At 43.3% G+C, this 57,671-nt stretch carries 54 protein-coding genes (2 of these 54 cut by a window edge); 3 read left to right on the top strand and 51 right to left on the bottom strand.

What is annotated here, in order from left to right; all coding sequences use genetic code 11:
- Positions 1 to 28: the 5' portion of a prolyl-tRNA synthetase associated domain-containing protein gene (locus tag I6E26_RS00510; RefSeq protein WP_235319864.1), read on the bottom strand. The gene continues 473 nt to the left of window position 1, outside the view; only the first 28 of its 501 coding nucleotides appear in the window; the start codon lies at positions 26 to 28; the stop codon falls past the left edge of the window.
- 146 nt (positions 29 to 174) lie between these two features.
- Here I6E26_RS00510 and I6E26_RS00505 point away from each other — a divergent pair, with 146 nt between their 5' ends.
- Positions 175 to 873 (top strand): thiamine diphosphokinase, encoded by a 699-nt coding sequence (locus tag I6E26_RS00505; protein WP_235319863.1) that lies wholly within the window; start codon positions 175 to 177, stop codon positions 871 to 873.
- On the opposite strand, the gene I6E26_RS00500 is transcribed toward I6E26_RS00505, so the two are convergent.
- The 18 genes from I6E26_RS00500 to I6E26_RS00415 form a co-directional block, all read right to left on the bottom strand.
- Positions 866 to 2,149, bottom strand: a complete 1,284-nt coding sequence (locus tag I6E26_RS00500) for an O-acetylhomoserine aminocarboxypropyltransferase/cysteine synthase family protein (protein WP_235319862.1) — start codon at positions 2,147 to 2,149, stop codon at positions 866 to 868. The two genes, I6E26_RS00505 and I6E26_RS00500, sit on opposite strands and share 8 nt — an antisense overlap.
- 152 nt (positions 2,150 to 2,301) lie before the next feature.
- The gene (locus I6E26_RS00495; protein ID WP_235319861.1) at positions 2,302 to 3,093 is read right to left on the bottom strand and encodes a hypothetical protein; all 792 of its coding nucleotides are present in this window, start codon (positions 3,091 to 3,093) and stop codon (positions 2,302 to 2,304) included.
- Between the two features lie 4 nt (positions 3,094 to 3,097).
- A complete protein-coding gene (locus I6E26_RS00490) occupies positions 3,098 to 5,902 on the bottom strand; it encodes a hypothetical protein (RefSeq protein WP_235319860.1) in 2,805 nt (934 codons plus the stop codon).
- A 6-nt stretch (positions 5,903 to 5,908) separates the two neighbouring features.
- Positions 5,909 to 6,475 carry a hypothetical protein gene (locus tag I6E26_RS00485; RefSeq protein WP_235319859.1) on the bottom strand — a complete coding sequence of 189 codons (567 nt, stop codon included), beginning with the start codon at positions 6,473 to 6,475 and terminating at the stop codon, positions 5,909 to 5,911.
- Positions 6,476 to 7,051, bottom strand: coding sequence for a hypothetical protein (locus I6E26_RS00480; protein ID WP_235319858.1), 576 nt, complete (start codon positions 7,049 to 7,051; stop codon positions 6,476 to 6,478).
- Between the two features lie 12 nt (positions 7,052 to 7,063).
- Positions 7,064 to 9,148 carry an Hsp70 family protein gene (locus I6E26_RS00475; RefSeq protein WP_235319857.1) on the bottom strand — a complete coding sequence of 695 codons (2,085 nt, stop codon included), beginning with the start codon at positions 9,146 to 9,148 and terminating at the stop codon, positions 7,064 to 7,066.
- 21 nt (positions 9,149 to 9,169) lie between these two features.
- Positions 9,170 to 9,886 carry a hypothetical protein gene (locus tag I6E26_RS00470; protein WP_235319856.1) on the bottom strand — a complete coding sequence of 239 codons (717 nt, stop codon included), beginning with the start codon at positions 9,884 to 9,886 and terminating at the stop codon, positions 9,170 to 9,172.
- A 1-nt stretch (position 9,887) separates the two neighbouring features.
- Positions 9,888 to 11,423: an Hsp70 family protein gene (locus I6E26_RS00465; RefSeq protein WP_235319855.1), complete on the bottom strand. Its 1,536-nt coding sequence runs from the start codon at positions 11,421 to 11,423 to the stop codon at positions 9,888 to 9,890.
- 25 nt (positions 11,424 to 11,448) lie between these two features.
- Complete coding sequence (locus tag I6E26_RS00460; protein ID WP_235319854.1) at positions 11,449 to 12,330, bottom strand: hypothetical protein; 882 nt, start codon at positions 12,328 to 12,330, stop codon at positions 11,449 to 11,451.
- A gap of 3 nt (positions 12,331 to 12,333) precedes the next feature.
- Entirely contained in the window at positions 12,334 to 13,080 is a 747-nt protein-coding gene (locus tag I6E26_RS00455; protein WP_235319853.1) for a hypothetical protein, read from the bottom strand.
- A 5-nt stretch (positions 13,081 to 13,085) separates the two neighbouring features.
- A complete protein-coding gene (locus I6E26_RS00450; RefSeq protein ID WP_235319852.1) occupies positions 13,086 to 14,669 on the bottom strand; it encodes an Hsp70 family protein in 1,584 nt (527 codons plus the stop codon).
- A 19-nt stretch (positions 14,670 to 14,688) separates the two neighbouring features.
- Entirely contained in the window at positions 14,689 to 15,336 is a 648-nt protein-coding gene (locus tag I6E26_RS00445) for a hypothetical protein (RefSeq protein ID WP_235319851.1), read from the bottom strand.
- Complete coding sequence (locus tag I6E26_RS00440; RefSeq protein ID WP_235319850.1) at positions 15,329 to 16,633, bottom strand: hypothetical protein; 1,305 nt, start codon at positions 16,631 to 16,633, stop codon at positions 15,329 to 15,331. Before I6E26_RS00440 ends, I6E26_RS00445 begins: the two co-directional genes overlap by 8 nt.
- Before the next feature lie 14 nt (positions 16,634 to 16,647).
- The gene (locus tag I6E26_RS00435; RefSeq protein ID WP_235319849.1) at positions 16,648 to 17,592 is read right to left on the bottom strand and encodes a phage baseplate assembly protein V; all 945 of its coding nucleotides are present in this window, start codon (positions 17,590 to 17,592) and stop codon (positions 16,648 to 16,650) included.
- A 508-nt stretch (positions 17,593 to 18,100) separates the two neighbouring features.
- Positions 18,101 to 18,523 (bottom strand): hypothetical protein, encoded by a 423-nt coding sequence (locus I6E26_RS00430; RefSeq protein ID WP_235319848.1) that lies wholly within the window; start codon positions 18,521 to 18,523, stop codon positions 18,101 to 18,103.
- Positions 18,524 to 18,541: 18 nt separating this feature from the next.
- The gene (locus tag I6E26_RS00425; RefSeq protein WP_235319847.1) at positions 18,542 to 20,773 is read right to left on the bottom strand and encodes a hypothetical protein; all 2,232 of its coding nucleotides are present in this window, start codon (positions 20,771 to 20,773) and stop codon (positions 18,542 to 18,544) included.
- Positions 20,774 to 20,777: 4 nt separating this feature from the next.
- Entirely contained in the window at positions 20,778 to 21,329 is a 552-nt protein-coding gene (locus tag I6E26_RS00420; protein WP_235319846.1) for a hypothetical protein, read from the bottom strand.
- The gene (locus tag I6E26_RS00415; protein ID WP_235319845.1) at positions 21,322 to 23,103 is read right to left on the bottom strand and encodes an AHH domain-containing protein; all 1,782 of its coding nucleotides are present in this window, start codon (positions 23,101 to 23,103) and stop codon (positions 21,322 to 21,324) included. The genes I6E26_RS00420 and I6E26_RS00415 overlap by 8 nt, the downstream gene beginning before the upstream one ends.
- A 1,606-nt stretch (positions 23,104 to 24,709) precedes the next feature.
- Between I6E26_RS00415 and I6E26_RS00410 the strand changes: the two genes are divergently transcribed.
- The gene (locus I6E26_RS00410) at positions 24,710 to 24,991 is read left to right on the top strand and encodes a hypothetical protein (RefSeq protein WP_235319844.1); all 282 of its coding nucleotides are present in this window, start codon (positions 24,710 to 24,712) and stop codon (positions 24,989 to 24,991) included.
- A 232-nt stretch (positions 24,992 to 25,223) separates the two neighbouring features.
- Here I6E26_RS00410 and I6E26_RS00405 read toward each other — a convergent pair whose 3' ends face one another.
- From I6E26_RS00405 to I6E26_RS00275, 27 genes are all read right to left on the bottom strand, one after another.
- The gene (locus tag I6E26_RS00405) at positions 25,224 to 26,216 is read right to left on the bottom strand and encodes a helix-turn-helix transcriptional regulator (RefSeq protein WP_235319843.1); all 993 of its coding nucleotides are present in this window, start codon (positions 26,214 to 26,216) and stop codon (positions 25,224 to 25,226) included.
- A 53-nt stretch (positions 26,217 to 26,269) separates the two neighbouring features.
- On the bottom strand, positions 26,270 to 29,179 hold the full coding sequence (locus I6E26_RS00400) for an Hsp70 family protein (protein ID WP_235319842.1): 2,910 nt from the start codon (positions 29,177 to 29,179) through the stop codon (positions 26,270 to 26,272).
- Positions 29,166 to 30,287: a hypothetical protein gene (locus I6E26_RS00395; protein ID WP_235319841.1), complete on the bottom strand. Its 1,122-nt coding sequence runs from the start codon at positions 30,285 to 30,287 to the stop codon at positions 29,166 to 29,168. The genes I6E26_RS00400 and I6E26_RS00395 overlap by 14 nt, the downstream gene beginning before the upstream one ends.
- 44 nt (positions 30,288 to 30,331) lie before the next feature.
- Positions 30,332 to 31,495, bottom strand: coding sequence for an MBL fold metallo-hydrolase (locus I6E26_RS00390; protein WP_235319840.1), 1,164 nt, complete (start codon positions 31,493 to 31,495; stop codon positions 30,332 to 30,334).
- Positions 31,496 to 31,726: 231 nt separating this feature from the next.
- Complete coding sequence (locus tag I6E26_RS00385; RefSeq protein ID WP_235319839.1) at positions 31,727 to 31,957, bottom strand: hypothetical protein; 231 nt, start codon at positions 31,955 to 31,957, stop codon at positions 31,727 to 31,729.
- 42 nt (positions 31,958 to 31,999) lie between these two features.
- Positions 32,000 to 33,340 carry a replication-associated recombination protein A gene (locus I6E26_RS00380; RefSeq protein ID WP_419179892.1) on the bottom strand — a complete coding sequence of 447 codons (1,341 nt, stop codon included), beginning with the start codon at positions 33,338 to 33,340 and terminating at the stop codon, positions 32,000 to 32,002.
- 1 nt (position 33,341) lies between these two features.
- A complete protein-coding gene (dut, locus tag I6E26_RS00375; protein ID WP_235319838.1) occupies positions 33,342 to 33,806 on the bottom strand; it encodes a dUTP diphosphatase in 465 nt (154 codons plus the stop codon).
- A gap of 2 nt (positions 33,807 to 33,808) precedes the next feature.
- Positions 33,809 to 34,057, bottom strand: a complete 249-nt coding sequence (gene hfq, locus I6E26_RS00370; protein ID WP_235320074.1) for an RNA chaperone Hfq — start codon at positions 34,055 to 34,057, stop codon at positions 33,809 to 33,811.
- Between the two features lie 18 nt (positions 34,058 to 34,075).
- Positions 34,076 to 35,008, bottom strand: a complete 933-nt coding sequence (gene miaA / locus I6E26_RS00365) for a tRNA (adenosine(37)-N6)-dimethylallyltransferase MiaA (protein WP_268824737.1) — start codon at positions 35,006 to 35,008, stop codon at positions 34,076 to 34,078.
- Positions 35,009 to 35,018: 10 nt separating this feature from the next.
- The gene (locus I6E26_RS00360) at positions 35,019 to 35,693 is read right to left on the bottom strand and encodes a metal-dependent hydrolase (protein ID WP_235319836.1); all 675 of its coding nucleotides are present in this window, start codon (positions 35,691 to 35,693) and stop codon (positions 35,019 to 35,021) included.
- Between the two features lie 55 nt (positions 35,694 to 35,748).
- A complete protein-coding gene (gene pyrR / locus I6E26_RS00355) occupies positions 35,749 to 36,309 on the bottom strand; it encodes a bifunctional pyr operon transcriptional regulator/uracil phosphoribosyltransferase PyrR (RefSeq protein WP_235319835.1) in 561 nt (186 codons plus the stop codon).
- 30 nt (positions 36,310 to 36,339) lie between these two features.
- A complete protein-coding gene (locus I6E26_RS00350) occupies positions 36,340 to 37,269 on the bottom strand; it encodes an RluA family pseudouridine synthase (RefSeq protein ID WP_235319834.1) in 930 nt (309 codons plus the stop codon).
- Positions 37,259 to 37,702, bottom strand: a complete 444-nt coding sequence (gene lspA / locus I6E26_RS00345; RefSeq protein ID WP_235319833.1) for a signal peptidase II — start codon at positions 37,700 to 37,702, stop codon at positions 37,259 to 37,261. The genes I6E26_RS00350 and lspA overlap by 11 nt, the downstream gene beginning before the upstream one ends.
- A gap of 30 nt (positions 37,703 to 37,732) precedes the next feature.
- Entirely contained in the window at positions 37,733 to 38,392 is a 660-nt protein-coding gene (locus tag I6E26_RS00340; protein ID WP_235319832.1) for a DivIVA domain-containing protein, read from the bottom strand.
- Positions 38,393 to 38,410: 18 nt separating this feature from the next.
- On the bottom strand, positions 38,411 to 39,205 hold the full coding sequence (locus I6E26_RS00335; protein WP_235319831.1) for a YlmH family RNA-binding protein: 795 nt from the start codon (positions 39,203 to 39,205) through the stop codon (positions 38,411 to 38,413).
- A gap of 25 nt (positions 39,206 to 39,230) precedes the next feature.
- Entirely contained in the window at positions 39,231 to 39,815 is a 585-nt protein-coding gene (locus I6E26_RS00330; RefSeq protein ID WP_235319830.1) for a cell division protein SepF, read from the bottom strand.
- Positions 39,816 to 39,842: 27 nt separating this feature from the next.
- Positions 39,843 to 40,532, bottom strand: a complete 690-nt coding sequence (locus I6E26_RS00325) for a YggS family pyridoxal phosphate-dependent enzyme (protein WP_235319829.1) — start codon at positions 40,530 to 40,532, stop codon at positions 39,843 to 39,845.
- A gap of 29 nt (positions 40,533 to 40,561) precedes the next feature.
- Positions 40,562 to 41,380: a peptidoglycan editing factor PgeF gene (pgeF, locus tag I6E26_RS00320; protein ID WP_235319828.1), complete on the bottom strand. Its 819-nt coding sequence runs from the start codon at positions 41,378 to 41,380 to the stop codon at positions 40,562 to 40,564.
- Between the two features lie 33 nt (positions 41,381 to 41,413).
- The gene (locus I6E26_RS00315) at positions 41,414 to 43,105 is read right to left on the bottom strand and encodes a radical SAM protein (RefSeq protein ID WP_235319827.1); all 1,692 of its coding nucleotides are present in this window, start codon (positions 43,103 to 43,105) and stop codon (positions 41,414 to 41,416) included.
- 42 nt (positions 43,106 to 43,147) lie between these two features.
- Positions 43,148 to 43,603 carry a transcriptional regulator NrdR gene (gene nrdR / locus I6E26_RS00310; protein WP_235319826.1) on the bottom strand — a complete coding sequence of 152 codons (456 nt, stop codon included), beginning with the start codon at positions 43,601 to 43,603 and terminating at the stop codon, positions 43,148 to 43,150.
- Complete coding sequence (locus I6E26_RS00305; protein WP_235319825.1) at positions 43,604 to 45,433, bottom strand: YgiQ family radical SAM protein; 1,830 nt, start codon at positions 45,431 to 45,433, stop codon at positions 43,604 to 43,606.
- 20 nt (positions 45,434 to 45,453) lie between these two features.
- Positions 45,454 to 46,521 (bottom strand): helix-turn-helix domain-containing protein, encoded by a 1,068-nt coding sequence (locus tag I6E26_RS00300; protein ID WP_235319824.1) that lies wholly within the window; start codon positions 46,519 to 46,521, stop codon positions 45,454 to 45,456.
- 89 nt (positions 46,522 to 46,610) lie between these two features.
- A complete protein-coding gene (locus I6E26_RS00295; protein WP_235319823.1) occupies positions 46,611 to 47,033 on the bottom strand; it encodes an RrF2 family transcriptional regulator in 423 nt (140 codons plus the stop codon).
- Positions 47,034 to 47,051: 18 nt separating this feature from the next.
- The gene (locus I6E26_RS00290; protein ID WP_235320073.1) at positions 47,052 to 48,371 is read right to left on the bottom strand and encodes a cytidylate kinase family protein; all 1,320 of its coding nucleotides are present in this window, start codon (positions 48,369 to 48,371) and stop codon (positions 47,052 to 47,054) included.
- A 104-nt stretch (positions 48,372 to 48,475) separates the two neighbouring features.
- Positions 48,476 to 50,545 carry a polyribonucleotide nucleotidyltransferase gene (locus I6E26_RS00285; protein ID WP_235319822.1) on the bottom strand — a complete coding sequence of 690 codons (2,070 nt, stop codon included), beginning with the start codon at positions 50,543 to 50,545 and terminating at the stop codon, positions 48,476 to 48,478.
- A 126-nt stretch (positions 50,546 to 50,671) separates the two neighbouring features.
- On the bottom strand, positions 50,672 to 50,938 hold the full coding sequence (gene rpsO, locus I6E26_RS00280; protein WP_235319821.1) for a 30S ribosomal protein S15: 267 nt from the start codon (positions 50,936 to 50,938) through the stop codon (positions 50,672 to 50,674).
- A gap of 143 nt (positions 50,939 to 51,081) precedes the next feature.
- Positions 51,082 to 52,020 (bottom strand): bifunctional riboflavin kinase/FAD synthetase, encoded by a 939-nt coding sequence (locus tag I6E26_RS00275; protein WP_235319820.1) that lies wholly within the window; start codon positions 52,018 to 52,020, stop codon positions 51,082 to 51,084.
- A 375-nt stretch (positions 52,021 to 52,395) separates the two neighbouring features.
- Here I6E26_RS00275 and I6E26_RS00270 point away from each other — a divergent pair, with 375 nt between their 5' ends.
- Positions 52,396 to 53,298, top strand: a complete 903-nt coding sequence (locus I6E26_RS00270; RefSeq protein ID WP_235319819.1) for a metal ABC transporter substrate-binding protein — start codon at positions 52,396 to 52,398, stop codon at positions 53,296 to 53,298.
- Between the two features lie 79 nt (positions 53,299 to 53,377).
- Here I6E26_RS00270 and I6E26_RS00265 read toward each other — a convergent pair whose 3' ends face one another.
- From I6E26_RS00265 to I6E26_RS00245, 5 genes are all read right to left on the bottom strand, one after another.
- Positions 53,378 to 55,210, bottom strand: a complete 1,833-nt coding sequence (locus tag I6E26_RS00265) for a methyl-accepting chemotaxis protein (RefSeq protein ID WP_235319818.1) — start codon at positions 55,208 to 55,210, stop codon at positions 53,378 to 53,380.
- A gap of 183 nt (positions 55,211 to 55,393) precedes the next feature.
- Complete coding sequence (locus I6E26_RS00260; protein WP_235319817.1) at positions 55,394 to 55,669, bottom strand: HU family DNA-binding protein; 276 nt, start codon at positions 55,667 to 55,669, stop codon at positions 55,394 to 55,396.
- Positions 55,670 to 55,872: 203 nt separating this feature from the next.
- Positions 55,873 to 56,181, bottom strand: a complete 309-nt coding sequence (locus I6E26_RS00255) for a late competence development ComFB family protein (protein WP_235319816.1) — start codon at positions 56,179 to 56,181, stop codon at positions 55,873 to 55,875.
- 126 nt (positions 56,182 to 56,307) lie between these two features.
- The gene (locus I6E26_RS00250; RefSeq protein ID WP_235319815.1) at positions 56,308 to 57,051 is read right to left on the bottom strand and encodes an ABC transporter permease; all 744 of its coding nucleotides are present in this window, start codon (positions 57,049 to 57,051) and stop codon (positions 56,308 to 56,310) included.
- Positions 57,036 to 57,671 carry the 3' portion of an ABC transporter ATP-binding protein gene (locus I6E26_RS00245; RefSeq protein ID WP_235319814.1) on the bottom strand. 132 nt of this gene lie beyond the right edge of the window, so 636 of the gene's 768 nt are visible here — the last part of the coding sequence; its start codon lies off the right edge, out of view; its stop codon occupies positions 57,036 to 57,038. Before I6E26_RS00245 ends, I6E26_RS00250 begins: the two co-directional genes overlap by 16 nt.

The raw sequence follows: 57,671 nt of genomic DNA, 5'->3' as shown, positions 1-57,671 counted from the left end.
AATAGTCGAAGATTTCCTGTTTATTCAATATTTACACCTCAATAATTTACACTTAGTCATATTTTAGTATATACTATCTCCTTATTATAGACAATTTATTTTAGAAAAAAAGACAGATGAGAAAGAATATGGTATATTTATTATAAGATATTTTATAACAATGGATGTGATAATATGGCAAAGAATACATTGAAATTTCCTTTTTTTACTGCTGATTTTTCCTTCCCCCTCCCCCAGGAGGAGCTGGTATTGGCCACTGGCGGCCGCAGTCCTAGACAGGAATGGCTGCTAAAGCTGGTTCAGGACAGACGGCTCTGGTGCATTGACCACGGCCTGGATTATTGTTATGCCGCCAATCTCCTGCCAGAGCGATTAATTGGTGATGGAGATAGCGCCCATACCGAGGCTTGGAACTGGGCTAGGGAGCAAAAGGTTAAAATCGACCAGTTCCCCCCAGAAAAGGATTATACAGATACTCAACTGGCCCTGCATATGGCTGCCAAGGAAAATGCCTCTGTAATTCTCACCGGCCCCTTTGGGGGACGACTGGATCACGCCTTTAGCACAGCTTTCAGCTTTGCCTACAGCCCTCTTCAGGGACTGCTTATTGACGACAAGGAAGCTCTGATTTTTATCAAGGATTATCAGTCTGTATCCCTGGATTTTCTGGTTCAGCCCAAAGTTCTTTCCCTCCTTGCCTTCACCGAGGAAGCCCATTGTGTAAATATTAACAATGTAAAATGGCCTCTGATAAACAAGGATTTGAAACAGGGATTTCCTTATTCTGTCAGCAATGAGGTAAAAGAAAATCCCGTTCATATATCTGTAAAGAACGGGATTCTCGGTGTTTATATTTGTTGGGATTTTATTTGATAGCTGCGAAGCCCTTTTCCAAATCCGCAATAATATCATCAATATGCTCAGTACCAATAGACAAGCGAATGGTATTCTGATAGATATTCTGATCTGCCAGCTCCTCATCAGTCAGCTGAGAATGAGTGGTAGTAGCAGGATGGATTACCAGGCTCTTTACATCTGCTACATTGGCCAGCAGGGAGAAAATCTCCAGGTTATCAATAAACTTGTGAGCTTCCTTCTGGCCGCCTTTTATGTTAAAGGTAAAGATGGAAGCACCGCCATCAGGGAAATACTTCTCATAGAGAGCATGATCTGGATGCTCTGGCAGAGATGGATGATTTACCTTTTCTACCAATGGATGATTGCTCAGGAACTCCACTACCTTCTTGGTATTCTCAATATGACGGTCAATGCGGAGAGACAGAGTTTCCACACCCTGCAGCAGGATAAAGGCATTGAATGGAGAAATAGCTGCACCTGTATCTCTCAGCAGAATGGCTCTGATATAGGTAACAAAAGCAGCAGGGCCAGCCACATCAGCAAAGGATGCCCCATGATAGCTTGGGTTTGGATCGGAAATACCAGGATATCTACCGCTGGCTTTCCAGTCAAAATTACCAGAATCTACAATGATACCGCCCAAGGAGGTACCATGACCGCCAATAAACTTGGTAGCAGAATGAACCACAATATCTGCTCCATGCTCAAATGGACGAATCAAGTATGGAGTACCAAAGGTATTGTCCACTACTACTGGCAGGCCATGCTTGTGAGCCAGCTCAGAGATAGCATCAATATTTGGAATATCACTATTTGGATTGCCCAAGGTCTCCAGATATACAGCCTTGGTATTAGGCTTAATAGCAGCCTCGATTTCCTCCAGATTGTGGGCATCTACAAAGGTGGTTTCAATGCCGTAATGAGGCAAAGTATGAGCCAGCAGGTTGAAGCTGCCGCCATAAATGGTCTTCTGGGCTACAATGTGCTCACCAGCACCAGCCAAAGCCTGAATAGCATAGTCAATAGCAGCCGCACCAGAAGCTACAGCCAAAGCAGCAGAGCCACCCTCCAGAGCTGCAATACGCTTCTCCAGAACATCCTGAGTGGAATTGGTCAGACGGCCATAGATGTTACCAGCATCCCGCAAGCCGAATCTGTCTGCTGCATGAGCGGAATTTCTGAATACATATGAGGTAGTCTGATAGATAGGTACCGCACGGGCATCAGTAGCTGGATCTGGCTGCTCCTGGCCAACATGTAACTGCAGGGTTTCAAATTTATAGTTGCTCATAGTAAATACCTCATTTCCTTGATATACTAGCACCTCCATGCCCCATCAAAACAACCAGGCACTTCGGTTAATGATTATCTAACAACTTAGCTTAAGCTTATGATTGTATATTAAACCTATTTGAGAAGTATGTCAAGTAGTATTACTATTTTTTAAATCATTCCCCGTTGATTTGATATCCGTTTTGTTTTTTGAGGGGCTTCTGGGGTGGTAACGGTATGAGGAGCAGCGTCATCCTCCCTTTGCAGGGCCTGATCTATATGTTTCAACAAGTCCTCCCGAGAAACCCCACAGGAATCCCCTGTATAGAGGCGCAGGGTTTTCATGGTCAAAGTCCCTTTTTCATAAAGCTGAACAAGCATTGCCGATTCCAGCGCACTGCGTCTGGACTTTTTCTCCAGTGCCTGAGCCAGACAGGAAAAAATCAAAGGATGAAACGTAGTTTCCTCCGGTGCAGCCCAAGGAAGTTGGCTTAGATTAAGATAAAATATATTGTGCAGGCTTTCAATAACCTCTTCCCAGGAGGAAGGCAGGGATGGCACCATCCCTGCATGATAGCAAAAGGAGCCAAAATTTTCTTTGCCTTCGGCCTCCTCTACCCTTATCTCCATAAGCCGAGTCGTCACATTCCCCTGTATCGCCTTGGTTTCCGGCAATAACTGCAGGAAATACCTCTGGCCCTCCTGACACCTTTCCTGGCACAATTCCTTTAGGGACAATTTCTGGCGCAGGAACCAAAATTCTCCCTGCTGCCACAAAATACCTGGCTGGATGAAGAGATCATCAGATGCAGCTTCATATTCCATACCACAGAGAACCCCTTCGGCAAGGCCGTGGCAAGATAACTGCACCATAGCCTGACGGGGCCAGTCATACAGAAGGTTCAGCATTTCCTGTGTCAGGATGCGCCCACTGGCAAAAACAGTGTCCTTGGTTTCAAACATATCCTCACCGCTTTCCATCAAAGAAGGTCATCAGGGAATCCGATTCAAAGCTGTAGTAACATGGAGCTTTTTGCAAGTAAAGCTCCTGACTATTTGGCTCATTAATACATTTTACCTGAAACAGATAGACGCCATATCCCTCCTTAGACGGCACGGCAAAAACATAATATGCTTCATGTCTTTCCAAATCTTGACGGCTACAGCCCAATTGACTGCGAAGAGCCTTTACAATCTCCTCATAATAATCCTCGCTAACATCCTCCCTGATAAGAGAAAATAGGTTATCATAGGTAATCTGAGGTGTCTTCTCCCGGTTAAATTCAAAGTCAAAAGTATTGACAATTTCATCCGATTCCTCTCTCTTCCGTACTTGGAAAAGAGAACGGCTGGCTGTAGTCGGAAAAGAAGCCACTTTAAGTTGAATCCTGCCATTATCCTCCCGATGCAATAAGGAAACATCCTCCGCCTGAGGATGAGCTGCGTCTTTGCGAACCAACAGCAAATCATACAAGAGTTTTGGCGTAAGTGAATGAATAACCGGTTCAAAGCGGCCTTCATCTTTATCCATATTATAACGAATGCTTCCTTCCAGACAATCCAGTTTAAGCTGTTCGTCGTCGTTTCTCTTATCCCCCTTGCCCCGCAAACATCGGCCTGGAATGAACTCCTTCAGCAGTTGGGCAAACAAATCAATTTTGCAGGATTGACCTGAAAGGCGATAATTGAAATTATAAGTTTCCTTTTCCATTTCATCAATCGGCAGAACACGAGTCCACAAATAATAAATATCAGCATACAACAGCCGTTCAATATCAGTAATGGTAATCCGCAGCCCCTCCAAAGGTCTTTCCTTCTTCTCTAATTTTCCTTCCGTATTTCTAAAATACAGATAATACATCTCCTGGGTTCCAATACCCAATTCCAGATCCTTTTCGTCATCGAAATTTAGAGAAACCCTATCCTTTTGCGTCTGATAGAAAGATTTTTTGTAAGCTTCAGCCATCTGCCACAAATAATAGAAATTACGCTTGACATACAATTTATCCGTTCTCATTTTTTCTTTGGCAAAGAGAGTCGGGATTAATGCTTCTGATTTCTTATAAGAATCTTCTACCTTTTCGTAAATTTTTTCCCAGCCTTTCTTCTTCTCTTCATCAATGAGATTGAGGATGCTATTTTCATCCATGACCAATTCCTTCATAGAGATGTCTTTTTGTTTGTCATGATAAGACGCCATCTTGATTTTAAGCATCTGCAGGATGCGGAAGGTCAAATTATTGCCACCAAAATTCGAATCGCCGTTTTCGAAGCTGGTGGTAATTTCCAGACGGGGGCAGGTACCTGTATCTTGGATAATAGTATAATCACAACGGGCCAGATCCGTCGTTCCGCCACCACAATCACTAATCATAATAGGCAGACCTTGGCCTGACTCCCGATTGTTAAGTTTGTTGGCAATAAACTGATAGACAATGGCAATTCCTTCATCCAAGCTGGAACTACTCCGCAGGACGGTCTTTTCCTTAAACAAATCCTTCATCGCATTGATAAAGGAATCCTTCAATTTGACAGGGGCAGTAAAATGGATTCGTTTAAATCTCTTCTTGAAGAATTTTTCTTCCGCTGTGTGAATGACAAAATCCAAATAGGCTTTAATGATGTCCTTATGCCTAACCTTTCCCCGTCGGCCTTCTTCATCATAGATTTCTTCAACTGAATCCAGATCATTAATCCAGCGCTTGATTTCATAAAATACGGTGGCTGTCGTACAATAATCTTTTGCTTTTACGGCCTGCAGTGCTTCATAGCCAAAAAGATAGTTCACCTTATTTTCTTCTATTTTCTGGACATAAACCATAGTTGGTACCATGCGGCGTTCCACAGGATGTCCGCTGCTCTGATCCACGAAACGAACTATTTCAATGCTATCATCAGCCGTATTAACACCATAGGAGCCTACTGTTGTATTGCTTGTACCAAAATCTATGCAAAGGGTGCGTTCTGTTTCCTCCAATTCCTGAAAGTAAACATAGCAAGTCACCAAATAAGCTGCAGCTACCTTTTCAGGCACAAGAGGCTTTTGCTTCAACACAGCAGCAGCTTCCTGGGGGAACAATAGGGCTTGACACTGGGTTTGACTACGGAAGAAATCATAATCAATATCTTCTGCAGGAAATACAAAGTGGATTTCGTTATCCCCATTACGTTCCAAATGACCGGCAGCCACAACCTCTCCTTTTTCCCCATTTCCACCAATCAGGGCCACAGCACCAAAATAGAAAGAATAAGCCTCGCTTTCCAGACAAAAATCCTCCTGAATACCAACGGGTAATGATTCTACAATCTGTGGGCTGTCAGAGATTTGGATGGAGCCGTCATCAACATGCTTGCATTTAGAGCTGTTTTGCAGGGTTTCATAGAGACGCTGCAAATCCATCTTAGTCAAGGGAACCAGATTTTCCTGTGCTTCTTCTGTTTCCTGCCCTTCTTCTTTGGTAATTTTGACCTGGGGCGGAATTAGGTCAATGCCATTTTCTATCAGGGAAATCGCACCACTTTTTCGATTAACATCTTTAATAAGCTCATGTGGCTTATTCAAACGTTCCAGGATATCTTCAAGTAATTCCTTTAAGTCACTCAAGGTTACCGAATTACTTTCCAAATAAGTGAGAATATCAGCTTTTGTCCGTTTTTTCAATAACGCACCAAAAACATCCTCATTCGTCTCTAAAGCCTGACTGACAAAATCACCAAGGGGCATTTCAAAAGGCATGGAACATTCTTGCATAATAAAATTTATATTAGCCATCTATTTTCACTCCATTTCCCGTATTCTCTCATCTCTTTGGGGCAGGATATTTTCACATTCCGCACCTAACTCAGCCAATCTACTGCGCAAAGCTTCAATTCCCTGAAGCATTTGATTGCGTTTTTGATTTATCTCTTCTACCAGCTTGTCCCGCTCCTCCTCCAGTTCCTTTAGCTCCTGCTGAGAATTTGTAACTATATCATTAAGAGCACCCAAAAGCTCATCAATATACTGAGGACTTCCTTCCGCTTTTTGTCTTCTTTCCTCTTCCGAAATAAAAACCAGGCCATGTCTTAGCAAATAATACATATCTTCATAGTTGCTAATATCATCAATACTCTCAGATGGCTTATCAAAACGTTCTAAGAGATCTTTAACCAAATCCTGTAAGTCTGTCAAAATTAATGTTTCCTTCATAACACAGATAATATCACCTTTTGTCTGTGCATTAATTAAGTTAAAAAACCATTGCCTACCCATATATGAAGCTTGCTCTTTAAACTCTTCCACAGTCAGCTCCAAAGGCATAGAACATGCTTCCATAATCTCTTTCACCTTAGCAATATTAGCCATTTATTTGCCCTCCATTTCCCGTATTCTCTCATCTTTTTTGGGCTGTATATTTTCCTGGTTCGCACCTAATTTAGCCACTCTACTGTGCAAAGCTTCCATTCTCTGAAGTATTTGATTGCGTTTTTGATCTATCTCCTCTAACATATTTGCTCGCGCTTCTTCCAGCTCATCCAGCTCCCTCTGAGAACTTGCAATTATATCATCAAGCTCATCAAAAAGCTCATCAATACGCTGAGGACTTCCTTCCGCTTTTTGTCTTCTTTCCTCTTCTGAAATAAAAACCAGGCCATGTCTTATCAAAAAACACATATCTTCGTCTTCATCAATATCATCAATGCTCTCAGATGGTTTATCAAAACGCTCCAAGAGAGCCTTAACTAAATCCTTTAAGTCATCTAAGTCTATATAGTCTTTAAAAGCATCGATAATATCATCTTTTGTCTGTGTGTCATCACTTATTCTCCAAAAATCGTCCCTATCCATATATGAAACTTGCTCGCAAAAATCTTCCATTGTCAGCTCCAAAGGCATGAAACAATCTTGCATAATCCTTTTCACCATAGCAATATCAGCCATTTATTTTCCCTCCTATTCTTTTAATTGGATTCTTTCTGAAATGGTTCTAAAGGTATCTGCCAATTCATCCATTGATTTTATCGTATAAACCATACCGGAGCTGGCATGTCCTTCCAGCATCTTATAATTCACTCCATCCCCGGCACCGATGCAAATAATGGTTATATCATTAGCTTTCATCTCCTTTGACAGAGACCGTCCTTTAGAATCGTCGTCAAAGTAACCATCTGTAATAATCAGGACAAATTTCCGGGAAGCATTAGCCTCAAACAATCCTTTTGCCTCTGTCAGAGCCGGATATATCTTAGTCCCGCCATATGCTACGACATTATTAGTGGCCAGCAGCAGTTCGTCTAAGGAATGGGTGAGAGGCGCCCTCTTTACAGCAAAATTATCATAGGTTATTAAGGCTACCCGGTTTTGCGACAAATCCACCAGGTCTGTTACCAAGGTCTTATAAGCTTCTAATGCAGCTTCCATACTAGAAAAAACGCCCATGCCCATACTGCCAGATGTATCCAACAGGACAACCATATCGGCTGACATCACTTTGGTTGAGAACACCTTGGCTTTTTCGCCTTTATGTATCATAATCTGTTTAGAAATTCCGCTTTCATCTTCTTCTGCCGTTACAGTTAAACAGCCGCTTTGGTCATAGGCAAAGGTAACGTTAATCTTTACTTCCCCTGCCTTTTTCGCGGTAATATCCGTCAATTCCATATTGCCATAAAAATCATGATTTTCTATTTCTTTTTTGTCTTCACAATCCGCCCCTGCTTCATAGATATCAATAGGGATTACCGTCTGCCAATCCCTGGTGGTGGTATAAGAACGACTTTTTTGGCAAGGATAGACCTCGCCTTTATCTATGATTTTGGACAACACGTCATTTCCATTTTTATCAGCTACCAGGATGCCCAAGGAATGAGCAATGATATCTTCAATTACCACCTGTTCGCCTTCTGTTTCCATACCGCCCCGCAGTGATTCTGCCACATAGCAGGCTCCAGTCGCAACAATAGTGGTTAAGTCCATCTGGGTATCCACAGGCTGGTGGAAAATGTTTTTCATTTCCCTTTGGATATATGGGATATAACAGCTACCACCAGCTAGAATAATCGTGGCAATATCAGCGGAAGCGAACTTATTGGACTGGCTGACGAAGTTGTGAATCCGCGTAAAGATTTTATTATATAGGGGCTGGAAGATGGCATCCATATGCTCCCGTGTAAGGGTTTCTTCGAAACTATAGGCTTCCCTTCCCAGCTGAAAAAGCTCAGAAATCAGGACATTGGTTTCTTCCACATCACTGAGATCCGTCTTTGCCTTTTCTGCCTCTTCCTGTATTCTATGAAGCACACTGTAGTAATCACCAGGAGCAAGCCCTGAGGCTTCCATAGAAGACAAATCCACACCGCAGTCAGCTTTGATTTGCTGGATAAAATAATTCCCCAGGCATGTATCAAAGTCATCACCGCCTAAATGACGATCTCCGTCAACATCCAGAGCACGGTAGCTATGATGCTGAAGGTCTGCCTCCAAGACACTTAGATCAAAAGTACCGCCCCCCAGGTCCGCCACCAGAATTTTCTTATCCAGTTCCAATTCCTGCCCGGCTGCCACGGCAGCAGCCATAGGTTCTGTAATAATCTGCAGGACTTCAATACCTGCTGCCTGACCGGCTTTCTTTGTTTCATCACGCTGATTGGAATTAAAATAGGCCGGTACAGTAATAACTGCCTTAACCACCGCATCCTCATCACTTTTCGTGGCCTTTATGACCGCCTGACGCACAGCTTTTAGAATTTCTGCCGCTACCTCCGTCGGCGTAAAACTCAGACCATAGCAATTCCAGACTTTCCCAGCATTACCCATATCCGTCTTGGCAGAGCGAATACCGTTCTGGGGATCCAGCCCCATCATTTGTTTTGCTATTTCGCCTACATGGACTTTTTTTCTTTCATCCACGTAAAGTACGGATGGAATTAATTTTCCGCTGCCTGGGAATTTGGCAAAACGCAGCTTGCCTTTACGGAAAAAACAAGCCAGGGTGTTTGTCGTACCTAAGTCAATACCTACATAAATTTCTTCACTCATTTTCATCACCTGTTTTACTTATTATCTGTCTGTATCATCATTGCTGCTGTAACTGATACAACGAATTACTTGGGGTTTAGGCCGATAGGTGGCCAGCGCATTTTCCAATTCCTGGATTTTCTCATCTTTTTCTTGCAATTTTTTGTCATAGTCCGAACTTAACGCAAACAACTTTCTAGCTAAAGATGCCTTCTCCTGTAGTGCTTGATTGTAGTTTTGATTTGCCTCTTCTAACCTGTTTTCCATATCTTTTTTTTCTTTTTCCAAGGCCTGAACTTTTTTCGATGCATCCCCCGCTTCCAGTTCGCGGCGTTTCTTTTCTAATTCCTCTTCCTTTGTTTTGAGTGCTTCCTCCCCCTCGGCTATTTTCCTTTCTCTGTCACCCAATTCTTTCGTTCTAGCGTTTAACTCTCTTTCTTTCGCAGCTATTTTGCCCTGCTGCTGTTCCAGGAATGATTGATATTCCGCTGCCTGCTTTACACTATGTTGCAGCTCTGCTATCTGGCTGTCCAGCTTTTGTCGCATAGCCTGATTAGCAATATTTTTCTGTTGCAGCAGATTTGCCAGCCTCTGTATTTCACCTTCTGAAGCAGCACGCATTTCAGCCATCTTATTTTGTAAATTACTGTTTTCCGTGTCTGCCTGACATAATGCCTGATATAAATGTTCCTGTACAGCCTGCAAATCCTGAGTTAATGATTTGCCATAGGTGTATAATTTTTCGTATGTTTCCTTCAATTTATTGACCTCCTATAGGGACTATCAACTGTTCAATAGGAATAATATCCCGCTCAGCTTCCGTCTGCCCTTCCTTTTGCAAAAATGTCGTCACCTGAATCTGTTCCTGGGCATCAATTTTCATTTTGTACATAATTGATGACATACCCGGATATTGGGAAGCATCTAATTGAATACTGCCAATATAGACTGGAGCCTGATGTTCCGATTCAGCCGTTAGGAACTGCTGATACACTGGAATCTTATAGGCCAAAGACTCTACATAGGAACGCTGCCACAACCTATATCCTGTAATGAATCCCGGCAAAGCATTCCGATTAATACAAGGTCGAAACCCCTTATCTGCCAAAAAACCAATAGCATAGGGTATATGGTTATGGGCAATGATATTTGTTTCATCTCCCCCACAAATAGCACCATAGCGGGCAGCGCCTTCTGCTACAGCCGTATACATATCCTCATCAACTTCTTCATCGGCATCAAATACTTCGTCACCAGCATAATCTGCCAACAACTGACGGAAATAAGGAATATACGATGTTCCCCCAAAGGTGCGAATCCAAGAAAGGGGCATATCCGCTTCCTCCATAACTACATCCAAAGCATCCCGAATGCGCTGTCCAATGGTAGAAGCTTCTAAAATCTGCACAACCTCTTCCTGGGTAATGGTCATATCATGGAGGGAACCACTTTTTTTGTCAGAAATAAGAATACTGCTTTCCTCTTCCCCTCCATCTGAATCAAACAAATCCTGCTTCGCATCGGCAATTCCTTGGAATAGTTCAGCTTTTGCTGCCCCGCTTTCATCGTCTTGCAACAGTGTCTTTATGTCATCAGGATATTTCTTTTGCAAGAGCTCCTCGTAAATTAATTGATCAATATCCAGACCACCATATAAAAGACCTGTAGCAGCTATTTCCTGTATTTCAACTTCATCCTCCTCCGGCATTAGCTGTAACAGACTGATATCCAGGGTAGATCCGCCAAAATCAAAGATAAGGCCTAATTCTTCCTCATCAGCCTCATCTACCAAATCCTCCTGGGAAAAGAGGGCTGCAAAAGGCTCTGAAACAATCCGCTTCACCGGTATCCCTGCTTCCAAAGCCGCCTGATACAGATAATTTTTTTGCACCACGGAAAAGCATACAGGAATCGTCAGGGTAATATCCCAACAACTGGCATCCCCTTGTATTCTGACCATTTCCTGCCAGACTTCAGCAAAAATATCCCGAGCCACTTCCAGCGGTGTCACCGTTTTCCCTAAATTGGGTATGTTTTGGTGCCAGTCCGCTTGTTCTAATTTTGTCTTGATATGAGACACCTTATTCTCATAATCTAGTCTTCTCTGAGCGGACAGACCTATTGATTTTACGACTTTATCGTTAATTTTATCGTAATAGATGACATTGGGGGTTTGATTGCCTGCCTGCTGATCTTTATTTAATTTAACCAGACGCATTCTATTTCCCTGCAAGTAGGCAGCTTTAATATTACAAGCCCCGAAATCAATGCCGGCGTAAATCTTTTTTTTCTCCATATACAGTACTCCACCTCTGTAGGTTTCAAGCTTCAAAGCGGTATACAGATATTTGCCCGTCTACTCGACAGACCTGTCGCTCTTCATCCTCGTCAAGATAATCAAGGCAGTAAGGCAGCCGCTCAATGCTCTCTACCCGTTTATCATCAGCATGATTTTTCGTTGGCAGTGGCAGGACCTCCATAAAATTACAATCCTCTGTATCAAAATATTCCTTGCTGGATGGCAGCAAAGTGTATACACCGCATTGCTGTAAATACTGATTAAGTTCCGCCAACAATCCTTCATAGAAGGAAGGATTTCTGGCACTGCCTCGGAGAATGGCCACAGGAAGCATTTTCAACAGACTTTTTTGCATAATTGCAAACAGGGCGCTTGTTGCTTCTTCCGAGACTATATCATCATCCCATTTTGTTTGTTTTTGTGGCAGTGCTGCTTCGAAGCGTTGGATACGCTTTATGTATTCTTCCATAGCCTTGGTAAGTGTCACGGCTTCCTTGTCGCCACTCTTCTTCAAGAAAGAACATATACCGTCGATATTTTTTATTTTCTGAATAGCTTGGGGAATATCAGAAGATGATTTAATCAAAATTCTATCTGTGTGGGGCAGGCTAAAGCCAGTAATGTCAAGGGGCTTTTCTTCCGCTGGAGCTTGTACCGGAGTTTGTGCCGATACCTGTAGCCTTGCCTGTTGACGCAGCTTCAATTGCTGTAATTCCTGCTGTAAGTGCTGTACTTCCTGCTGTAATTGCTGTACTTCCTGCTGTAATTGCTGTCGTTCCCCTCTTGACTGCTCTAATTCCCGTCTTGACTGCTCTAATTCCTGTTCTAAGGCTTTGTTGCGCTGTGTCAGTTCTCTTATTTTTTTCTTGTATTTTCCTACATGTAAAAAATCCCAAAAAGACATTGTTTATGCCTCCTTTTTCTTTTCATATACCCAGGCTTGCCCTGGAAAGATGAACCGCTTAACTGCCTGCTCTACATTCTCCTCTTCATTATCGAAGTACATAACATAGTAAGGCTGCAGCTCAATTTCCTTAATCCTTATATTCAGATGCTCATCATCATTCGGGTAGGGATGAATGTCAAACCACTCTTCCTGACCGCTGATCATAGTACCTTCCCGGAATGTACTCTCATGCATGCCCAGGCCAGAAAAATATTTTTGTATCTCATGTTGCAACCCATATTGAAAAAGCGGCATTTGATTTATGCGGCGTGCAGCAATACGCAAGTTCTTAAATCGCTTTTCTAGGATATTCTGAACCTTAGACAGCCAAATTTCAGCACATTGCTCTTCTTCATCTTCTGGACAAACCATTTTTTTCTCAATGGTTACTGTATACTGCTGCAGCATTTTCAAAAGTTTTTCTCGATCTTTGTAGGCAGATTTGCTGATATAACGAACTAGAGATTGGATATCTTTTAATTTTGCTGTTGCTTTCTCCCAATCTGCTTCATTGCAGATTTTTAAATCTACCTTTGTCTGAACCACCTTAGCAACCTTAGATACAGGCTTCTTAACTTCCGCCGGAGCAATAGCCGGAGCAGCAGCCGGAGCAATATTCAGCCTAATTCCTGCACGAGCGAGGAAAGCTGCTTCAGGATTCCCATATCTGGCTTCTAATCGTGATGAAAGTTGTTCTATATTTTCCATTAATCTCACTCCAAATCGCTCTTCTTTTGATACTTCATCACTTCCTGACTGATAATACAGCCTTTCTGGTCCGTTAAAGCCACATCCATATCCAAAGTTCCATCCTTTTGGGCACAGAAAGTAACTTCAATCGTGACTTCTGTCTTTTTTAAATTGGCTGGCAGTGAATCTATGACTAATGTATCAACCAGTTCAATTCCCTCATCTCCGACACGGGACGCTTTGGGATAGTTCTTGCTATCACGTTCGTAGTAATTGATTTCCAATTTCTGCTGTCCATCACGAAATAGGCGGAATTTGCAGCTATTCTGGCAAGGCAGGTCTGTCCCGGCAGGAATAATCGTATTGAATTTCTGATACTGTACGCCATCAGTTACAACAACACCTAAATCAACATTAGTAATAGGCTGAGTCAGTGCATCAATATTCTTATATTGTTTTGCCAAGACCGCTGCCCCACGGGAAATAAGGGTGGAAACATTGTCACCATATACGGTATCATGATTTTGCAGGGCTTCACTTACTTTTTCGGCTACCAAGGGGATATTCGAGCTGCCACCTGCCAGAACCACTTGATCTACTCTGGAAACGCCACGGTTTTTGGCCTCTTCAATCGTCTGCATGGTGGATTCCACTGTTTCGGTGATTTCGGGTTCAATTAGCTGATTCAGCTCCTCCCGGCTTAGTCTGATTGTATATAATTCCGGGTTCCCATTAGCCCCAAAGACACTTAGCTCCTCTTCAACTTCCTCAACCTCGGATAAATCTTCCTTTAAATGGTTGGCACCATCCCAAAATGCTACCTTATTCTTACGGTAGTTATCGAAAGAATAATGATAATATTCTTCATCAAATTCATCATCTTCTAAAGGTAATTCCAGACCATATTTCTCGTTGAAATCATGCCAAAGCTTCTGAAATATTTTTTCCGTTAAATTGTTTCCGCCCAAGTTCTTCCGACCTCCTCTGGCAATTTCTTTAAACTGCCCGTGGCTTTCCTGAATGATTGAAACATCAAAGGTACCACCTCCGAAATCATAGACCAAGACAGTAGCATTAGGAATATGTTCACCCATGTCTTCTTCATAGGCAACGGCGGCTGCTGTCGGTTCGGCAACGAGCTTTACTTCCTGAATACCGGCTTCTCTAACGGCTCGTTTGGTAGCTGAGCGTTCCTTGTCGTTAAACATGGCAGGTACAGTCACTACGGCTCGGTCCAGGCACCCTTCGTCGGAACCAAATTCGCGGATTAATTTTTCCTCGACACCCCGGATAACCTGATTCAAAAAATTAGTCGCAATATCTCTATAGCGAAGCCGAAGTGTTTCACCCTCTTCTGTAACAATTTCCACCCGGTCTGAATTGCCGATTTTCGGCTTGAAATTACCAATACCTGCCCCGTTTTTCAAATACTCTAATTTCTTTTTAGCTTTACTGCCAATCAGAATATCTTCTTTGCTATTGAAATATATGACAGAAGGAATAATGGCACTTCCGTCATATTTCAAGGTTCTCAAACGGTTTTTCTTATTGTAATACGAAACAACTGTATTTGTTGTTCCAAAATCAATACCTATCTCTTTTCCCATGCTAATGCCTCACTCTTATTCAATAGATAACCATATTGTCCATATGCATTGTCTGTTCTTCACCAATGATACCAAAAGGCCATTTCCAAAACAGGCACGTATCCCAAAGCAAATCAAGAAACAAAAATTGCAATAGCTTTGCCGTTCTCTCTTTGGCATCGCTTTCCTCTTCTGGAATATAGGCTAGTACCTGCTGTTCTGCTTCATGAATATAGACTTTGGCCCCTGGAAAAAAATGCTGCAGCAGAATCCGATACATATGATACAGGGGAATTTCTTCGTACCGTGACTGTTCCATACCACGTAGTAACGCATATTGATCCCTTGGCCTCAAGCTTGCATACCATTCCTTTACCTGAGTTCCATATAAGCCCTGCTGTATATCATGATGCATATCCAAGAGCCGCAGAGCTAGCAAGTTCATACCGCTTAAACGATCCATCTTAGCAATGTAATGAAACAATGCATTTTCAATCACTGGTTTTTCTTCGTCCGAAAAACCACTATCTTCCTGACAAAGGGGCAAAAACAACTGGGGAAAACGCACTAACGGGTTGACCTTTACAGTCCTGGAGGACTTGCAACAGACTTCAATGAAAGGCGAGACGGGATTTGTATCCACAATATATTCTTTTTCTGCATCAAAATCCTGCCAAACCTTACTCATCTGCTATCACTCCCCTCCATTTAAAATCTGGAAATCGGTAGTTCAAATCAGCCAATACATAACGGGCGTAATCAGTTAAGAAATAATCATAGTCATGATTTGAATGAGCACCCCATTTTAAATAAAAACGAATGAAACATTCTGGCAGATGGCGGACACGTTCCCGTTGATAAATCAGGCTTTCCCTATCCAGCTTGCCGCCATATACATCCTCACCAACATAAGGAGCAATCAACTTGGTATGCTCTGGTCTTTTTAGGGATATATCTTCATCAATTGATACTCCTGGCAAGGCACCGTTATAACGCTGCAAGGTGCTAAGGATATCGCCTTTTGTACAAAGGCGCCTGCTTTCACCAAAGCGAGGCAGTTCATAGACATTGGCAAAACAAAGTGTGGGATATGTACTAGCCACTGGTTGTTCTATCTCTTGAATATCCAGCCGCCAAGCCTCATGGGAAGCATCTCCATAGAGCTTGATAACCTGGCTGCTTTTTTCAAAAACAGCCGTGGAGGCTGTACTTGTCAATTCATTTAGTATGATAAAGGTACGATCACTAACGTTAGAAAAACGAATACCATCACAAGTAGCTCCCGTAACCGGATCAGGCCAAATGCTGGCACTACCGTCTTTTTCTCTTTCCAGTGCCACATTCCACATCAATTCCAAGCCTTCCAGAATTTTATTTGCTAAGCCATTTTCCTGCCAGCGGAAATCATATGTGCCGGCAAAAAATTCAGCCGCCGTCATAGGCAGAATATCATCTTGCAACTGAATAGATACAAGCCGCCTTGACCAAGGAGAAAATAAAACCGGCCTTTGAATCCGATACAATCTGGCCGCCTCATAAAGCTTCTTTTCCGCACCCATCAATTCATGGGAAGGCCTCAGCTTATAATGAAAAGGCTGTACCTTTCCTTCATAGTCGGTAAAATACCCTTCATAAAGTTGATTAGCATTGATTTCATCCTGCCAGGATTCGTATGTCCCATTCCAGAAATATTCTCGATGTCCTCTTTCTTCCAGCGAATCCTCACCATCTAGCAAATTCCATTCTTGATGAAAAATGGCAGATATATCTTCATTCATTGGCACATAGCCCCGAGTCTTACACCGCTCTACCTCATCTTTTGGCACCAGTAGGGTTTTAATTTCCCAAAGCTTTGTCCAGGCCTCCGGCTTCAACTGTAACTGTCCTGTTACAGTTTTCTCCATTTGTTTTACTGCTTCCTCTTGTGCCATTCTCAGCGGTTCCAAAGCACACTTAAGATACTGTTTTAATTCATCTCGTTCCATATTCACCCTTCTCCTTATCCCATCTTGATGTGATTTCCCTTGAGATGTACATCTTTACCGCTGTCAAATTTAATATCTCCGCTTCCCTTGGCATTTATTTCTTTAGCTGACAGTGCTAAACTGCCATTGGACTGCAAGTTAAAATCCCCTGTAATCTTTAACGCGGTTTTCCCACCTTGCACTTGCAGCTGCAGGCCTTCCTTATCCAGCTGCAGCTGGGTATTTCCTACCATGATTTCCACCTTTTCATCATCCATGACAATTTTATTAGGGCCAGATAATAATTCCAGCGACTTTTCTTTCCAAATAATACGCCTTTGAAAATTATTGCCAATATATTTATCTTTTACCTTCTGCCCTTCCTCAGCAAGAGGTCGACTGCGCCAGGCTGTCATGGCATAGGCCTGTCCATGTAACAGAGTAACCTCCACCATATCTCCTTTATCAGGTAAAAAGACAATACCATTTTGGGTACCTGTATAAGGACTGCGATACTGTAACCAGCAAGGCTTCTTTTCATCAATATCTGCATATTCTGGTTGATTACCCATAAAATGAACTTGTATCCTCCCTAGATGCGCCGGATCCTCTACATTGGTAACAATTGCTAATAAACGCAAAGGAGCCTGCCAGGAAAAGTCCAGCTTGCCCTCATCAGCTGTCTCTTTGACAATTTTCTTCAACTTGGCTCGATAAATATCCCGTCCCTGTTCATAAGAGGCACTACAGGCCATTACCAAATAATTCCCTTCCACTATACCTGGAAAGGTCAGGACATAGCCCAGTTCTACATAACGATTTAGCGTAACTTCACAGGTGGAGGCAGAAAAGTCACAGTGAGTATGGAACTGATATACTTGAGCTTCCGTAATTGGCAAAATATGATTTGAAGTATTGTTGTCCAACTTCAAGGTCAAATCCGTATTCCGATCCCGAACCCATAAAGGGATATGCAGCACTTTGCTCCATCCCTTCAAAAAAGAGAAATTAGTCTCTTTATTTTGCACAACAATTTCTTTACATGGGCGCTGTAAAATAGATTTTGCCACTTCAAGGGACACCGCCCCCCGCCCCATGTCCTGGGATAATTTCAAGCGGTCTGCTGACAAAATATCCTTTAGCTTTTTATTTTCATCTTGAAAAATGCGTGTTTGCTCATGTAAATCTAATAAAAGGGAATAAGAAGAGGCGTAGACGCAGATTTTGGTGGCAGAAAAATCCTGTTTGAGTGTAACAGAAGTAATAAGACCACAAAAAACGCAATCTCCTTTTTCTCCTGAGCCCTCTGTTAAATAGACTTTGATGGGTTTGTGTACTTGATGCAAATATGCATTTCCTTTTTCCTCGGGAACCAGTGCCTCCAAGAAAAAACAGCTATGCTCCCCTTCTTTTTTTTGCAACTGGCAGGCGCATATCCGCAATAACCCTGCTATCCCCTCAATCTGCATCTACACTTCATCTCCCTACTTAATACGTTTTAATATCATCAAGATGATCTTCTTTTTGCCGCAATGTCAAAGTATATTGAGAATCTGTACCAGCCTCGGTTAAGTATTCCTCATAATTCAGGACAAACATCTCGCTAAATTCATAAGACCGTCTTATTTCATCTGTCCCTTTTGTATATTCGACGACTAATTTGCGATAGACTTCATCTGACTTGAAGCTCTTACTCCAATTGAATACTTTCTTCAATTCACTTATATCTGTGCCTTTGATTTTACCTGTAATGATCACCGTAGCAATAACAGCCTTAGATTTATCCCGGACTTTTTCATAATCCAAAGTATCAAACTTAATCTTCGTATTCGTACTGGTTAAGACAATTTTTTCTCCCTTAACTGATGTAATTGTAATTCCACTCTGACCATTTTTCATTTCACTTGCCATAAATATCGCTCCTTCGCATTAATTATTACTACCAGCATCATCGCTGACGATATCAATGTTATCCAACGCTTCATCGCCGCCCTTAAAGCTAATCTTCAACTTATCCCGCTTGTCATCCTGCCAAGCAACGTCTTCGCCTTGCAAAAGTACCAGGTTGATTTTCTCTTCACCTTCGTATTTTTCTGCTGTTCTTCTCCAGACAGACACCAAATTATGGAGCAATTCTTTTTCAATCTGGGAGCGTTTCCGCTGCAAAAGTTCAACAAGCTGGAAAATGAAATCTTCCATCATAACTCTGTAAATTGGTTTATACTGCTTATTTTCCATCTGATTCATGGTGCGGGCCGTTAATATGTAGGTATTGGCAGCTTTTCCAAAGGTTTCATTGCCACAGAAAGCAAAGCCAAACATATCCGATTGAATTTTCTGTACCACAGAACGACTCCAATTCATCACATTTTCCCGATTGAACTTCGTCGTAAAATTCTCCTGCAGCAAAGCATCTTCTAAATTGATACGGACAGGATTCATATTATCTTCATCCGTAATAAGATAATTCCCCAGTCCTCTGCTCTTTAGAGTCGACAGCTGTTGACTGCCCACTAATAAGCCGGCTGCTGGATAAGCGGCATCAATGTGAATACCTGGAACCTTGATTTTTTGCGCATCGCCTTCATCAGTAATCGCAACTCTTCTTTCCCTCATTAAGGTAAAGTTAGGATAAGCATAAACTGCATGAGGATAATCTATCCTATAATCCTGCAATTTCTGCTCAACCTCCCCAATCGTTTCATCTGTAATATCGGCAAAGGTATTGCCTTTAAAGGTGTCAAAGTTGAAAACTGTTAAAATATGTCCCTGATTTAAAATCTTCAGGAGGCTCTTAGCTGCGGTTATGGTCAAGGCATCACCAGTTCGTACCGTATCTGCATCCGCTTCTTTATTCGTCCGCTTATGAGCTTTCAACATATCATCCGTATCATTTGCAGACTTTTGGGCAGTCGATGTGCTATTCAGGTACTTCACTGAAGGCAGGATGGCAAACCAGCATTTATCATCTCCCTGACTCTTGCCAATGTTATCGATATAGGCTTCAAACTTTGCCTTCAATCCTGCATCTACCAAATCGGCAGGCTTGCAGTTGGCAACAATCAAGCCCGTTGGCAGCTCCAGCTTGGCATCATCACCGTTTTTCGCCGTTGCATGGTCAAAGAAGATTTTAACACCAATAACTTTTTCAATTACTTTCGAAAGTTCCTGGAAAAAAGCTTCCTTCGCATCGGTATAATATTTTTCATATTCATTTTTCTTATTTTTCAAGACAACTATATCATGTTCGATTTCTTCCAATGTCAAAGGCTGGTCATTTGCACTCTGAATAGTACCACCGGGAGCATAAATAGAAACCATCATATTTTTGATAAAAGTACCGCTTTCATCTTCTGGACTAGCACTTTCATAATTTTCTTCAAAATCAGCTTCGATCATCATCTTCATGCTGTCTGCAACATTGTGACTTCTATTTTCTTGTCTGTCGTCCTTTGGCGGTTCTACAAGGGTGCAGACATTGCCCTCTGCATCAAATGAAAATTGCCCTGAGGTCAATTCACACACACTTCCACTTGGAAGAGCCTTTATAGCTTCTTTGCTCTTATTCAACGCGTTTATTTTCAGAATGGTGTCATTAATGGCCAAAGGCAGCAGTGCAACTTTAGAATCCTTGTATTTATCAATGATTCGATCCCGGCACTCAAAAATCTTAGCCTGATGTTCTGCTGTATTTTCCCCCGCCTCTCTAGCTTTGTAATATTCTTTGGTAACATATTCGAAGTTTAAGCGAAGCCGTTTAGCTTCCTTCACTTCTGCCTGAGGGGACAACATATTCAATAATTCCGTATCATCAAATTCTGAATTTGCCTGACCACTGCTGCCTTTCTGATCATACATATTGACTAACATTTGATAGTACGTATTATCAGTAATGCTTTTGGGCACACCATTATACTTTCTTGCTACATCGGCATCAGTCGTATAATAAAATTTTCCATCAGCAAAATATTCCCACATTTCTGGAGAAAATTTTGCCAAAAATTCTTTAAAACTGCTAACCCCCAAGGTATCTCTAACGTTTGCAATGAAACCAGATTCATTTACGTTTTTTTGCGTATCCAGCATGGTGCGCAGATTTTCTTTGGCGCTGTTAAATTCTTCAAATAAAATAGCTTGCGAAGTTTGTTTAATTTGATTCATTATCTCATCCCTCCAATGGGTAAAAAAATACATTCTCTAATTGAGCTTCCTCGATAATTGCTTTTAAGTCCGCCGTAATAATAATATCACGGTTGACCACCTCCTCGATACAGAAAATTTTATAATTTCCCACCTTACTGGGATTAATAACTATTTTTTCTGCTTTGGGCAAAGTGGCTTCTGGTTCTACAAAGGTGCTTTGACTCCGATTTAAACAGCGAATACGGGGTGGTAAAGCCAGCCAATACCGTTCCTGAGTCCCTATAGTCTTGTCCGTAAGCATAACGACTTTATAAAATAGATTATCGACACCAGCTCCGTCCAAGACCTTTTTAAATTCATCACTAATTAGAGGAATCTGAAAACGGCATAGAAAATCAGGAAACTCCAGGCCACTGTCCTCAGATAGATCCGCCTGCAGGGGTTCACGTGTAAGAAACTGAAATTCTGAACGCTCACAGCCCCTTGTCAATTCCTTTATTTCTTCACCAGGCACGGCATATTCTTCAGCCTGCCCGGCAGTCATACGGTAAAATCTAGTTTGCTTTTCATCCATTTCCTTTGCTCCATTCTTCTATGCGTTGGTGAATCATAGCAATCGGTGCAACATAGTGGGGAAAATGCTCATCCCGCAGCCAGACACGCAGCATGGTCTGTCGCCGCTCTGAGGCAAGCAAGGCTTCATCCAAAGCTACTTCTTCTAGGGTTTCAGCCTGTACCACACGGGTAAAGGGAGGAATGAATGGCAGCCGCAGTGATAAATCTACATCCGCAAAAAGGAAATGGCCGATATTCTCACAAAACACTATACATTCGCACTGATTTTTCAGGGAAGCCTTTGTCATTGCCAAGGGTTCTAAAACAAATTCCGCTGTCTCGCCCCCACCCCCAACCGGCTTAAGCAATAGGCGGTCCAAGCCATCTTCATTTGCCTTATTTCCTGCTAAAGGCCAGGAAACACGATATTTTCGCAAAACCAAGGTATCATCAGCTTTGCGCCTAACAATTATCATTTTACCTGTCTTGGGCAGAGTAAAGGCATAGCGATAGGCTTCTTTCGACACATAATAGGGATAACTATCACTGGCATGTTTTTGAAAAGCGCCCAGTTTCTGCCGTATCCGCTGGGAAATACGATTCATCCCACGAAAAAAACTTTGTTTCAACACTTTCTGTGCCTTGGCATCCTCACCACACCAGCAACGCTGTTCCTGTCTAAGCTGTGCCATAAAATCGGCAACCTCTTCCTGCAATAGTTCCGCATATGAGCGAATTTCAGCATTGGTAAGGCGACAATTTTTTTCTATATTCTTCCTCAGCAAGGGCAGTTCATCTTTAGAAAAACTATACTGATGACCTCCGACATGCCACTGCAGCTTCGACAGACTCATAACATCATAGGCACTAATATTACGCTGCTCTTTGCAGATAGCTCCATAGCCTTCATCCTTAGAGGCCAAATAAATACAGTTTTTAGCATTATTAATATCGTAGCACAAGAAATCAGCCAAGCGAACCAGTTCCGTCAATTGTTTGAACACCTGGTTTCCGGAAATAATATGATGTGCAGCATAGGACCAATAACGTGTTCCATATTTTTCTCGCAGGGCATAATATTGGTCATCAATGTCATCCCGATGGGATTCATCTTTCGTAGCCATAGCATAATTCTCTGCCAAAATCTTTGACTGATTGTCTACCGCTACCTGGCTATCTTGTCTTGTCTGATGGTCAGTAAAATAGCCACATTTCTCACGCTGTTCTCTGGAACACTCTCCTGAACAAAGCATTTCCGCCAGGATGGAGTTATCGTCCTTAGGCTTTTTAGACATCTTAGGCTTATCAGGCTTCTTAGACATATCAGGCTTTTCAGGATGCTTAGACATATCAGGCTTTTCAGGATGCTTAGACATATCAGGCTTTTCAGGATGCTTAGGCTCTTGTATATTTGTTTTCATTGCCATTGCCGCCACAACAGCCGCTCCTGTTGTCACCTGTGATTGACAATGGAAAACCTTAATTTTGCCTCCGAATTGACATTGATTAAAAGATTTTTCTGTCAAAACCGCCTTGCCTTCCAGAGTACATACCTGGGAAGCACTGCGCCAGCCTAATAAACTACAAGTACATGGCTGGGGAGCCCCGCCAACGGCTTTCATAGGACTATTACAAAGCGTTCCAGCATTAGGTCCTCCAGAAGCTGAAATCGTCAACAGATTTCCCGCTAAACTGACGGACGCCTTCTTATTCCCTGAACAAGTAAAAGGAAGCTGTCCCACATTCATATTACATTGAAACAAAGTTTTATCTGTCAGATATTTTTCGCCCATAAACCAAACCCCGATTTACTCAGCAGCGTCTATATTACCTTAGCTGTTTATATACATATATTACCACCCCATCAGGACAATATATGTACTTCTAAGAATATTTCTGTATTTTTATTACATGAAAAATACAAAAATACTGTTTGCAATTATTGTTGATAATTTTAAATTGATTATATGTCAGAACAGTATAAAAATCAATTGCTCCCATATATTGCCCGCAAACAAAAACTTTACCTTTACAATGTTCGACATATTTTTTATATTTCCTGCCAGAAACATTTTTTAGGAGAGATTTTTTTAGAAATGGTAAAAACAGTAACATTCCGAAATCCGCTTGGTTCCCTCCACGGTAATTTTAACAATTTTGACACAAATGGCGTTATGCCAGCAGGTAAATTTGAAAAATTCCTGCTATCTTTAACAATCTCCCTCCATATTCTCCCCGCAGTACCGTTCCTGTTTTGGGTGCTCAAACAGGTACAGTAGCTCCTAACACCGTTCCTGTTTTGGGTACTCAAACAGGTACAGTAACTCCTAACACCGTTCCTGTTTCGGGTACTCAAACAGGTACAATAACTCCTAACACCGTTCCTGTTTCGGGTGCCCAAACAGGTACAGTAAACTCCCCTACTGCCGACACTGTTCCTGTTACCGTTCCTGTTATCGTTCCTGTTATCGTTCCTGTTTTGGGTACCAAAACAGGAACGGTGGATGCCTCTAATCCCTTGTGCCACAAGGCCTCCCCATCGCCTAATATAGACAAAGACAAATATTTTCATTCTGTTAACTCTTCTCAGTATGATAGTATACGTACTGATAGCTCTTCTAAGAATGGCAGTATACATAATTCTACAGACTACCGTATCTTCTAAAGGTGCAATCTACGGAACGCTGCAGCAATACTATTCCGCTTTATGTTCCGTCTACCGCACCTTATAAAGGTGCAACCCACGGAACACTGCAAAAATAGTGTTCCGCTTTGTGTTCCGTCTACCGCACCTTATACCGCACCTCTAAAAGACTCAGAGAAGGTGCAGTGACACCCTCTTATCCCTTGTGTCGCAAGGCTTCCCAACGCCCTAATATAAAGAAAAAGATAAAAAAAGATTTCCGTTTTGCTAGTTTAACCTAGTTCGATAGTATACATTCTGATAGCTAACCTTAGTATGAAAGTATACATAATTATGGTGATATTATTTTTATCCCCATTGGTTTGCTGAGATAGGATATGTTTTTTTATTTCGCTTATCTGGCTTAAACTTCTTAATTTTTTAAGTTTACCCCTGGTGATTTTCATTTTGTTTTATTATATAATCGCTTTATCAAGATGATTGCCAAAATTTATACGGAAGCTGCTAAAACAAGCCAGTTAATAAGTTTGTCGTCCAGAATATACAGTTTTCTTACAAGATTTCTCGTTGCCTATAATATTTTCCTGTGCTATAATTAAATCAGAAACATATTTTCTTTTGATGTTTTTAAATCCAGTAGACCTCTCTATCACATAGATAGAGTTATCAGAGAAACTGGCAAAGCTGTTGACAACAGCTTTGAGGAAGTCTATGTAAATGCCGAAATTGACGATGATTCTGATGTTGCCAGACTTATGAATGTATTTAATACCGATACAGCTTATGATGATGTAAAATTCCCAGTGACATCAGCATATAAGCGCAGATACAAAACCACAGAGGAAGGTGTGAGAGAAATGTGCGAAGTTATTGAACGCAACAGAGCCGAGGGACGTGCTGAAGGACTGATTGAGGGCAAAGCTGAATTAATTACCAATATGCTTAAGAATCAAATGAAGCCTGAACAGATTGCCAAAATCGCCAATATGACTGTGGAGCAGATTATCTCCATTGGTAAAAAAGCAGCTGTCCTATAGCAATAACAAATGTATATAGAAAATATGTAAAAAAACATGATGCTTAGTCACTTTTACCATTGTGACTGGCATCATGTTTTTTCTTTTAAACGGAGCTTTCACTTAATCTTGCATATTTTACTGGCTGTAGACTTCCTCGGTAAATAACTATCTAAAGTATATAAACAACATTTGCAAAAAAACTGCTACCAAGCATTGCTCAGTAGCAGTTCTTATGTGCGATTGGTATATTTTATTTTTCTAAATAATGATTCATCATTTTTTCAATACTTTCCCGCATGGATTCTCTAAACCAGGCTGGCTCTAATATTTCCACATATTCAGCCTGTGTCAGGAACCACATCTTTGCCCCCCTCTCATATACCTTGGCTTGAATTACAGTACCTTCCTCATCCTTGGAGATAACCTCCGCATTAGGCAGTCTATCCAAAACTGCTTCCAAGGATATGCCGGTATATTTGAATTTTACATCCATTAAGGTTCCCATGCTCATGAATTGAATTTCCTGTCGAAATATCCCCTCCTGAAATCTGCTATTGTATTCGATTCGAAACTTCTTGTCCAATACCTCGCATTCCCCGAATCTATCTACCCGAAAAGTAATAACCTCATCATTGGCATCTCCTACCACTTTGGCCAGCAGATAAAAATACATCTCGGAAAACATAATCCCCAAAGGCATCAGCTCCACAGGCTCATATTCCTTATTCCTGATTCTTTTGTAGGTTGCCCGCAGACATTTTTGCCTTTGCTTGGCATCCATCATCTTCCAAAGCATATCTCCCATTGGTTTGGCATTTTGTGTTGCCTTATAATAGAACATTTCATTTTGAATTAACTGCCTTATTTTCTTCTCGGATGTTTTGCTGCATTGCAAAAGTATTTTTTCCAGCAGTCTCTGTAATTCGTCCTTAGTCAGGCCTCTGCTTTCCAATAATATAACAGCAATTAACAAAATTTCCTTTTCATCCAGCATAATATTACTGCGATTGCGCCAGAAATAAGATTTTTGGATTCTGCTGTATTCTATGTTTTCCCCCTCAGCCTGATCATAATTATCAGCAATATATGTCCTTAGTTCCTCAATATCCCGCTGCACACTTTTAGCCGTAATGCCGAATCTATCCTGCAATTCTCGCGAATTAAGTCCAGCCCCTCTTTGCAGCATATCAAACATTTTTAGCAATCTGATACTTCTGTCGGTTTTTTCCCTCATATTATCCATGTATTCTACCAATCCTCTAAAATGTTTTAAATTGACAAATAGTTCCTGACCTTTCAATCAGCAATTTCCAATTTCTTCAACAGGAACTGTTCCTCTAGCTGATTCAGCTGTTCCCCCCCAATCAATTTCAAAGCTATATCTGCGCATTTTCTAGCTATCTCTGCATCCTGCATATACACATATCTTTCAATATGAGTAAGAACATTTTCTGCTTCCTCCATGTTGGCAACGGTAATTTTATTGTCCCGTCTCTGGTCGCAAACCAAACCTAAAGCGATGATGCAGCAAAAAGTTTCAGTGTTGCTAATATCACTTGCTTGTAAGGCCTTTAACAGCCAACTTGCGGCAGAATTTCTCAACTTTTCTTCATTTTTATCATAACAGCTATAATCCCTAAAGGCCAAACCTACTGCGTGGGCGCTATTTTGGACATTCCGCTTGCCATGCCCCTTTAGGAGAATATCACAATCTCTGGCAAGCTGGTCTACAAGCCATGGTATGTCCACATGAGCCATGCCATAGGCATATAAGCAGGAATTTACATACCCCGGCTTGTTGCGCAATGACTTCAATCTACTTATTTGATTGGCTGTTCCACAAACAGCTAGGGCATAGATGGCCTGTACCTTAGTACTTATAATCTCTCCGCCCCGTGACAAGCCCAAATTCAAGCCTTCCACATCTGCTACCAAAACTTCAAGAGCAGCATCAGACAAACGATTTTTCTCCCTATCTGTCCAATACACACTTAATTTTCTTCCAATGGTAAACAAACGACAACGATATTCCTCACAGCTATTGTAATCATAAATGCCTTTAATAATTGGATCAGCAAAATCTTCCGGATTACTGCAGTTGACAATCTGGGTTGCCAGCTGTCTGGCAATCGCAGATTTCTCCTTCTGACTGTCTCTAGACCATCTCTGCTTTTTCTTTTGCATAAGTACATTACGCAGAGAATTCAAGGCAGATACAGGATGCATTTTGTTGCCTGACTCCTGTACCAGCTTTTTCTTTTGGCGCAGCTTTTCATTATCTGAAATCTCTATTTTGCAAATACCATTTTCTATTACACACTCTCCATCAGGTTTTCCACAAGTCCATGCCTGTAGGGTAATAATCTTACTGCTGCTTACATCTACCTTGAGAACCACATAGGAACCATTAGGATATTTTTGTGAGAAATTGATTTGCCCACTGGCAATAGTTCTAAAGGTTTTTCCATCAATATTCCTTATTTGAATAGGAACATCTATCCTCCCGCCTTTTGCACATGGCTGAAGCTGAAATCCCGTCAGCAAGCTAGAGCTATAGGGAAGCTCCGTTCCTGCAGCAATGATTTCATCTCTGGTATTATTGCTCATGCCTAGGTAGAGGCTTTCGTTGATAATATTCCGGCCCCATTCTACCCGTTGCGGTACAGGCTTTTGTTCTGGTAGATTTCGTCTAATGCCATAGGATGTCCCTGCTGATTGCTGTGGCTTGGCAGCTTCCTTTGCCGAGGCTGGAAGTGACTCACTGCTATCAACCCCTACAGTACGCATATCATCACTAATAGCGTACCGAGTTTTCTTCAAATAATAGTGATATACCGCAGCACCTCTGGCCACTGCCAAATCAGGATCCATCGCCTCTATGGGCGGAAAACCAAATAACTCCTTTAGTCTATCCTTTACCATATAAAATTTGGACATACCACCATTAAGAATAACACCATCTACCTGAACCTCATCTGTGCCCAGTTTTTTAGACGCCTTATGCAATACATCCAAAATTGGATAAACAATATTATTGGTATTTTCCAAAACACCAATATTTTCAATATTCTTGTAATCCTTTAGGGAAAGATTTTCTCCCATAAATGGTCTGAAAACAGTTTCCAAATCTTCCTGGGTGAAATGATCATCATAGCTATAGCCAGTGCTGCCTACATTACCACCTACATCAAAGCCGTCCTGACCTTCATCATCCCATCCCCAGCCATCATTATCGGAACTGCCTATGCCGCCATTTTCGACGGATGTGCTCAAATCAAGCTTCAAATTCTCAGCGTATACCAAAAGCTGAGACATAATAGCTTTTTTATCCTTTTTTAGTTTACGCACAATATCCTCTTTATTTGCATATTGCAATAAAAAATTATCGTACATTTTTTCTGCCAGAGCTTGATCAAAATTATCGCCTCCCAACAGTGTATAACGATTAATGGCAATATCATCAACCTTGATAATTTCTGGATTATCTTCACGCCTTCTAACCTCGTGAAGAGTAATATCCAAGGTGCCTCCACCCAAATCAAAAACCATTACATTCTTTTTTGTGCTAAGATCCAAAATATAATTTGAAATCTCGCCGTTAGCTGCCTTATTGATAAAATCATATAAAACCGCCTTAGGTTCCTCCAAAATAATAGGACGTTCTGTGCCATCATCATTTACCACCTTGATTCCTGCTAAAGCTGCGGCATCTCTAGTTGCCTTCACCATAATAGAATCAAAGTTTGCAGGAACTGTTATTACTGCATCCTGTATCTGATGATGGAAAATTCCACTTGCTTCCTTCAGCATATGCTGCAGGATTCGCGCCGAAATTTCTGCTGGTGTCTTATCTGGCAGTTCATCAGCATAGCCTAGATGGGAAATATCCTTCTCTCCCATATGACTTTTAATAGATTTGACTGTCAGATGAGGACGTACCGCATATCTATCCTTAGCAAAATTCCCCACTACAGGGTAGTAGCCTTTGTCCTCATTGTAGTATATACAAGAAGGCAATGTTGATCTTTTCTCAAATTGGGGCTTTACCTGTCCATTACAGGTATAAACATCCACGGCTCGCTTCAAATCTACAACTGAACTTACCAAATCTCCATTAGGCTTCTGATTCACAGTAGCCAGAACAGAATTTGTCGTCCCCAAATCGATGCCAATACACAAATCAGTTATTTTTTCATTTGCCATCATCCACAACCTCCTGAATCTTTGGTCTTGCAATACGAATATCCTTATCCTTATATAACCAACCTGGCGATACTACCCTTACCAGTTTTTTATCTTCGCTACTGGTAAAGGCTGTCCCTGAATAATCGCAAAGCTCAGCCTCCTTGGCAGTCATCTCCTGAACTGAGTTCGGCTTCATAATAGGATTAATATGGTTATCCATTACAAACTGAGTCATTTTCTGTATCAAAATAAATAGTCCACTTATTTCTGGGGGCAGGACAAAATTTTCTTTTTTGAGCAATGCTACCCCCTTGCGCACCTGCAACAGTGAATCCAATATACAGCCGTATTTGTCGGAATTTAGTTTAGCAAAAAAGGCCGTCAATTCCTGCACCTTTGTTTCCTGCAGCTGTTCATCAAATTCATCTTGAATATCCTGAAGCATCATACGATTTCGTTCAGCCATTTCTTCCATCTGACTGAGCTTTGCCTCATAGCTATCCTGCCGTGAGTTACTCTTCCTTGCAGCTCCCCCCTTGCGATTAGAGCCAGCTTCTGCGCCAGACTTGCTAAAATGCTTGATTTCCGCATCACAATAACCTGCTAAAGCATCCGACATGTCGAAGAGCACATATTTGGCCACAGTATCCCGGAAGCTGTATACCACCTCTAAATTCTCCAGCCGATTCAACTCAGTACATGTATTAAATATTGCCAGAACCATCAGTCTAGGCACAGTGCGGTTTTTGCCCATAGCAAGGATTTTATCCCTTGCCTCTACAAATATGGCATAATTTTTTTCCTGTCCCTGCTCTATAGCCTCTTTAAATGCTGTAGCCACTTCATACACCAAAGGAATTATTTTATTTCTATCCGCTGGACTGTTTAATCTTGGATAGGTATAACGCAATACCTTTAGAACATCTTCCTCGCCAATATGAGTGAATAATTCCTTACTAAGCATATCGCTCCACATTCTTGGACCATCATCTGGGTGAGCCAGAACCGTAGCCAATATTTTGCTTTCCTCCACGAAATCATCGCCATTAACACGGCGTTTCTTCATCTCCAGACTATGGTGGATATGCTCCAGCAACTCCTTGAATTTCCTTTCACTTGCACAATTCATACTAAATTCCTCCATTTTGCATATGATTTTATATCTAAGTATACTCAAAAGAATGAATATAATTCCTGCTCCTCGGGAAATAAAAATTGGGTTCTGCATTCCGCATCATACATCAATCTTTGCTCCACTGTTTCTAGCTCACAATCACTATTATTAGGACTATGGACAATAACTGCCTGCTGGGGATTAATTTTTTTGATAAAATTCAGGGTGTTCTCAAAGGTATCATGCAATGAGTAATCTGCCTTTATGTATGAAAAATGATCCAAAAATCTAGGTTTTTTTCTAGCTGAAAGAACAATACATCTATCATACAAATTGCTATTTTCGCTGAGCCTGTAGTTGTTACGCTGCAGCATTTGCAGATTAAATGTCTCCATTTCACCAATCAAATTATAGATTCCTTCATCAATATATATTTTGATATCCTTGGAGACAAATTCATTTAGCATGGCTAATATTTCTATTCCCTTGCTAAGCTGAGGTGCCTGACAATAAATGTTTTCTCCACGCCATAGACTTTTTTGAATTTCCCCCTTGATAGCCTGAATAGCGTTTTGTATATTGCCACCACCACCTAAAGGATGCTTGGCGTGCAAGCCACATATGACCATCAAATCAATATTATCCCGTGGCCAATCACAACCGCCTGTCAGCAGACTTTCTTCTACGGCATAATCTCCTGTATAAAGAATGTTTTTGCCACCATAACGGAATAATGTCATCATTGCTCCTGGTATATGTCCAGCACTAAGGAATTCCACCTCATATTCCTTAAAGGGGATTTTTTGCGCATAATTGATGGAACAGCAACGATTCTCCAAAGCCTCCAAAATATATTGGACTACGTAGGGATTAAGATGCATCAGTCTTTGATAATTTTCCTCCGAGTACTGATATCTTAACAATCTCCTTGTTAATTCCGTCATATATATTTTCGTATTAGGCAGTTGATGCAACATCTCTGGCAAATAACCACTATGGTCTAAATGTGCGTGAGATATATAGATTTCGGATAGCTGGGATAAACTATATATGCCTGGCACCCCTAGCAAAGCATTCAGCACAGGATTTTGTTTAATCCCTGACGCGTAGCCAATACCACAATCTAATAAAATATGATTATTTCCCAAACCCATGTAATAGCAACTAGCTCCTACTCTTTGTCCACCCCCTAAGGCCATAAATTTAATCTGTTGGCTTTTCATTATCTCACCTTCTTGCTATCATATCATGTTAATTGTATTCGACATTTTTTTGACAATTCCTTTAAATATAAAAAATTCATAGTGACTTTCTGTGTTGAAATGGTTTATTTTGATTTCATTATAACGATTCAAAAGTACAAAATATGTCCTTTTATATTTATTTTTATAATAACGCACAAAAAAACATGATGCTTAGTCACTTTTACTTTGTGACCTGGCATCATGCTTTTTTTAGCAGGAGCTTTCGCCCAATCTTGGATGTTTTACTGGCTTTAGACTTCTTCGGCGGATGATGTCCAGAGCCTCTGCCATCTGCACATCCTCCCGCTGGAGGGAATATTCATAGACACAGATGGGAGTTTCTACCCCCAGCTCGCTGGCAGGCATATAGACATATTCATCGCTGATATTATCTCCGAAGATTACACCGGCTCGCAACTCAGATTCAGTCATAGTTTTCATTTATATGTACTCCTTCAAACAACTGCCTGAGAGCCAGCGGCCTCATCTTTCCTTTTGAGGCCAACATTCCTTCAGGTAGTTTTTGATTTCCTTTTCCTTACCATTATCGCTAGGATGGTAATATACCCTGTTTTTCAGCTTGTCTGGCAAATACTGTTGTGGCTGAAAATGCCCCGGAAAATCATGGGGATAGATATAATCCAACCCATGTCCCAGCTTGGAGGCTCCCTTATAATGAGCATCCCGTAGATGGGCTGGTACTGAGCCACAGTCCTGACGGCGCACTTCTCCCAAGGCTTCATCTATGGCCAGATAGGCAGCATTGCTCTTGGGAGCCGATGCTACATAGGTTACAGCCTCGGCCAAGGGGATTCGTCCCTCTGGCATCCCCACAAACTGCACAGCCTGAACTGCTGACATAGCCACTACCAAGGCCATAGGATCTGCATTGCCTACATCCTCGGCAGCGCAGATAGCCACTCGCCGGGCAATGAAATTAGGATCTTCTCCCCCGGCAATCATGCGAGCCAGATAATGAATGGCGGCATCGGGATCACTGCCCCGCATACTTTTGATAAAGGCGGAAACCGTATCGTAATGATTGTCCCCCTTTTTATCATAATACTGCACCTTTTGTCCAAAGATATTCTCCAAAAGAGACATATCTATAACACCGCCAGTCTCTGTCATGGAGGCTGCCTGCTCTAGAAGATTCAGGGCCATACGACCATCGCCACCAGAAAGGCGTACCAATGCCTCCATAGCATCCTCACGGCATTCCAGCTCCTCACTGCCCAGGCCCCGTTCCTTGTCGGCCAGTGCCTGCTTGATAAGGAGACGGATTTCCCCATCAGTGAGAGAATATAATCTAACCAGTCTTACCCGGCTTAGGAGAGCGTGATTCACCTCAAAAAAAGGATTTTCCGTAGTGGCTCCAATCAGGGTTAGACGGCCATCCTCCACATAGGGCAGCAATACATCCTGCTGGCTTTTGTTAAAACGATGGATCTCGTCAATAAAAACGATGGTTCTCTTTTGATAAAACTTCCGCTGGTCAGCAGCTTCCTCCACAATTTTCCGAATATCCCCAATACCAGAGGATACTGCATTAAGCCTTTTGAAATTGCTGTTGGTAATGCCGGCAATCATCATGGCTATAGTGGTTTTACCAGTACCAGGAGGGCCAAAAAGTATCATGGAGGGCAGCTGATCCTGCTCAATCATACGGCGCAGATACCTTCCCTTGCCCATAGATTCCTCCTGACCAATAAATTCCTGAAAATTTCTTGGCCGCATCCGCTGGGCCAAAGGCTCATATTTATTTTTATTCTTTTTTTCCTCAGCAGCCGTTGCTTCGGCAAACAAGTCAAAGCCCATGTCCATTTTATTTTTCTCCTGTGGAGCCAAAGCCTCCTGTGCGCTGTGCTCCCTGACCAGCAGCATCTCCATCTACAGTTAGATAGCGATAAAAGATTCCCTGGGCAATCCGCATACCCTTGGCAACCTGCACTGGCTCCTCACCATGATTAATCAAAGGCACCATAATATGTCCCTCATTGCCGGGACTATTATAATAATCTGCATCTATAATACCTTGATTATTAATACAGCTGATTTTGTTTTTGATAGAAAAGCCTGACCGCACATGAAGTCCTAAATACTCGTCCTGCTGCATATAGGCTTTAAGACCAGTTGGTACAATAGTAACAGCATGAGGCAGCAGTATCACATCCTCTGCTGCCTGCAAATCATAGCCTGCACTGGCTGCTGTCTTTCGTACAGGCAATTCTATGCCTGCATCCTTGTACTTGCTGACAATCTCAAAGCCTCGCTGTCTTTTTGCTGTCATTATTAACGCTCTACGCCCTCAGCCTTCTTCTCAAAATTATCCACAGGACGGCTCATAGTAATGGTGGAAATAGCATGCTTATACACCAGCTGCTGCTTGCCCAGAGAGTCCATGATTACAGTAAAATTATCGAAGCCCTTTACATAGCCCTTAATCTGAAAGCCATTCACCAAATGAATTGTCACGCCGATATTCTCTTTTCTTACCTGATTGAGAATGCTGTCCTGTAAATTAATTGCTTTAGTCATAATTATTTTTCTCCTACCTCTTTATTTATGTATCCAACGCCTTATATCCCACAGCATATTACTTGCCAAGCCTTCTGTATCCTTGTACAGTGCTGGTTGATACCAATGAATATATGACATTCTCCTATACCAGGTCAATTGCCTTTTAGCAAAATGACGACTGTTCTGTTTGATTTTTTCCACTGCTGCCACAAATTCAGGGGTGTTCTCCCCGGCTTGTATGACTGGCAGCATTTCCTTGTAGCCAATGCCCTTCATAGCCTGACAATCTAATGGCACGCCAGCTGTTACCAGCTTCTGCAGCTCCTGCTTTAAGCCCTGCTGCAGCATAATATCTACTCTCTGATTGATTCTATCATAAAGCTGACTGCGTTCCCACCCCAGACCTGCTACATAAGCATCATAACTGTGGCCAATTTTGCTTTGGGAAACCTCGCTGCCACCTAAATGATGAACCTCCAAGGCTCTTATCACCCGTCGCAAATCATTGGGATGCAATCTTGCCGCTGCCTCTTGATTGGCCTGAGCCAGCATGGCATGGACATATTCCCTGCCCTTAGTCTCCGCCAGCTTCTCCAGCTTCCGGCGATATTCACTATCCTCCTGCTGTTGATTCAGCTCATAGCCTTCCAGCAGGGACTGAATATAAAGACCTGTGCCTCCTACCAATAAGGGAATCTTCCCTGCCTGGTTCAGCTGGGTAATAATCCCTTTTACCTGGGTAAGAAAATCCATGAGATTGAAGCTGGCATCAGGGGGCAGAATATCCACCATATGATGAGGTATTCCATCCATTTCCTGACGAGTAGGCTTAGCTGTGCCTATATTAAAATCCCTATAAACCAGCATGGAATCTCCAGAGATAATCTCTGTATCCAAAGCATGAGCCAGCTGTATAGACAGAGCGGTCTTGCCGGAGGCTGTAGGCCCTAATAGTACCAGTAGTTTTTCCAGTGCTGTCACCTCACTTTAATTCCGACAAATCCATACTGTCTCCTGGGCGGAGAATATGGACCTTAGCGGTAGTCTCTGCCTCCACCAGTGTCTTAAACTCTTCAGGCTCAGCCTGAATTACTGGCCAGGTATTGTAGTGCACCGGAATAACATGCTTCGGCTTTAGAAGCTTTACTGCCTCAGCTGCATCCTCTATACCCATAGTGTAATTATCTCCTATAGGCAGGACAGCACAATCCAAAGCAAAGCGTTTGCCTATCAGTTCCATATCACTAAAGAGGGCAGTATCTCCTGCATAATAGATATTCTTTCCCTCCATAGATACCACAAAACCGCAGGACAGCAGGCCTGGAATACCGCTGCTGTGTATGGCCTGTGTCATATAGACGGAGCCAAAATCAAAATCTGCCTTGCCGCCAATATTCATGCCGTGGCCATTTTCAGCCTGACAGGCCTCCAACAGCTCTGGACAGCCAATAACCGTAGCCCCGGTTTTCTGGGCAATATTGGCGGTATCCCCTAGATGATCTCCATGACCATGAGAAACCAAAATATAATTGCAGGTAATTACATCTGCAGCTGTAGTAGCAGCAGGATTTCCCGTAAAAAATGGATCAAATAACAGCTTGCGCTTGGCATTGTTCAAAGCAAAGGCAGCATGGCCATAATAGGTAAAAAGCAGCATAGCAAAGGCTCCTTTCCTCATAATCTCTAATAATCTCTAATCCGCAAAAGCAGGATTAAGCCTGATTCTCAGCTTCCTCCCGGATAACTACTCTATCCTCATTATCAATTTCCTGAATTAGAACACTGATAATCTCCTTGGAGGAAGTAGGAACATTCTTGCCTACATAATCCGCCCGAATAGGCAGTTCCCGATGGCCTCTGTCCACCAGCACCGCCAGCTGTATGGCATGAGGCCTCCCCATATCCATTATCGCATCCAAGGCAGCTCTAATGGTACGACCTGTGTAAAGTACATCGTCCACCAATACCACTGTCTTGCGGTCAAGATCCACAGGCATGGTAGTAGGCCGTACCACCGGCTGATAGGACAGATGGGAAAGGTCGTCACGATAAAGGGTAATATCCAAAATGCCTACAGGAGGCTTCTGGCCCTCAATATTGGCAATAGCTTCAGCAATGCGCTCTGCCAAAGGCACACCCCGAGAGCGGATGCCTACCAGCACAATATCCTCTACACCTTTGTTTTTCTCCACAATTTCGTGGGAAATTCTTACCAGAGCACGATTGATGCCCTGCTCGTCCATTAATACAGTTTTCTCAATAAGGTTTTGCATAACTACCTCTCCCCTCAAAGACAATTATTGCTATTTAGCCAGTCGATGGCGAAGCTTCTCTATAAGCTTTTCCATATCCTCCGGCATAGGGGCATGAAATTTCATGCGCTCCCCAGTAACTGGATGAGTCAGCTCCAAGCTCATGGAATGGAGAGCCTGTCCCTGAATAGCAAAGCTTCCTCTCACCCTGCCTTTTTTATCTGTGCCATATTTAGGATCTCCCAACAAGGGATGTCCAATATAAGCCATGTGAACTCTTATTTGATGGGTGCGACCTGTTTCCAATCTGCACTCCACCAGGGTTGCTTCCCCATACCGTTCCAAAACACGAAAATGGGTGGTGGCTGGCTTGCCGTTTTCCTGCACCACAGCCATCTTTTTCCTGTCCACTGGATGACGGCCAATATCGCCCCGAATTATGCCAGACTCCTCTTTGATATTACTCCAAACCAAGGCCTGATATATGCGGAAAGCAGTTTTGGCCTGAATCTGACTAGCCAAATGCATATGAGCAGCATCGTTTTTGGCTGCTACCATGACTCCGGAAGTATCCTTGTCCAAACGATGGACAATACCTGGGCGAATCTCTCCATTAATGCCGGAAAGATCCTGACAATGATACATCAAGGCATTCACCAATGTGCCAGAGTATACACCAGGAGCGGGATGCACTACCATGCCTCTAGTCTTGTTAATAACAATAATATCCTTGTCCTCATAAAGAATATCCAAGGGTATATCCTCTGGCAGGATAGCCACCTGCTCCGGCTCTGGCACTTCCAGCTCTACCACATCATGGGGCTTTAGTTTGAAGTTTCCCTTGCGGTTTACGCCATTTACCCAAGCCTGACCGCTGGCTATCAGCTTCTGAATATGTGAACGGGAAAACTCCGGCATCTGGCCTGTCAAAAACACATCCAGCCTTTCGCCGGTATTTTCAACTGTAAAACTATTCCTCATCCTCATTCCGCCTTTGCCACATATCCCAAATCAACATGGCTGCCCCACCGCAGATTGCTATATCTGCAATGTTAAAGACAGGCCATATTCTGAAATCTAAAAAATCCACTACCAAACCACTTTGGATTCTATCCAGCAGATTACCCAAGGCACCTCCCAGCAGCAGTCCTGCCCCAATGCGAGTTATCAGGCTCTCCCGCTGAATATGCTTATAAAATACCAATGCCAATACCACAACCAGCAGGGCTACAACAATAAATATCCATCGCTGATGCTCCAGCATCCCAAAGGCAGCCCCTGGATTAAGCACAAAAGTAATATGAAACACATCTTTAATTATGGGGATGGACTCTCCCAAATGCATACTTACTAATACCGCATGCTTAACCAGCTGGTCTAAAATAAAAACTAAAATTCCAATACCTAATGGCACCTGCCACAGCCTCCATATTTATTTAAATTACTAATTATCCTTATTATCCTTATTATCCTTATTATCCTTATTATCCTTATTATTCTTATCTGCCTGTGCTTCAATCTTAGGCGCAGGTACTGATTCCTTCTGCAGATTATTATCAGCCTGCTTAGGAGGATTCTCCACCTTGTCAGGCATAATATCATAGGCTTCTTCCAGCAGTCCCAGCTCGGTCTGCATCAGATTCCGCATCTTGGCCACAAACTGACGGCGCTCTCTTACCAGACGGTCGTATTCTTCTACCGCAGACCGAATCTGAGCAGCAGCCCGCTCAATTTTCAGCTTGCACTCCTGTTCAGTGTCTTGACGAAGCTTGTCTGCATAAAGCTGAGCCTCCCGCTTAAGATTCTCCCCAGCCTGCTTAGCAGCCTGACGAATCTCCTCGCCTCTGGTATTGGCAGTAGTTACCACCTCGTCAGCAGTACGCTGAGCCACCAGCAGGGTATCCTGAAGGTTCTTCTCCAGCTGATGATACTGATCCAGCTGTTTTTTGTTCAACTCGATTTCCTTTTTCAGCTGACGGTTCTCTCTGTACAGGGTTTCATAATCATTAACCACCTGATCCAGAAAATCATCTACATCCTCTTTATTAAAACCACGAAAGCTTGTGGTAAATTCCTTATTATGTATATCCACCGGTGTAAGCATATCATTACCTCCAAGATATTAGTAATAGCGTTTTAACAGGACTCCAATACGGCCCTTCTTTGTCTGACCACGAACCTCGGCAACCTCCAGCCTGCCTCTGCCTCGCAGGGAAAGGGTATCCCCCTCCTTCACATTCTGGGAGGAATTTTTCACAGGCTGCCAATTCAGCTTCAGCTTATCTGCGGCAATATCTGCTGCTGCCCGGCTTCTGGATACACCATAACCTGCGGCCGCAATGGAATCAACTCGCAGGGAAGCTACTGTAGCCCGCAGCTCCTTGTACTTTTCCTCCTTGGGAGGAATAGTAGACAAATCAGCCAGTTGGCATTTCACACCGCTATGGCCAATCTGAGTAAGATTGGTCAGCAGATAATCGGCCAGCTTTTTATCTGTAACCACGCCGGCCCGGGCATTGCCCATAATAATATCCCCTAGACGGTTCCGCTCAAACCCAAGGCTCATAATGGCCCCCAGCACATCTCTGTGTCCAATATGCTCAAACTGACCGTTCCATTCTATGCGGATATAAGCCAGCTCAAAGGAAGGAGCGCCGCCAAAATCCTGATCCACAAACATGGCCCGCTGGCGCTCTGCTCCCTGATAGCCGCCATCCATATCCAGTCTTAAACCAGGATAGTTTGCTGCTATGGTTTCCGCAATCTCCTGACCATAGGGATCCATAAACTCCCCTAAGCGGAATTTCTGACTTCTTTGTACCTGTTCAGCCATATCAACCAGCCGAACAGCCACTTCCTCTCCCTCTGTATTGCGATAATATCTGAGAATCTTTTCTTTTTGTTCTGCTCCTGCCATATATTCCCAATCCTTTGATAACTATTTATTTCTTTTCCCAGGGCATATCTCCCTGATCATTATTTCCCTGCTTTTTCACAGCAACATTGACATTTTTCGGTGAAAAAAGCCATACCCTGCTGCTGATGGAATTAACGCTGCCATCCAGAGCGTAGGTAGTACCGCTGACAAAGTCCAGAATCCGTCGATAGAGCTGGTCGTCAACTCCCTCAAAGTTAATAACTACAGGGCGTTTTTCCTTCAGGCAATTGGCAATCTGCTGGGAATCATCCAGAGATCTTGGCTGTATAACTACCACCTTCATGGGGTCAGCCCGTCTGTAAACACCATGGGACGTGGTATAAGTCTTACTCCCCTCCCGAATAGAACCAGCGGTACTGCCAATATTCACAACCTTGGAGCTATGTCCACTACTAAAGTCATTGCCCACAGGCTCTGCCGGTCTTTCCTCACCCTGACTGTTATTAATATTCCGTCCGTTCTGAGGTGCAGGCTCCTCCTTCACAGAATTACCTGCCTGCTTGGTATCAGCAGTGGTATTCTGAAAGTCTTCCTCGCCGTCAGAATCTGTAACACCTATTTTTGTAAAAAAGTCCTTTATTTTCCCCATGGGTAGATCCTCCCTATTTGTGCTAAATCAATATTGTCTAGGGCCAAAAATACCTGTACCCACCCGTACAACATTGGCACCCTCTTCTACAGCAATTGTATAATCATGAGTCATTCCCATTGATAAATACTTAATATTCGCCTTCTGCCAGGAAATCTCCTTTATATGATCATAAATTTTTTTCATATTGGCAAATAAAGGCCGACAATCTTCCACATTCTCATAGTTTGGTGCGATACACATTAAGCCCATAAGCTGAAGATTATCCATCTCATCCACCTGATGCAGCAATTCCTCTAAGCCATCCTCATAAATTCCAGATTTGGAATCCTCATGGGCCAGATTAACCTGTACTAACACCTTTTGTACCTTGTTAATACCTGCTGCGGCCTTGTTGAGAGCCTTTGCTAAATGAAGGCTGTCTACAGAATGAATCAGATCAAAAATCTTTACTGCCTGCTTGGCCTTATTTGTCTGAAGATGGCCGATAAGATGCCAGGTAACCTTTCTGTCCAAGGTTTCGTATTTCTCCTTGGCTTCCTGAATACGGTTCTCACCAATATCTGTAACACCAGCATCAATAGCCTGACGCATAGCATGTATATCGTGATTTTTGGTAACAGCTATCAGCAATACATCATCCTGACAATCTTCCGACCGGTTTTTCATACTGGTGGCAATATTCGCTTCTACTTCATGGAGCTTTTCTTCTATCATGTCTATCACTCCTTGTGTTCATATATTATCTATTTTACACTAATTATGGCTGCAATGCGACCTGTTTTACCTTTATCTGCCCGATAAGAAAAAAATTGTTCACTATGGCAACAGGTACATACATGGGCATTTTCTATATGCTCAGGCTTTAGCCCTGCCTGCAAAAGCTGCAGGGTATTGGTTTTCTGTAAATCAAGATGAACATTTCCCTCTGGGCCTGAGAGAATTTCTGCCTGAAATTCTGGAAACCTAGCCCGGAATTTCTCTGCCAAATCATCGCCTATCTGATAACAGCAGGAGCCGATAGAAGGGCCAATGGCCGCCAAAATATCCTCTGGACGGGAGCCATAGTTATCCTGCATGGCCTCCACGGTCTTTGCCACAATGCTGCCGAAGGTTCCCTTCCAGCCTCCGTGGGCAAGACCTACTGCTCTATGGGCAGGATCTGCCAGCAAAATAGGAGTACAATCGGCAAAAAACAGCATTAGTGGTACCTCTGGTACATTGGTTATCAAGGCATCTGTATCTGGAATACTCTGGCTGAAATCTAGAAAGCCTGCTCCTGACTGCTTTTCTGTTATCACTGCCACATTGTTGCCGTGAACCTGCTGACAGGTAGTGGTTTTTTCGCTGTCCATGCCTAGAGCTTCACAAAATATCCGCCGATTGGCAATAACCTTTTCTGCCTCGTCCTCCACATGAAGTCCCAGATTCAGAGAAGCATATTGTCCCTGACTACAGCCTCCATGCTTGGTAGAAATTCCATGCCGAAATTTATCCTGAGGGAAAATGTCAAAGCTGCCCAGCCAAAGCTGAGGACGATTGCCAGCTATTAATTTAAATCCCATTTGTCTATCACCCTTGCCTTCTTTGCCAATTGTCTATTTACAAACACCGCACCGCTTACAGCCATCAAAACATTTAATGGTATGTGTCGGCTCTGGTTTTTTTGCCTCTGCCAGTTCCTTCAGTAGATACTCTCTGGTAAAGCCCATATCCAGTACCTCCCAAGGCAGTAATTCATCTATAGGCAGCGGCTGGGAAACATAATCCTCCAGCTTAGTACCCTGAGCCTTCAAAACTGACTTCACGGCCTTGCTGCCACCGTTTTGATGAGCTTGCCACAGAACTTCGCCTGCCTGCTTATCTCCTCGGGCCAAAAAGGCCTGTATATAGGCATCCCGGGGAGATTCTGCAATAACCTCTATATTATGCCTTTTCTTCAAGGCGGTAGTTATCTGCTTCAAGGAGTTTTGGATATACTTCAAAGGGGCCATAGGCTCCCACTGGAAAGGGGTAAAGGGCTTGGGAATAAAGGGGTTGATACTCAGGGTAAGCCGTCCCATGGCCTTGTGCTCCTCCATAAAATCCTTTAAGCGACAGGCCATATCAATAATGCCTTGAATATCCTCTGGACCTTCTCCCGGCAGACCAATCATAATGTATAGGCGGAAATTCTTTATTCCTGCCTTGATACCCATATCCATAGCATTAAGAAGATGTTCCTCCTCAATGCCCTTGTTCACCACCGCCCTCATGCGGTGACTGCCAGCCTCTGGCGCCATAGTAAGGGTGCGCAAGCCGCTGGCCGCCAGTGAATCCACCAGCTCCTGGGTAACAGAATCAGCTCGGAAGGAGGCAACGGACATACTTAGGCCATCTCCTAGAATTTCCTTACACAGCTGGTCAATTTCGGGATAATCGGAAATTGCCGCTCCCATTAGGCCTACTCTGCGGCCGGAATCCCTTGCCTTTACCAGCATTTTTTCAATGGCCTTCAGGGAACGATTCCGAGGCTTGCGGAAACAATAGCCTGCCATACAGAAACGACAATGACGGCCGCAGCCTCTGGCTATTTCCACCAAATGCAGATTAAATTCCGTATCCTCTGTGTATACAGCCGTTTCTCCCGGAAATGCATCCAAATCAGCCAGCCATTGGCGCTGTACCTGACCACTGCCCTGCTCCAGCTTATGAACCGAAGGGACATATACTCCCGGCACCTGAGCCAAGGCTTGCAAAATAGCTTCCCTATCTGCCCCCTGAGCCTTCATTTCATGATATACATCCATAAAGGCAGGCATAATTACCTCACCCTCGCCTATGATAAAGGCATCAAAGAAAGGGCTTAAAGGCTCTGGGTTAAAGGTGGCACAGGGACCACCGCCGATTATCAATGGGTCCATATCGGATCTATCCTTGGCCAGAGGTACAATCTTCCCTAGCTCCAGCATGGTAAGGATATTGAAATAGTCCATTTCAAAGGATACCACAAAGCCCACAATATCAAAGCGATTCAGCTCCGTCTGGGTTTCCAGGCTCAACAAAGGAATCCTGGTTTTGACATATTCGGCCTGCTGACGCTTTTCTGGACAAAATACCCGCTCACAGGCAGTATCCTTTCTCTGATTCAGCAGACGATATACAATATGCAAACCAAGATTGGACATTCCTACAAAATAGGAATTGGGATATGTTAAGGCAAAACGGATTCTGCCTCCCGCTGGATATACATAATAGCCTGTTTCCCGTGCCAGCTGCTGTCTAAGCTGCTCCTTTAACTTCCAACCCAAAATAATCTCCTAATCGCTAATCAATATTTTTATCTCATACAATTATTCATGACCGGCCAATACATCCAATTCCTTTTTGAAGCTTTGAATGTCCGTAAACCGACGATAAACCGAAGCAAAACGAATATAGGCCACCTGGTCAAAATCCTTGAGCTGAGCCAAGGCCTCCTCCCCAATAGCTTTGGAGGGAACCTCCTGTTCATATCTCTGGCGCAGATTCTGCTCAATATTATGAGCCAGAGCCATAAGACTGTCCAGGGATTTGTCCCTTTTGTCGCAGGAACGAATCAGGCCATTCAGCAATTTGTTAATATCAAAAATCTGACGGGAGCCATCATGCTTTAATACCATCAGAGGCATTTGCTCCACAGTTTCAAAGGTGGTAAAACGGTTGCCACAGCTGCTGCAGCCTCGACGCCTTTTGATGGTTCGCCCTCCATCCACCGCCCTGGAATCAATAACACGGCAATCCGGAGTACTACAATATGGACAACGCATTTATTTCACCAACCTTTTCCTTGTTTTTACTTGCTTATGCTTTTTCTCCGGCCTAATAAGGCAATGAGGCCCGTAGCCTATCAAATCCTGTCGTCCTGCCTGACAAAGAGCCTTTTTCACCAAGCCGTAATTCCCCGGCAGCCAGAACTGCATCAAGGCCCTTTGCATGGCCTTATCTTCCTTGGATTTGGCGGAATATACCGCCTCCCCGGTCAAGGGGTTAAGGCCTGTGTACCACATACAGGTAGACAGGGTGCCCGGTGTAGGAATAAAATCCTGCACCTGCTCTGGATGATAGCCCATCTCCTTTATGAACTCTGCCAGCTCAATGGCATCCTCCAAATGACAACCGGGATGGCTGGACATAAAGTAAGGCACCAGATACTGCTTCTTCCCTAGCTTTTGATTCATGCGGGTAAATTTTTCCACAAACCGTCTATAGACCTTGCTGCCGGATTTACCCATCATTCTGGTAACTCGATCAGAAATATGCTCTGGAGCAATTTTCAGCTGACCGCTAATATGATACTCACACAGCTCCCGCAGAAAATCATCCTTGGCCAACAGCAAATAATCAAATCGAATGCCGGAACGAATAAAGACCTTTTTTACCCTTGGCAATTGTCTAAGCTTCCGCAAAAGCTCAATATACCCCTGCTGATCTGCCACCAGATTACGACATACATCAGGGGATAAGCATTGCTTGCCGTGACAGGTGCCCCGCTTTAGCTGCATATCACAGGAAGTACGATGAAAGTTGGCGGTAGGGCCTCCCACATCGTGAATATATCCCTTGAAATCCGATTCCTGGGTAATGCGGACAGCCTCCCGAATAATGGACTCATCACTGCGAGGCTGAATAATCCTGCCCTGATGGGAGATAATAGCACAGAAATTACAGCCGCCAAAGCACCCTCGCTGGGCGGTAATACTGAATTTGACCTCCTTGATAGCAGGCACTCCCCCTGCAGCATCATACATAGGATGCCAATTCCTTTCGTAAGGCAAATCGTAGATTTCGTCCATTTCCTCTGTAGAAAGAGGCATGGCTGGTGGATTCTGCACAATACAAAAATCCCCATTCTGCTGAGCCAGCTTCTTGCCTCGGAAAGCATCCTGCTCCAGATATTCCACCTTAAAGGCCTCGGCAAAGGCCTTTTTATCCCTTTTTACCTCTGCTAGAGATGGCAAAGGAGTATAATCCCAAATATAATCAAAATTAGGCACCTTGAAGCAGGTTCCCTGCACATCCTGAATATTTTCTATGGACACGCCTTGATGAAGCTGGGCGGCAATATCTATCAGCTGTCTTTCTCCCATGCCGTATACCAGCAAATCTGCAGGACACTCTGCCAAAATAGAAGCACGAACCTCATTCTGCCAATAATCATAGTGGGCAAACCGCCGTAGACTGGCTTCAATGCCTCCAATAATAATAGGCACCTGCTCTCCCCAGCATTCCCGCAACTTTCGAGTATAAACCAGTACAGCCCGCTCTGGCCTCTTGCCTGCCTTGCCTCCGGGAGAATAGGAATCATCATGCCTAAGTCTCTTGGCCGCAGTATAGCGATTCAGCTGAGAATCCAGATTACCGCTAGACACAAGAAAGCCCAGCCTAGGTTTACCCAGGCTGGTAAAGTCCTTTGTATGATGCCAGTCAGGCTGAGGAATAATCCCCACCTTATAGCCATGTTTTTCTAGCAAACGGCACAAAATAGCCGGACCGAAACTTGGATGGTCCACATAGGCATCCCCTGAAACGAAGATAAAATCAAGCTGTTCCCAGCCCCGCTCTTCCATATCCGCCCTTGTTACAGGCAAAAAACTCATAAAACCTTCCCGCTCCTATCTCAGCCCTGAGGTGCTGCTGGTGCAGTCTCTGCTGCTGGCTGTGGGGCTGCTGGTGCTGGCTCTGGTGCAGCAACAGGCTCAGGAGCTGCTGGCTGGGCAGCCGGCACTTCTTCCTGCACTGGCTGAGGCTGTGGCTCTGGGGCACTGTAATGATTAGCCTGAGAGCTGCTTTCCTCATAGGTGCTTGGGGCACTTTCCTGCTGAGCAGGAGAATTTTCAGCTGCTTTAGCTGGCTCATCCTTCTTGAAGCTGCGCTCCTCTACCTGGCCCATCTTTCCCAGAGGGCCTACATCCTTGCCATTAAAGGTAATCTGAATGCCACCAGCGTTGCCTGCCAGAATATCCACATTCTCCTTACCCTGCCAGGACATTTCCTTACCCTTTTCTATGGTACCTTCAAAGGCTGGCTGACCATCAACCTTAACGGAAATCCAGCAATTTTCCAAAGCCTTGGCGGTAATCTCCACACCATCATATTTCTTTTCCACTGGTGCAGGCTTGGCAGTTTCCACCTTGACTGTCTCCTGCTTAGGCGCATTTTCAGTACCATCATCCATAAAGGCAATATAAACGCCACCTAGGAATACAAACATAATCCCCAGCAGAATCATAAACTTCTTGGAACCGCTTTTTTCTTCCCGCTCCAAGCTATCCCGATAGGCATCCCCAGCAGCAAAGAGATTCTTCTTTGGCTGTACAGGCTGAGGATTTTGCGCTGGCTTTCTGACAGGCTCCTGCGCAGGACTAAGCTCTCTAGCCTTACTACGGCCAAAAAGACTGTGGCCGGAGGATTTTACCTCTGGCTCCTGAGGCTGATCTACAGGCTGAACCACCTTGGTAATATTTCTTTCCTCATCGTATTTATCCAGCAGGGCATCCCCGTCTATCTGCAAAAATCGGGAATAATTTCTAATAAATCCCTTGGCATATACATCTCCAGGCAGGGAATCATAATCTCCCTTTTCTATAGCCTCCAAATATATATCACGAATACTGGTTTCCCTAGCTATATCTTCAATGGTTAATCCCTGTTTCTCACGTTCCCCGCGCAGAATATCTCCAACCATGTTACGTCCTCCTCTAATATACTTTTGATGTATTTAGCTATACCCTATTATAACATGTATTTTTTCTAGTACAATAGCTCACACTAGGTTTATTTACCCGGTTTTTCCCTAATTTCCTCCAAGGTAATAGAATTTAGAACCTCATTTATTCTGGCTCCAATTTTGTCCCAAACATCCCGCCGACTACAGCTGGCTGCTTTTGCACATACATAGGGCGCATCCCCATCCATCTGCATACAGTCGGCAAAGGCAATAGGCCCCTCCATAGCAACAATAATTTCCCCAATGGATATATCAACAGGCTCCTTGGCTAGTATATAGCCGCCCTGAGCTCCACGAATACTGTTGACAAAACCTGCCTTTTTCAAGGTACCCATTAGCTGCTCCAAATAATTCTCTGAGATATCCTGACGCTCTGCTATAGATTTCAATGCTACAGGCCCTGTACCATATTCATTGGCCAGATCCTGCAATGCCAGAACGCCATAACGACCACGCTGGGATAGCTTCATGCCTCCTGCCTCCCTTTATTAAAACTGCATCATTCTAAATTCCTTAATTAACTGTATCAAAATCGCTGCGGTTCTATCCACACCATAACGATTTGATTTAATGGTAATATCATAATTCATACCATTGCCCCATTCCATATCAGAAAATTCCTGACAATGATTTTTTCTATCTGAAGCAAAATCCTGAATCCTATCCAAGGCTTCCTCAGCAGAAATATTTTCCTTCCGCATAACCCGCTGTACTCTTTCTTTTTCGTCAGCAGTAATAAAAATATGCAGTGAATTACGATGCTTCTGCAAAATATAATTAGCCAAACGACCTACAATTACGCAGGAATCCTTGGCCGCAATTTCCTGAATAACCTTGGCTTCCAGCTGAAAAATCTGCTCCTGCACAGGTCTCTGATTCCCTGGCAAAGCCCCAGTGTACCAGTCAAACAACCTATACAGTGCGGTACTGGTAATTTTTTCCTCGTGCTCCTTGAGATATTCCTCCGCAAAATCACTGCGCTCTGCTGCCATTTTGATTATCTCCGTATCATAATAAGGCAGTCCCAGCTCATGGGCAATTCTTCTGGCAATAGTTCTGCCACCACTGCCATATTCATGGGAAACAGTCAGCACAAAATGCTGTTCTGACACCTGGGGCAGTTCCTGCTTCTCCCGCTCCTTTTGAATTAAATTCTCTGGCAAAAGCAAATAGGTCAAGCCCTTAAAATAGGTACTAAAAAATTTGATTTCTGAACCACAGAAAAAGGCTGCTATCAAAGTACCCTCTCGCACAGTGGCCAGTTCCCCTATAAACACCAGACACAAAACAGCTGATGTAATAGTCATACCCAAATCGGAAACAACCTTTACAGAAGTATACGGCTTTCTCAAGCGCTCAGATACCACCTGCAGCAAGGCATCCATAGGCAGTAAAGTAATTCTGGCAATAATCCCCAGATATATACCAAAGGCCATAATGGTACAGCCAGCAAAAAGCATAGCCACCTGGCCTATATAGGCAGTCAAAACCAAAGGTGCCAAAAATTCCAAGGACAAATCAATAAAATAACCAAATACTACTGTCATGCCTGCCTGCAAAAACAACAGCTTCTTTGGTATCCCTGGCTTTAGCACAGGCTGGAGAATAATCATAAACAGATTCAACAGAGCTGTCCAACCACCTACAGTAATACCTGTAAAAAGCAAGGAAAAGGTATACGGCAGGGATGAAATCGGGGATACACCCAGGGCAGATTTAATCATACAGGCTACACCAAAGCCCATAAAGACCAGACAGAGAGAGAATACCAGAAATCTTCTGGCCATCTCCGAAGGAGACTGCTTCATCTCTTTCAACAAGTTCATCACCTCATAGAACAATAAAGGGCTCGCAAACCGACCTTTAACAGCCACCTGCGAGCCCCGGAAATACTATTGGAAATCCTGCAAAATTACAGCAGAACCTTATGAGACAGATTTACGCGGCCCTTCTGGTCAATCTCAACAACCTTAACATCCAGCTCGTCGCCTTCCTTAACATAGTCCTCTACCTTTTCCACACGCTTTTTGTCCAGCTGGGAAATATGGCAAAGACCTTCATGGCCTGGGAAGAGCTCAACAAAGGCACCAAAAGCCATCAAGCGAGTAACCTTGCCTCTATATACCTGACCTACCTCTACCTCGCGAACGATATCCTCAATAGCAGCTACGGCCGCAGCGGAAGCATCTACGCTGGTAGCAGAAATACGAACAGTTCCATCATCATCAATATCGATCTGTACACCGCACTCGTCGATAATCTTCTTAATCATCTTGCCGCCTGGCCCAATAACCTCGCGAATCTTATCTGGCTTAATGTGCATGGTAGTAACACGAGGAGCATATTTGCTCAATTCCTCATTTGGCTGAGCAATGCACTCCAGCATCTTGCCCAGAATAAAGGCACGGCCCCGCTTAGCCTGAGCCAAAGCAGAAGACAGAATCTCACGGGAAATACCCTTAATCTTAATATCCATCTGTATAGCAGTAACGCCCTCAGTAGTACCTGCTACCTTGAAGTCCATATCACCCAGAGCATCCTCCATGCCCTGAATATCGGTGAGAATGGTATAATCCTCTCCATCCTTTACCAGACCCATAGCCACGCCGGAAACTGGGCGCTTAATAGGCACACCGGCATGCATCAGGGAAAGAGTGCTGCCGCAAACGGAACCCATAGAGCTAGAGCCGTTGGACTCCAATACCTCGGAAACCATGCGGATAGTATATGGGAACTCCTCAGTGGAAGGAATAACAGGCACCAAAGCACGCTCTGCCAAAGCACCATGACCAATCTCACGACGGCCTGGGCCACGAACAGGACGAGCCTCGCCTACAGAGTAGCCAGGGAAATTATACTGATGGATATAATGCTTGCTGGTTTCTACACCAAGGCCATCAATTACCTGCTCATCTCCCAGAGAGCCCAAGGTAGTAATAGTCAAGATCTGAGTCTGACCACGGGTAAACAGGCCAGAACCATGAGTACGAGGCAAAATACCTACCTCACAGCTAATAGGACGAACCTCTTCTACCTCACGACCATCAGGACGAATCTTCTCCTTAGTAATCATGCGGCGCACGATTTCCTTAACAATCTTGTGGAGCATATAAGGAATTTCCTTAACCGCATCTGGATAAATCTCCAGGAAATGCTCCAAAGCATCAGCCTTAACAGCAGCAATATGCTCGTCACGATCCAGCTTATCTGGGTTGCGTACTGCAGCATCCAGCTTATCAGTAGCATAGGCACGAATAGCCTGCTCCATTTCCTCTGGTACAGCAAAGAGCCTAACCTCTCTCTTAGCCTTGCCTACAGTCTTCTGCATCTCATCCTGAAAAGCAACAATCTTCTTGATTTCCTCGTGACCGAAGAGAATGGCCTCCAGAATAACTTCCTCTGGCAGCTCATCAGCACCAGCCTCAACCATCATAACTGCATCACGGGAGCCAGCAATGGTCAGATTCAAATCAGACTTTTCACGCTGCTCAACTGTAGGGTTGATAACAAACTCTCCATCAATACGGCCTACGCGAACACCAGCAATAGGGCCCATGAAAGGAATATCAGAAATAGTCAAAGCACAGGATGCACCAATCATAGCTGCAATCTCTGGTGCATTGTCCTGCTCTACGGACAATACAGTAGCTACAATCTGTACATCATTTCTATAACCCTCTGGGAACAGAGGGCGAATAGGACGGTCAATGAGACGGCTGCACAGAATCGCAGACTCTCCAGGACGACCTTCTCTCTTTATAAAACCACCAGGAATCTTACCAGCGGCGTACATCTTCTCCTCATAATCAACGGTCAAAGGGAAGAAATCAACACCCTCACGAGGCTCCTCAGAAGCGGTAGCAGTAACCAATACAACGGATTCACCGTAACGAACCAAAACAGCACCATTTGCCTGCTTTGCCATCTTGCCAGTCTCAACGGTAAAAGTTCTGCCGCCAAGCTGCATTTCAAAACTCTGCATCAAGTTTTTCCTCCTAATTTTCATTCTTTTTGCATACTAAGTTAGTATAACACATATTCAAATAAAAAGCCTAATATTTTTTTACAAAAACAAAAATCCCCCACCGAAGTGAGGGATTCAATGCAATTACTTGCGCAGGCCCAGCTTAGCAACGATTGCACGATAGCGCTCGATGTCAACCTTGTTCAGATAAGCCAAAAGACGACGACGATGACCAACCATCTTCAACAGACCACGACGGGAATGATGATCCTTCTTGTGCTCCTTCAGATGCTCGGTGAGGTAAATGATACGTGCAGTGAGAACTGCAATCTGTACCTCTGGAGAACCAGTGTCACCCTCGTGTACGGCATACTTCTGAATAATTTCCTGCTTTGCTTCCTGAGTCAACATAATATATTCCTCCTAATTAATTATTTCCCCAAGCCGGGACCAGCGTCGGAGTGTCGCTCATCTAGGCAAGAGGCATGCGCCCATTCATAAATTATCTGACACACAATGGATACTATATCACAAAATCTCAACTCTGTAAATACTTATTTAACTTTGTCTGCCAATAATTTGCGGGCAGTGATTTCATCTGCACGAAGCTGTTTTACCAAGGCATCTACACCGCTAAATTTTTTCTGCTCCCTAAGCTTGCCCACAAACTGTACCGTAATAGCCGCATCGTAGATATTCTGGGAAAAATCCAAAATATTCACCTCCAGGCGGCGATTACAGCCCTCAAAGGTAGGATTATCCCCTATATTGGCAATGCCATTATATCTTTTGCCATTTAGCCAAATCAGCACAGCATAAGCACCATTAGGCAGCATGGCCCGATGAGATCCGATAGCCAGATTGGCTGTAGGAAAGCCCAGTTTCCGACCACGATGATCTCCGTGAATCACCCGGCCTCCAAAGCTGAAATACCTGCCAAGATATTCATTGGTTTTTTCCAAATCCCCGGCTTCGATAAGACTGCGGATTCTGGTACTGCTTACCATACGGCCATCCAGCTGTACCGCCTGGCCCACCTCTGCCTGAAAGCCATATTCCTCCCCCATGCGCAGCAGCATACGAGGATTGCCCTTGGCCTTGGCGCCAAAGGAAAAATTAGGGCCTGTTACCAGATAATGAGGATTCAAACTGCGGCAAAGTTCATCAATAAAAGTCTCTGGACTTTGGCGGCACAGCTTTTCATTAAAGGCCACATTCACCAGCATCTGTACTCCCATAGCTTTCAGAATATCTGCCTTGGAAATATTATCCCCAATCTGCATAGGTACCTTATCAGGAGCAATCTGCTCCAAGGGGTGGTTGCTAAAGGTATAAACCACGCTGACCAGCTTGTGAGCCTTGGCCAGATTCATAGCCCGCTGAATAATACTTTGGTGGCCGATATGAACTCCGTCAAAGGTTCCCAGAGCCACCGCTGTTCCTTTATCTCCTAAAAGTTGTTTTGCTTCACTTAATTTATTGCATATAAGCATCTTATCACCTATCAATCATTTATTACTGCCATTTATTATAACCCCTAAACTTTCCAAAGTAAATGCCGGGATATTTAGTTTTATGTTCAACAAATTTTTTGCTTTCCTGGAAATTTTCATTTTCTTTTCAGACAAGCCTGCTATATTATATACAATCCCTTTGATGTACAAGATATGTACTTTCAGTACTATCCCATATACATCATTTTCTCCATCCCATTGGCGGTATCAGGACTTGATACCGCCATCTTTTTTGCCCAAATATATTCTCTCCCTAACAGATGAAAATTATTATCAATTTATTGTTGTTCATTGACAAAAATGGTATGATGTATACACGATTTAAGTTTTATTTTTTGTATAAGGAGAATGCATATGAAGAAACTATTTTATTTACTTCTCACCATGCTTTTGCTAGCAACCAGCTTATTAGCAGGCTGTGGCAATAATGCCCAGGAGAGCGCCAAAAAGAATGGCCAGCTGCATATTGTTACTTCCTTCTATCCTATGTATATTGCTACCGCCAATATTACCAAGGGTGTGGAGGGCGTACAACTTACCAATATGACCAAGCCTCAGACCGGCTGTCTCCACGATTATCAGCTAACCACTGATGATATGAAAACTCTGGAAAAGGCAGATGTTTTTGTGGCCAACGGTGCCGGCATGGAATCCTTTTTGGACAAGGTAATCAAGGAGCATAAAAATCTGACGGTTATTGATGCCAGCAAGGATATTTCCCTTCTGGAGGAAAATGGCCAGCCAAATCCTCATGTATGGCTGGATGTGGATAATGCCATTAAGCAGGTGGAGAATATTTCCCAGCAGCTATGTAGTGCAGATCCCAACCATGCTGAGGCCTACAAGGCCAATGCTGCTGTTTATATTGGCAAGCTAAAGGAACTGCAGGCTGATATGAACAATGAACTGAAGGATATTTCCCATCGGGATATTGTTACTTTCCATGAAGCCTTCCCTTATTTTGCTCAGGAATTTAACCTGAATATTATCAAGGTTATTGAAAGAGAACCTGGCTCTGAGCCATCTCCTCAGGAGCTGGAGGATATTATCAAGGATGTCAACAAGCTGCCAACCAAGGTATTGTTTACAGAACCACAGTATTCTCCAACAGTTGCAGAAACCATTGCTAGAGAAACCGGTGCTCATATCTATGCTTTGGATCCTATTGTTACTGGTGAAGCCAATGAACAGGCTCTGGATGCTTATATCAACACCATGAAACAGAATGTCCTCACTCTTAAGGAAGCCCTTAAGTAAAATATACAAACTAAAAAGCTGACCTAGAGATAATTTCTTCTCACTAGGCCAGCTTTTTTTGCTCTATTTTATTTTTTACTTAAAGCTGAAATTTGCTCAGGGCATTCTGCAGATCCTGGGCCTGCTCTGCCAGCTTACGGCTAGCATCGGCAATTTCCAGCATGGAGGCAGTTTCTTCCTCAGTGGAAGCAGATACAGTTTCTGCCTCACTAGCAACAGAACGGCTCATGGTATTAATCTTTTCAATAGCTTCGTTAATCTTCATGGTGTGATTTGCCAGCTCTGCTACAGCACCATCCATAGCATTGGAATTATCTGCCACCTTGGATACCATTTCCGCAATATGACCAAAGGAAGAACCAGCCTCTTTAACAGCTCCGGTTCCCTTCTTAACCTGGCCTACACCATCCTTCATGGACTTAACGGCATTCTCTGTATCCTGCTGAATACCAACCACTACCTTGGAGATTTCCCCAGCAGATTCCTGGGACTGCTCAGCCAGCTTGCGAACCTCCTCTGCAACTACGGCAAAGCCTCGGCCATGCTCACCAGCCCGGGCAGCCTCAATAGCCGCATTCAGAGCCAGCAGATTGGTCTGCTCCGCAATGGAGGAAATAGTATCAATAATCACACCGATCTGCTGAGATTTCTCACCCAACTGCTCAATAACCCCAGCAATATCCGTTACTGTAGCATCTATGGTTTCCATATTGCTTACAGCACCGCCTACATTGGTACGGCCTGTTTCTGCCACATCATTGGTTTCATGTACCTGGTTTACAGTCTCTCTCAGGGTTGCAGAGAACTCTTCCATGTGAGCCGTAAGATTATTAACACTGTTGGAAGCTGTCTCCACCTGATTGAACTGCTCACTACAGCTGCCTGCCACATTCATAACAGACTCGGCAATGGACTTGCTGACTGTTGCTGCCTGCTCAGAGGTAGAAGTCAGCTCCTCAGAGGCAGCAGCCAAATACTCTGCAGTAGTTACAATCTGCTGCATCAAAGCCAGAAGCTTCTCCCGCATATCACGGACAGACCGAACCATCAGGCCAATTTCGTCATTGCGGGACAGCATTACCTCAATTTCCTGTGCATCCGGATCATCCTTATGATCCCGGAAGTCACCATCACCTAAGTACTGGATCCTCTTTGCTGTCAGCTGTATTGGATAAGCAATCTGCTTGCCCATGTAGAAGGCAAAGGAAGCAATCAGCACAAACAGCACTACCATTACGGTAACTGCCACCATAATGTCACTTTTCAGCTCTGCCTCCAGCATGGCTTTCTCCTCAGCCACCATGGCATCTATATCATCAATCCAGATACCTGTACCAATTACCCAATTCCAAGGCTTGAAGCATACGGTATAATTACGCTTTGGCAATGGCTCTGTGGTATTAGGCTTGGCAAACATCAAATCAGTAAAGCCACCGCCTTCGGCCATACCATTTTGAATCATTTCCTTGATGTAGTACTTACCCTGAGGGTCCACAGAATCTATTCTGGATTTACCTTCAGTAGCTCTGCCCAGCAGTACCACATTGACACCCTCAGTGGTATCTACGTAGAAATAGCCTTTACCATCATCATAACGCAAATCTCTCACTGCATCTGCTGCAGCTTTCTGAGCCTGCTCCTGAGTCAGCTCACCCCTTTGCTGTTTCTTGTAGAACTCATCCAAAATGCTGTAGGCAACTTGAGTCTCTCCTTTAAGACTGGATTCTACATTTTTCTCCAAGGATTCCCGATAATGATCCAGTTGCTGATGATTAGCCTGAATCTGAGAAAAGATAAAGAATCCTCCCAAGCACAAAGCCGTAACTACAGAAGCTCCTGCAATAACAGCTATCAGCTTGGTTTTGATAGACTGAATCTCTCCCAATGAATTAATCCCCTTGAAACTAGACATAAAATATCCCTCCTGCTTATTTTTTTGATTGTGACAGGTGCTAATACAAATTCATATTCGTATGCTTATGTAATTCGCTACATTTTTCAAAATTCCTGCTTTTTTTATAATTTTTTTTAAATTCACAAAAAATAAGCTGCTGGCACTAAAACCAACAGCTTATTTACGAAGTATAATGAAGGATTACTTGTTTACAGCGTCCTTCAATGCCTTACCTGCCTTGAAGGCTGGAACCTTAGCAGCGGCAATCTTAATCTCCTCACCAGTCTGAGGGTTGCGGCCAGTACGGGCAGCACGATCTCTAACCTCGAAAGTACCAAATCCGATAACCTGTACATTCTCTCCCTTTGCCAGAGTCTCCTGAACAGTGCTGAAGAATGCGTTTACAACAGCCTCGGTGTCCTTCTGGGTAATCTCTGCTTTTTTTGCAACACTTGCAATCAATTCTGCTTTAGTCATAGGTTTATATCCCCTTTCGTACTTAATACGATGTTGATAATACCACATATTCTGTTGTTTGGCAAATATTTTTTCTATTTACAGCCCTTTTACTTCCGGTTCCTGGCTTCCTCCTGCTGATATTGCAGCATAAGATAGTCCATCAAAATACGAGAAATGACATATATTTCAAAAAATTATTTGATTATGCAGCCGCTATGCTTTTAGTCAAGCGCATGGCGTGGATTACGGGATACCTTTTCTACAGCCTCGGTCATAGCCCGGAGGGCCTCTACCTTTACCATCATATCACTAATATGCACCCGCTCAAAAAGATCCCCTCTATCTGTAGACACATATCTAGGCTTAAGGCCGTTCAAAGCCAAAGCCTTAATATCTGACAGACACTGAGAACAACAGCAGGCATCAGGAAACTTTTTCATAACGGTAGGAAATTCTTCATCAATCAATCTCTCCACCACATTAGTAACATGTACATCCTTCAGGGTATCCTTATCGAACTGAATCGTCATAACATCAACCATCCCCTAATTACAACTTTACTTTCATCCTGTACTATATACTATCACAAAGTTAATATAATCACCATAGTAAATTTGTACAGTAAGAATTTACTTATGTTCATTCCACTTACCTTATCACTTATACTGCCAATGACAGGCGTGCTGTTCAATCAAATCTATGGTGGTGAATAGTACCAGGCCGATTAAACTTAATACCACAATACCTGAGTACATTTCCAGATAATTAACTCTCAGCCAGGCATCCATAATAAAATAACCCATACCGTATCTGGTGCCAAAGGTTTCCGTAAAGAAAAGCACGGAAATGGCTGTAGCTAATGCTACCCTGATAGCTGTAATAAACTTAGGCAGGGAGGCTGGCCACAGTACCTCGAAGAAAATATCCTTAAAGCCTGCTCCTAGGGAATACAAAGGATATAAGGTCTCACGAGGAATGGCCCTGATACCGTCCCGCACAGCCACCACAACCTGAAAAAGAATTATCAGGAAAATCATAATAATCTTAGATGATTCTCCCACCCCAAAAAGCAGCATCAAAATAGGCAGCAGAGCAATTTTGGGAATAGGATAAGTTAGATAAACCAAGGGAGATAGAAATCTGTCCCATTTTGGGAAATACCCCATGATTACCCCTAGTGGCAAGCCCACCACCACTGCCAGCAAAAGGCCTGCAGCTATGCGCCACAGGCTGTAGATACTATGAATAGCAATATAATCCATGAAGATATCCGACATATTCTCCGCCACCAACAGAGGACTGGGAATAATAGGCAGCTGAACAATTTCCGAGGCTATCCACCATACAATAGTCAGAAATACTGCTGCCGCCAAATACCAGACGCTTACTGATTTTCCCATATCTGATTCCAGTCCTTTTTAATTAGATTGCGAAGCTTTAGTCCCATTTCAAAAAACTCCTGCTTCTTCCTGATATCTTTACCCCCAAAAAGAGGATTGTCAACAATCTGGCTAATGCCGCCAGTATGGGCTGACAAAACCACAATTTTCTGCCCCAGATAAAGAGCCTCCTCCACATAATGGGTAACAAATATAGTGGAAACATTGAACTTCCGCCAGAGATTCAGGAAAATATCCTGCATTTCCTCTCTAGTAATGGCATCCAAGGCAGAAAAAGGCTCATCCATCAGCAATACATCTGGCTGGAGGGCAAAAACCCTGGCTAAGGCCACTCTCTGCTGTTGACCACCACTAAGCTCTACGGGATAGCGATGTCCCAGCCCCTCAATGCCTAGCTGGCGCATCAACTGTTTAATAACATTTCTATCCAAAAGCTCCGGTGCCTTTTTGATTTTCATGCCCAAACGAATATTATCCACCACTGTTTTCCAAGGCAGCAGGCCATAATTCTGAGGCATAAAGCCGATGGTTTGCACCCGAGGATTAACCTCCTCCCCATTAATGTAAACCTGTCCCTCATACTCCGGAATAAGACCTGCAATACATTTCAACAAGGTGGA

Origin of the sequence: Anaerovibrio lipolyticus (genome assembly GCF_021531495.1) — a bacterium.
In the GTDB taxonomy this organism is placed as follows: domain Bacteria; phylum Bacillota; class Negativicutes; order Selenomonadales; family Selenomonadaceae; genus Anaerovibrio.
The sequence above is the reverse complement of the archived record's forward strand: the minus strand, read 5'-3'. Positions and strand labels throughout refer to the sequence as shown.

Excerpts from the sequence above, each read along its gene's own strand:
- I6E26_RS00505 (WP_235319863.1), top strand. The coding sequence starts at position 175 with ATGGCAAAGAATACATTGAAATTTCCTTTTTTTACTGCTGATTTTTCC.
- I6E26_RS00500 (WP_235319862.1), bottom strand. The coding sequence starts at position 2,149 with ATGAGCAACTATAAATTTGAAACCCTGCAGTTACATGTTGGCCAGGAG.
- I6E26_RS00495 (WP_235319861.1), bottom strand. The coding sequence starts at position 3,093 with ATGTTTGAAACCAAGGACACTGTTTTTGCCAGTGGGCGCATCCTGACA.
- I6E26_RS00490 (WP_235319860.1), bottom strand. The coding sequence starts at position 5,902 with ATGGCTAATATAAATTTTATTATGCAAGAATGTTCCATGCCTTTTGAA.
- I6E26_RS00485 (WP_235319859.1), bottom strand. The coding sequence starts at position 6,475 with ATGGCTAATATTGCTAAGGTGAAAGAGATTATGGAAGCATGTTCTATG.
- I6E26_RS00480 (WP_235319858.1), bottom strand. The coding sequence starts at position 7,051 with ATGGCTGATATTGCTATGGTGAAAAGGATTATGCAAGATTGTTTCATG.
- I6E26_RS00475 (WP_235319857.1), bottom strand. The coding sequence starts at position 9,148 with ATGAGTGAAGAAATTTATGTAGGTATTGACTTAGGTACGACAAACACC.
- I6E26_RS00465 (WP_235319855.1), bottom strand. The coding sequence starts at position 11,423 with ATGGAGAAAAAAAAGATTTACGCCGGCATTGATTTCGGGGCTTGTAAT.
- I6E26_RS00460 (WP_235319854.1), bottom strand. The coding sequence starts at position 12,330 with ATGTCTTTTTGGGATTTTTTACATGTAGGAAAATACAAGAAAAAAATA.
- I6E26_RS00455 (WP_235319853.1), bottom strand. The coding sequence starts at position 13,080 with ATGGAAAATATAGAACAACTTTCATCACGATTAGAAGCCAGATATGGG.
- I6E26_RS00450 (WP_235319852.1), bottom strand. The coding sequence starts at position 14,669 with ATGGGAAAAGAGATAGGTATTGATTTTGGAACAACAAATACAGTTGTT.
- I6E26_RS00445 (WP_235319851.1), bottom strand. The coding sequence starts at position 15,336 with ATGAGTAAGGTTTGGCAGGATTTTGATGCAGAAAAAGAATATATTGTG.
- I6E26_RS00440 (WP_235319850.1), bottom strand. The coding sequence starts at position 16,633 with ATGGAACGAGATGAATTAAAACAGTATCTTAAGTGTGCTTTGGAACCG.
- I6E26_RS00430 (WP_235319848.1), bottom strand. The coding sequence starts at position 18,523 with ATGGCAAGTGAAATGAAAAATGGTCAGAGTGGAATTACAATTACATCA.
- I6E26_RS00425 (WP_235319847.1), bottom strand. The coding sequence starts at position 20,773 with ATGAATCAAATTAAACAAACTTCGCAAGCTATTTTATTTGAAGAATTT.
- I6E26_RS00420 (WP_235319846.1), bottom strand. The coding sequence starts at position 21,329 with ATGGATGAAAAGCAAACTAGATTTTACCGTATGACTGCCGGGCAGGCT.
- I6E26_RS00415 (WP_235319845.1), bottom strand. The coding sequence starts at position 23,103 with ATGGGCGAAAAATATCTGACAGATAAAACTTTGTTTCAATGTAATATG.
- I6E26_RS00410 (WP_235319844.1), top strand. The coding sequence starts at position 24,710 with ATGAATGTATTTAATACCGATACAGCTTATGATGATGTAAAATTCCCA.
- I6E26_RS00405 (WP_235319843.1), bottom strand. The coding sequence starts at position 26,216 with ATGGATAATATGAGGGAAAAAACCGACAGAAGTATCAGATTGCTAAAA.
- I6E26_RS00400 (WP_235319842.1), bottom strand. The coding sequence starts at position 29,179 with ATGATGGCAAATGAAAAAATAACTGATTTGTGTATTGGCATCGATTTG.
- I6E26_RS00395 (WP_235319841.1), bottom strand. The coding sequence starts at position 30,287 with ATGAATTGTGCAAGTGAAAGGAAATTCAAGGAGTTGCTGGAGCATATC.
- I6E26_RS00390 (WP_235319840.1), bottom strand. The coding sequence starts at position 31,495 with ATGAAAAGCCAACAGATTAAATTTATGGCCTTAGGGGGTGGACAAAGA.
- I6E26_RS00385 (WP_235319839.1), bottom strand. The coding sequence starts at position 31,957 with ATGAAAACTATGACTGAATCTGAGTTGCGAGCCGGTGTAATCTTCGGA.
- I6E26_RS00380 (WP_419179892.1), bottom strand. The coding sequence starts at position 33,340 with ATGGACATGGGCTTTGACTTGTTTGCCGAAGCAACGGCTGCTGAGGAA.
- dut (WP_235319838.1), bottom strand. The coding sequence starts at position 33,806 with ATGACAGCAAAAAGACAGCGAGGCTTTGAGATTGTCAGCAAGTACAAG.
- I6E26_RS00360 (WP_235319836.1), bottom strand. The coding sequence starts at position 35,693 with ATGCTGCTTTTTACCTATTATGGCCATGCTGCCTTTGCTTTGAACAAT.
- pyrR (WP_235319835.1), bottom strand. The coding sequence starts at position 36,309 with ATGCAAAACCTTATTGAGAAAACTGTATTAATGGACGAGCAGGGCATC.
- I6E26_RS00350 (WP_235319834.1), bottom strand. The coding sequence starts at position 37,269 with ATGAGGAATAGTTTTACAGTTGAAAATACCGGCGAAAGGCTGGATGTG.
- I6E26_RS00340 (WP_235319832.1), bottom strand. The coding sequence starts at position 38,392 with ATGCTTACACCGGTGGATATACATAATAAGGAATTTACCACAAGCTTT.
- I6E26_RS00335 (WP_235319831.1), bottom strand. The coding sequence starts at position 39,205 with ATGGCAGGAGCAGAACAAAAAGAAAAGATTCTCAGATATTATCGCAAT.
- I6E26_RS00330 (WP_235319830.1), bottom strand. The coding sequence starts at position 39,815 with ATGGGGAAAATAAAGGACTTTTTTACAAAAATAGGTGTTACAGATTCT.
- I6E26_RS00325 (WP_235319829.1), bottom strand. The coding sequence starts at position 40,532 with ATGATAGAAGAAAAGCTCCATGAAGTAGAAGCGAATATTGCCACCAGT.
- pgeF (WP_235319828.1), bottom strand. The coding sequence starts at position 41,380 with ATGGGATTTAAATTAATAGCTGGCAATCGTCCTCAGCTTTGGCTGGGC.
- nrdR (WP_235319826.1), bottom strand. The coding sequence starts at position 43,603 with ATGCGTTGTCCATATTGTAGTACTCCGGATTGCCGTGTTATTGATTCC.
- I6E26_RS00305 (WP_235319825.1), bottom strand. The coding sequence starts at position 45,433 with ATGAGTTTTTTGCCTGTAACAAGGGCGGATATGGAAGAGCGGGGCTGG.
- I6E26_RS00300 (WP_235319824.1), bottom strand. The coding sequence starts at position 46,521 with ATGGTTGGAGATATTCTGCGCGGGGAACGTGAGAAACAGGGATTAACC.
- I6E26_RS00295 (WP_235319823.1), bottom strand. The coding sequence starts at position 47,033 with ATGAAGCTATCCCAGCGTGGTCGTTATGGCGTTCTGGCATTGCAGGAT.
- I6E26_RS00290 (WP_235320073.1), bottom strand. The coding sequence starts at position 48,371 with ATGAAGCAGTCTCCTTCGGAGATGGCCAGAAGATTTCTGGTATTCTCT.
- I6E26_RS00285 (WP_235319822.1), bottom strand. The coding sequence starts at position 50,545 with ATGCAGAGTTTTGAAATGCAGCTTGGCGGCAGAACTTTTACCGTTGAG.
- rpsO (WP_235319821.1), bottom strand. The coding sequence starts at position 50,938 with ATGTTGACTCAGGAAGCAAAGCAGGAAATTATTCAGAAGTATGCCGTA.
- I6E26_RS00275 (WP_235319820.1), bottom strand. The coding sequence starts at position 52,020 with ATGCTTATATGCAATAAATTAAGTGAAGCAAAACAACTTTTAGGAGAT.
- I6E26_RS00270 (WP_235319819.1), top strand. The coding sequence starts at position 52,396 with ATGAAGAAACTATTTTATTTACTTCTCACCATGCTTTTGCTAGCAACC.
- I6E26_RS00265 (WP_235319818.1), bottom strand. The coding sequence starts at position 55,210 with ATGTCTAGTTTCAAGGGGATTAATTCATTGGGAGAGATTCAGTCTATC.
- I6E26_RS00260 (WP_235319817.1), bottom strand. The coding sequence starts at position 55,669 with ATGACTAAAGCAGAATTGATTGCAAGTGTTGCAAAAAAAGCAGAGATT.
- I6E26_RS00255 (WP_235319816.1), bottom strand. The coding sequence starts at position 56,181 with ATGACGATTCAGTTCGATAAGGATACCCTGAAGGATGTACATGTTACT.
- I6E26_RS00250 (WP_235319815.1), bottom strand. The coding sequence starts at position 57,051 with ATGGGAAAATCAGTAAGCGTCTGGTATTTGGCGGCAGCAGTATTTCTG.